Raw genomic sequence first — 57,671 nt, 5'->3', positions numbered from 1 at the left:
CCAAATGGTAAAAGTATGATAATAAAAGTTATAGATCCATTGTGTATAGAGAAAACAGGTGGGATTATTCAAGGGATGAGTGGAAGTCCAATAATTCAAAATAACAAAATAGTAGGTGCAGTAACACATGTCCTTGTCAATAAACCTGATACAGGATATGGAATATATATGGATTGGATGATAAATGAAGCAGACATTAGGAAATAAGTAAATATTATCAATTACACTTAAAAAATACAAAAGGCTATATAATAATCATAAATAATTAAATAAAAACAATCTATTTATATAAAATTACAATAGGTTGTTTTTATTTGACTCAAAATGATGTTATAATATAAGAAAAGGTTGAATTTTAAAAAAATTTATTTTTTTTAGGTAGTAGAAGGAGTTTTATTACTTTTGTCGAAATTATATATTTATGATATGGTAAAAATTACAAAAAGGGGAGTTGTGGAATGGAGCAAAGAAGCATTAATGTGCTAATTGCAGATGATAATAAGGAGTTTTGCAATATTTTAAGTGATTATTTTTTAAGTCAAAAGGACATCAACGTAGTTGGTGTAGCAAAAGATGGAGTAGAGGTTTTAGAACTTATTGAACAAACTAACCCTGATTTAGTAGTTCTAGACATTATAATGCCTCATTTAGATGGATTAGGAGTTCTTGAGAGATTAAATACAATGAATTTAAATCCAATGCCTAGAATAATTATATTATCAGCAGTAGGTCAAGACAAAATAACTCAAAGAGCTATATCTTTAGGAGCTGATTATTATGTAGTTAAGCCTTTTGATATGGACGTATTATCTAATAGAATTAGAGATATGTTTAATAATTCAATTTCAAGTGATACAGTTAGAAAAACACCAGTTACTAATACAACTAGTTCTTCATCATTAATGATGGATGCTAAACCCAAATCAAATAGTGGATCTATGGATTTAGAATCAGAAATTACTAATATCATTCATGAAATTGGTGTACCAGCTCATATTAAAGGGTATATGTATTTAAGAGAAGCTATAACTTTAGTGGTAAATGATATAGAATTATTGTCAGCAGTAACTAAAGAACTATATCCAGCAATAGCTAAGAAATACAATACTACTGCAAGTAGAGTAGAAAGAGCTATAAGACATGCTATAGAAGTTGCATGGGGTAGAGGACAGGTTGATACTATTAATAAGTTATTTGGATACACTATTCATAATGAAAAGGGTAAACCAACAAATTCAGAGTTCATTGCAATGGTAGCAGACAAGCTAAGACTTAAAAATAAAGTATGCTAGAAGTTTAATATTATTAGGTTTATAGTAAAATTTAAGTCGATTAATTATTAAAGCCAAGGCAACAAATTGTTTTTACACCAACAATATATAATTAAAAATTATAGACATCTTTTAATTTGAAAAAATTGAAGGTGTCTATTTTATGTATGATAGGTTATTATATATTGTGAGGAGTGGTGATGATGAAACTTTTTGAGAAAACTATTAGTGAAGAATATAAGTTTAAAGGAACAGTAATAAATTTAAAAGTGCAGCAAGTGGAACTTCCTAATGGAAAAGTGGGAAAAAGAGAACTTGTAGAACATCCAGGAGCAGTTGGTATAGTAGCTTATTTAAATTCAGATACTATACTTATTGTGGAACAGTTTAGAAAAGCATTAGATAGAACAATTTTAGAAATACCAGCTGGGAAAATAGAAAAAGGAGAAGATATTAAACTATGTGGTATTAGAGAATTGGAAGAAGAAACTGGATATAAGGCTAAAAATTTTCAGTTCTTAGGTAAAATAGCTACAGCACCTGGATTTTCAGATGAATATATATATTTATATAAGGCTACTGAGTTATATAAAGGGGAAGTTAATAGAGATGATGATGAATTTATAAATGTGAAATCATATAGTATAGATAAAATTAAAGAAATGGTTAAAAGTGGAGAAGTTATAGACGGAAAGACTATTGCAGCTTTAGCATACTTGTAAAAATTAAATATAATGGAATATTACCCTTAGGTTAGGCATAAATATAAATTAATTCTTAAATAAACTAAGGGGGAATATGTATGACATTAAGAAGCGTAATAGATAGTTTTTATAAACATTTTTATGAAAATATTTGGATGTATTTATTAACAATATTATTTATTGCCACTGGGATGATTCTAGGTCTCTACTGTGTTAAATATATGGGGGATGTGGACAAGAGTACCTTAATTAACTATATAACTGCTTTTGGCTCATCATCGACCTTAGATGGATTATCTAATAAAGAAATATTAATGGGTACTTTAAAAAATAATATACCCATTATAATTGGATTTTGGTTCTTAGGATTAACAGTGGTAGGACTTCCAATAATTATTTTGATTAATATTTACAAAGGATTTTCTTTAGGATTTACTTTTAGTTTTTTTATATATGGATTAAAAGAAAAAGGGTTACTCTTATCACTTTTAGGTGTTTTACCACAAAACCTTATATATATACCATGTTTAATATTTTTATCAGTACTATCTATTGAATTTTCTATAGGTATAGTAAAAGAAAAATTTACAAAGAAATATTCACCTAATACTGGTTCAGTAAGAAATTATACTATTATGTTTTTAATTGTTACAGGAGTTATGTTTATTGGATTTTTATTTGAGTCTTTTATAACGCCTATACTTATAAATTTTGCACTAAAGGGGTTAGGGGCATAAAAGTATGAAAGATGACATTAAAAAGTTCTTAATTATATACGCAGAGTGCTTTATAATTATATTTGTCATGGGGGGAGTACTGCCTAATATATTAGATTATGTACTGAATTATTTTTATAAACCTGGAATTTATGAAAATAGTATTTTAGTTGGCAATGAACTAATAAAACCTTTAGAAATATTATATAATTATATTCATATATTTAATTCCATATTGAGATAAAGGAATAATATAGATAAATAAATTCAACTAATAAATTGACATATTTCAATAATAATGTACTATTATATTATGTGCCATTGCTAAAAAAGATGGAAGTTTAGCAGTGACACATAATTTATTTTATTTAGTTATATATTTTGAAACAACTGTGGTAAAATATAATATATCAGTGACTAAGAAGAAAGGAAGTATATCATGGATAGAAAAGTAGTTTTAGTTGTGCTTGATAGTGTTGGTATTGGAGAACTTCCAGATGCAGAGCTTTATGGAGATAAAGGTAGTAATACTTTAGGTAATATAGCAAAACATGTTAAAGGTTTTTCTATTCCAAACTTAGAAGCTTTAGGAATTGGTTCCATAGAAGGCGTGGAAAACCTTATTAAGTGTGAAAATCCAGAAGGAATTTATGGAAGATGTAGTGAACTTTCAAAAGGAAAGGATACAATTACAGGACATTGGGAAATGGCAGGAGTAATTTTAGAAGCACCTCTTCAAACTTATCCTAATGGTTTTCCAAGAGAAATTATGGATGAATTTGAAGCTAAGATAGGAAGAAAGACTTTAGGAAATGTAGTTGCTTCTGGTACAGCCATCATTGAGGAATTAGGGGAAGAACATATAAGAACTGGATACCCTATAATCTACACTTCTGCAGATAGTGTATTCCAAATTGCAGCTAACGAAGATGTAATACCTTTAGAAGAATTATATAATATGTGCAAAATTGCAAGAGAAATGTTAGTTGGAGATAAGATGGTAGGTAGAGTAATTGCCAGACCCTTTAAAGGTATGAAAAAAGGTGAGTTTGTAAGAACAGCTAATAGACATGATTATGCACTAGAGCCTTTTAATAAGACTGCTCTTGAGTATGTCAGTGAAGCTGGCTTACCTATGGCAGCTGTAGGTAAGATTAAAGATATATTTACAGGAAAAGGTGTTACAGAATCAGTATCTATAAAGGACAATATGGATGGGGTTGATAAAACTTTACAAATGATGAAGTCTCATTCTAATGGATTCATATTTACAAACTTAGTAGATTTTGATATGAAATTTGGACATAGAAATGATGTAGAAGGATATGCTAAGGCTTTAGAAGAATTTGATGATAGATTACCAGAGATTAAAGAAGCTTTAGGAGATAATGATGTATTAATCATTACTGCAGATCATGGATGTGATCCAACTACAGAAGGTACAGATCATTCAAGAGAATATGTGCCTGTACTTGTATATGGAAGAAATCTTAAGGAAGATATAAATCTTGGAACTAGAAATGGATTCTGCGATATAGGTAAAACTGTATTAGATTTACTTGATATTGAAAATGAGTTAGTAGGAAAAAGCTTCAAAGATTTAATTGTATAGCTAGTAATCTAGGGTTAAAAGAGTTTTAGATAATATAAAAATATAAAGATAATAAGAATAATAAAAATTTTAATACACAAATTACAATATATAAATTCCTTAAAGGTAATAATATATTGTAATTTGTTGTTAATATTATTTGTTTAACTAACTAGTCAAACAAATAATATTAAGATAAATTAATAAGCTGATAACATAGAGTATAACTAAATAAAATTATATAACTGTGAAGAAGAGGAGAAATTATAATGGATGTTAAATTAATTAATGAGAGTGTAGAGTATATAAAGGCTAAGTTAAGCTTCCAGCCAGAAATAGGTATTATCTTAGGATCTGGTCTTGGTGATATGGCTGATAAAGTTGAAGATAGGGTGGTAGTAAAGTATTCAGAAGTACCTAATCTTCCGGTATCTACAGTACAAGGTCATGCAGGACAATTTGTATGCGGAACTTTAGAAGGTAAAAAGGTTATCATGATGCAAGGTAGATTTCATTATTACGAAGGCCATCCTATGAGTGTATTAGCACTTCCAATCCATATTATGAAATATTTAGGTGTGAAGTCTTTAATAGTAACTAATGCTTGCGGTGGTGTTAATACTAGCTTTGTACCAGGTGATTTAATGATGATTACAGATCATATAAACTTTGCAGGTACAAATCCACTTATAGGTAAAAATGAAGAAGAAATAGGAGCAAGATTCCCAGATATGTCTACAGCTTATGATAGAGAATATTTAAAACTAGCAAAAGAAGTTGGAGCATCTCTTAATATAGAATTAAAAGAAGGAGTTTATATGATGTTCACAGGTCCAGTTTATGAAACTCCAGCAGAGGTAAGAATGGCAAGAATACTAGGTGCTGATGCAGTTGGAATGTCAACAGTTCCTGAAGTTATTGCAGCTAATCATTGTGGTCTTAGAATACTAGGGATTTCATGCATAACTAACATGGCAGCTGGAATCTTAGACCAACCATTAAATCATGAAGAAGTAATAGAAACTTCTGCTAAAGTAAAATCAAAATTTGTTTCTTTAGTGAAAGGAATAGTTAGAGAATTATAATAGTGGGCCATTTACAAACAAAATTAAATATAAAGGTATAGAGCGGGGTGTGATTTATGAGAATGTATGATTTGATTCTAAAAAAGAGAAATGGTGGAGAGCTTTCTACAGAGGAAATAAATTATTTTGTAGAGAGCTATACAAAGGGAGAAATTCCAGATTATCAAGTATCTGCTCTTTTAATGGCTATATATTTTCAAAAGATGAATAAGAGAGAAACTTCAGACTTAACAATGGCAATGGTACATTCTGGAGATATGTTAGATTTAAGTAAAATTCAAGGCGTTAAGGTAGATAAGCACAGCACAGGTGGAGTAGGAGATACTACGACTTTAGTGCTTACACCTATGGTAGCAGCATTGGGAATACCAGTAGCTAAGATGTCAGGTAGAGGTCTAGGGCATACGGGAGGAACCATAGATAAGTTAGAAGCTTTCAAAGGTTTTTCAGTGGAGATGCCAACAGAAAAATTCATTAATAATGTTAATACTATTAAAATTGCCGTGGGAGGCCAGACTGGAGACTTAGCACCAGCTGATAAGAAGTTATATGCCTTAAGAGATGTTACAGCAACCGTTGATAATGTTTCTTTAATTGCATCTAGCATTATGAGCAAAAAAATAGCTTCAGGAGCTGATGCTATAGTTTTAGATGTTAAGGTTGGAGATGGAGCTTTCATGAAAAACACAGAATCTGCTAAGGAATTGGCTACAGAAATGGTTTCTATAGGAAAACATATTGGGCGTAATACTATGGCAGTAATTTCTGATATGGACCAACCATTAGGTTTAGCTATAGGAAATGCTTTAGAAGTAGAAGAAGCCATAAATACATTAAAGGGAAATGGTCCTGAGGACTTACTAAAGCTATCTTTAGTTTTAGGAAGTCGTATGGTAATGTTAGCAGGAAAAGCAAGTACTGCTGAGGAAGCTGAAGCTATGTTAAAAGAGACTATAACTTCAGGAGCAGCTATAGAAAAACTTAAAGAATTTGTTAAAGCTCAAGGTGGAGATATTGACTGTATCGATAATACAAATCTATTGCCTAAAGCTAAGCATGTAGTACCGGTAATTGCAGAAAATAGTGGAGTGGTTAAAAAAATCCATGCTGAAAACTTAGGAATAGTTGCAATGGAACTTGGAGCAGGAAGAGCCACTAAAGAAAGCAAAATAGATTTAGCAGTGGGAATAGTTTTAAATAAAAAACGTGGTGATAAAGTAGAAAAGGGTGACACCATAGCATATATTCATAGTAATAATGAAAGCCTTATTGAAAAAGCTAATGAGGGTATCTTAAAAAACTATGAAATAGTTGAAGGATATAAAAATGATATACCACTAATCCATGAAGTAATTAGTTAGTATATATTAATATAAGATGAAGCTATATAAAATAATTTTTATTTATTTTATATAGCTTCATTTTATTTTTAAAGTAATATATGCACCTTGAGGATATAAATTCTATATTAGGGAACTCTAAATAGGAAGAAACTTTAGAAAATAAAATTTCTAAATTTCTAGGATAATTTTTAAGATTGAGGTAAAAATAACCTCATAATAATTGTTTTGGAGGTCGGTTATGAAAAAGAATAAATTTGTTTTAACTTTATTATTATCCGTACTACTTTCATTGCAGGCTATAATCCTTCCAACAGCTTTTGCTGATGATGAAATAAAAAATGAGCCTGCAGATAATGTAATAGGGTTTGAGCCACAGGCAAAATCTGTAATACTATTAGAGCCTAATTCAGGTAAAATTATTTATGAAAAAAACGCAGATGAACAGTTTGCACCTGCTTCGGTTACTAAGATAATGACTATGCTACTAGCTATGGAAGCCTTAGATGATGGAAGAATAAATCTTCAAGATAAAATAGTTTGTAGTGAAAAGGTTAAATCCATGGGCGGTAGTAGTATGATATTGGACACAGGAGAAGTAAGAACTGTGGAAGAAATTCTAAAAGGTATAGCTATAGCATCAGGAAATGATGCAGCAGTTGCAATGGCAGAGTTTTTAGAAGGCAGTGAAGAAGCTTTTGCAGTAAAAATGAATGAAAGAGCTAAGGAACTTGGAATGACTAATACTCACTTTGAAAATGCTACAGGTCTTAGTGCTCCAGGACATTTAAGTACTGCTAGAGATATTTCCATAATGTCTAGAGAGCTTTTAAAACACCCAATCATATTAAAATATTCATCTATATATATGGAAACTATATCAGAAGGTAGAAAAACACCAATTGAATTAGTTAATCATAATAAGTTGGTGAGATTTTACAAAGGGTGTGATGGACTAAAAACAGGATTTACACAAGAAGCTATGTATTGTATATCTGCTACATCAACTAGAGACAATGTAAGGATGCTTGCAGTAATAATGGGAGCACCTACATACAAACAAAGAAATGCAGATGCAAGTAAGCTTATGGATTTTGGATTTTCTAAATACCAAAGTAAAACTATAGTAGCTAAAGATGTAGATGTACAACAAATCCCATTAAATAAAAAAGGTGATTCTTTCTTTATAGCAAAAGCAAAAGATGATTTAAAGGTAACCATAGAAAAAGGCACTGAGGAAGAATTAACAAAGAAAGTAAATATTAATTCTGAACTGAAAAAAATAAATGCTGGTGATGTTGTTGGATATTGTGAAGTTTATAATGGAGATGAATTACTAGGAAAAGTAGAATTATATAGTGATAGGGAAGTAAAACAATCTCAGTTTTTTAAAAATGTTAAAGATATATTTTCAAATATATTTGATCATTCAATATAAGTATATTTAATCTTTAAATATTAATAATATAGAATAAAAAATAAATATCTGTAAAAAATATATATAAAGGTTAATTTAAAATTCAGTTTAATGCTATAGTTATCAGTTACAATATACAACCCCAAATGTATAATGCTGATATAAAAAGTCACTCTAAAATTTTTAGGGTGATTTTTTATTTTTAAATGAACTACAGTAATTTTTGATTCCAAAATAATAATTGTCATAATTGAAAGATGTGGTTTTTACTATTGTAAATTTAACTAAATTTAGAGTATAATTTAAAATGAGTGTTTTCATGCTAAAATATATATTGAAGTTTTTAGTATGCAGATAAATTTGTTGTAAGGAAGGTGAAATCATGGCATTAACAATTAAAACTTCAAACTTTGAGGGGCCCTTTGACCTTTTATTACACTTAATAAAAAAGAACCAAATGGATATATATAATATAAGTATTTTAGATATAACAAATCAATATATAGGATATCTAAATGAAATGAAGGAATTGGATTTAGATATTGCCTCAGAATTTATTGTTATGGCTACTACATTAATTGAATTAAAATCTAAGGTATTACTTCCTAAAAATAAGGAACCAGAGATTGAAGAGGTTGATGATACACAAGAGCTTATAGATAAATTAGTTCAATATAAAAAATTTAAAAATATAGCTGAATTTTTGGGCAAGAGACAAATGAATACAGGTATTATATTTACTAAAAGGCCTGAAATAATTGAAGATACCAGAGAAAAAAAGCAAGATGCCAAAGAGCTACTTAAGGGCATAACAATGATGGATTTATATAATATGTATATTGAACTTATGGAAATATATAAAAATAAGATGAATGAAACCTTCAACATAGAAGATAGAGTACAGGTTGAGTTATTTAAAATAGAAGATAAGATGGACTACTTAAAAGACGTTTTAGTGCATAGTAAAAATACTACCTTCACTAGTATAATAAAGGAGAGCAAAAGTAAAACGGAAATCATTGTAACCTTCTTAGCCTTGTTAGAGTTAATAAAACTTAAGGATGTACGAGTAGTTCAACATGGTAACTTTGGTGAAATATATTTAGAAGGAGTGATGGGGGATGAATGAACATACTAATTTAAATCATGAAGATGTAGAAGGTAATGATAAAATTTTAAGTAGAGTAAATAAAGAAGATGGAAGTATAGATATTGATCCTAGAAATAAAATAGAAGAGGTTCTTCAAGAATCAGAACATCAGTTAAATTATCTTATAGATGAATCTAAATATGAAAGATATTTTTCTATAATAGAGTCTTTATTATATGTAACTGGAGACCCATTGGAAGTAGACACTATAGCAAGTATTTTAGAATGTTCAGTAGAATTTGCTACAGAACTTTTAAAGGTTTTAGAAAAGGTATATGAAAGAGATGAGTCTAGGGGAGTAAAACTAATATGTATCAATAAGGCCTATCAACTTGGTACAAAACCTATAAATAGTGATTATCTTCAAATGCTGTTAAAGACAAATATTAGACAATCCTTATCTAGGGCTGCTCTTGAAACCCTATCTATAATTGCTTATAAACAACCAATAACTAGAATAGAAATTGAAGACATAAGAGGAGTTAAAAGTGATAGAGCTATTAGTACTTTAGTAGAAAAAGGACTTATAAAGGAATCAGGAAAGAAAAGTGTTATAGGAAGGCCAAATCTTTATGCAACTACTGACGAATTCTTAAAGCATTTTGATTTTACATCTTTAGGTGAATTACCATCTTTAGATAATTTTATTGAAGATGAAGAGCTAGTAGAATTAGAGGAAAAGGATATTGAAGAAAAGAAGTTCTAATAATATTATGGCTATATTTAAAATGAAATCTAAATCTTAAATAAATATTGAGGATGTACTTATAGTATTAAAGTACACCCTCAACATTAGAAAAAGATTAGTGAATTATTTTAAAATAGCCTTTTTTCTTAGGGTTAATCGCAAGGTTCGCATGGGTTATAGACTTCAGAATAATTATCACCATTGACTTTATCTTTGTTAAAAAGCCCAGAAATCATATCAATGGCCTGAGGCATTGCATCCATTATCTTATCGTATGGATTATACTCAGTCACGGAAAGAAATCTTATGGTATTTTTGTGTACAACTAAGAACCCCACTGGTTTTAAGGAGATTCCAGCACCAGAACCACCAGCAAAGGGATGCCTGTTAGAGGAATCTAAGTTAGTATCCTTAAATTCACTTCCACCTGAGGCAAAACCAAAGGATACCTTTGAAATTGGAATGATTGTGGTACCATCAGGTGCACTTACAGGATTACCGATAACTGTATCCACATCAATCATATTTTTAATATTTTCCATAGTCGACTTCATTAAATTTTCTATTGGATGACCGTCCATCTAAAATTCCTCCTTTAAATTCACTTTATCAAAGGAAGAAGTTTTTCGTACTTTGATAAGGTGATAAAAAATTACAATAACCATGTATATAATTTTTGCTATATTTATAAAAATTATACTAGTACTTTCAAAATTAAAGAAATTTTCATTATATTTAATGTTGATAGTAGGAGTAAAATTTTTAACTTTAAAAAATAGATTTAAAATTGTTGAAATAAATGCTGTAATTTGATATAAAAAGCCGTAAGTAATAGCGTTTATAGCAGCATCTTCTATAGAGTAATCCACTCTAAATTTAGTGCGTATAGTAAATTTAAATTTAGAATTAATAAAGAGTTCTATTATTCCTTTCAAATCCTTAAATTTTAATTTTGAAATTTTTTCTTCGTTAGGAGTTTTTACATAATCACTCCATTTGTTTTCATTTTTAGCCTTGTTTTTTTTAGTTTTTGATGGAATTATTACTTTATTATATATTTTTAAGGTAAAAATTTCATTAGCATATGTAAGTGTTATTTTTATTGGAATAGGAAATAATAAGACCAGTGTAACTATGGCTAAAATCCATAAAAAACATTTCATTATTATACTAAACCTCCATAGTTTTATATCTGCAATTCTATCCAACTATGATTTATATATTCATGGTATATAAAAAATAAAACTATTTGAGAATAAGTCACAAATTTAAGTTGGGAGTGTAAAAGGATGAAAAGAAGAGTATGTTGTTTTTTATTAATATTTTTATTTACAACAGTGAGTATTCCTATAAAAAACGTAGATGCAGCTCCAATAAGAGTAGATGCAGTATCTGCCATAGCTATAGATTCAGCTACTGGAACTATTTTATTTGATCAAAATGCCCATAAAGTTATACCTATGGCAAGTACAACAAAGATAATAACTGCTCTGGTTACTTTACAGTATGGAGATATAGATAGAGTTGTGGAAATATCTAAAAATGCAGCATCTATAAGAGGCTCTAAAGTAGGATATAAGGCTGGAGATAAGGTAACCATAAGAGAACTTTTATATGGTCTTATGCTTAAGTCAGGTAACGACTGTGCCATTGCTATTGCTGAAGGAACTAGTGGAACTGTAGAAAAGTTCTGTGAAGTCATGAATGAATTTGCAGTATCAATAGGTTTATTAGATAGTCATTTTGAATCACCTCATGGTCTAGATAGTAACTCCCACTACTCTTCAGCCTATGATTTAGCTATAGCAACTAAAAAAGCTAAGGAGATTGAAGAATTTAATAAAATTGTATCCACTAAATTAATCTCTGGAGAAGAAGGAATAGAATTTACAAAACAATTTAATAATATAAACAAACTTTTATATTCAGAGCCTAATTGTACTGGAGTTAAGACTGGATATACAGGACAGGCTGGAAAATGTCTTGTTAGTTCCTTTAAACTAGAAAAAAATGAAATAATTGTAGTAACATTAAATTGTGTTCCAAGATGGAAAGAAAGTCAGAGAATTTATGAATATGTAAAAGATAATTATGAGTATAAAAAGATTATCGAAGCTGGTGAAGTTATAGGAGATATAAAAGTTAAAGGAAAAGAAAGGGGAATACCATTAGTTGCTGAAGAAGATTTAATTTTCCCAGTTAGAAAGGAAGAAAAAATAGTCAAAGATATTGTTATACCTAATTATGAGTTAACTACACCAATTAGAACTACAGATGATATAGGAATACTTACCATAACCAATGAATTAAACTCTAAATATGCAATAACCCTTCATCCCAAAGAAGATATTGAAAAAATTGGAATATGGGATTACATTAAATACATGATCAATAAAGATGAATAGAATAAATAATATAAACCAAGGTAAAAAACCTTGGTTTTTTTCATGGAAACAGTAGCAAATAACTTATTGTGAAATATTCTGATAATATAGTAATTTTGGAGGCACAGGTAATGGGCTATGAACCATATAACTGTATAGATTGTGGAAGTGAATACTGTCCATGTCATTTAGCTGAGTCAGGAAATTGCATTCTTTGTTCTCACTTAGATGGCAAAGACTTTTGTGATTGCGTAAATTGGAATGGAGTGTGCATATATCAGGAATTTATGCAAAACAATTTTAAGGCAAAGGAAGGAAGGAAGCATCAAAGATTTCAAATTATAGATAAAGAACTAATAAATGAAAAGCTTATGATATTAAAGATTAAAGTTACTCAAAAACTAGCTAGCGAATTAGTTGGTCCTGGTTCCTTTGTATTTATTAGAAAAGAGGATTGTGAACAAGCCTTTGATACCCCAATTTGTGTAATGGATAGTGATACAGGAAATGATGTTATTACCTTGGCTATTGAATTAAAGGGACTTAAAACAAAGATACTTAAAGATGTAAGTATTAATGAATATGTTTTAATTAAAGGTCCTTTTTGGAATGGAATTTTAGGACTTAATTCAGTGAATACCATTAAAAGAAATCATTGTGTTTTAGTATGTAGAGGTATAGGTCAAGCACCGATGGTACCTGTTATGGAGAAACTATACAATAATGAAAATACAATTACAGTAATTCTTGATGAAGGAACTTTAGATACTATATTTATAGAAAAGGAATTGAAAAAATATGCTACAGAAATAATTAAAACTAATACACTGCTTATGGGTGGAATTCTTGATTGTAAGTGTAGAAAGATTTTAGAAGGAATTTTAACTAAGGGTAATGTTGCTTTAGTGCATTGTGATAGTGCAGATGTGCTTAGTCATCAAATCATGAAAATAGTAGAAGCTTATGATAAGAATATTGAATTTTCTTGTTCCAATAATGCAAAAATGTGTTGTGGGGAAGGGGTTTGTGGTTGCTGTACAATTATGAATGATGATGAAAAATTGAGAAGACTGTGTAAGATGCAAACCAGTCCTAAATATATATTTGAAGGGAGAAGATTGTATTGAAGATAGTTATAATAGGGGGAGGCTGGTCTGGTTGTGCAGCTGCAATTTCTGCATGTAAAGCCGGAGCTGAAGTTGAAATATTTGAAAAAACAGATTTATTACTAGGACTTGGAAATGTTGGCGGAATTATGAGGAATAATGGAAGGTATACTGCAGCAGAGGAGCTTATAGCTCTAGGAGCTGGAGATTTAATCAACATAACTGATGCTAATACACTCCACAAAAATATAGATTTTCCAGGGCATGAGCATGCATGGCTTTATAATGTAAATAGAATAGAGCCAGCAGTAAGAAGACACATTGAAAAAATGGGAATAAAAATTAGATTTGTAAGCCGTGTAGTAGATGTTAACATGGAAGGAATTGGTATCAAGGGAGTTTATCTTAGTAATGGTGAATATATAGAAGCAGATGCATTTGTAGAAACTACTGGTTCTACAGGACCTATGGGAAATTGTTTACGATATGGAAATGGTTGTTCTATGTGTATTTTAAGATGCCCAGCCTTTGGACCAAGAGTAAGTATTAGTTATAGAGCAGGTATAGAAGATATAAAAGGTGAAAGACAGGAAGATGTATTTGGTGCTTTCAGTGGATCATGCAAGTTGGAGAAGGATAGTTTATCAGAGAAAATAGTAAACCAGTTAGATGAAACAGGAGTAGTAGTATTAAAGGTTCCACCAGAAGATATAAATACGGATAAGTTAAAGCAAAAGGTTTGTCAGCAATATGCACTAAAGGAATTTGCGGAAAATATAGTACTTTTAGATACTGGTCATGCTAAGTTAATGACTTCTTATTATCCCTTAGATAAGCTTAGAAAAATTGAAGGTCTTGAAGAGGCAAAATTTGTAGATCCATATGCAGGTGGTAAAGGAAACTCCATTAGATATTTATCAGTTGCGCCAAGAAGTAATCAAATGAAAGTTGTAGGACTTGATAATTTATTCTGCGCTGGAGAAAAAAGTGGACTTTTTGTAGGACATACGGAAGCCATAACAACTGGTTCATTAGCAGGACATAATGCTGTTAGAAATGAGCTTGGAATGCCACTTTTAACCCTTCCAAGAAATTTAGCTACTGGAGACATTATAGCTTATGCTAATGAAAAGGTTCAAACTACAGAAGGTAGAAGAAATAGATATACCTTTGCAGGAGCCGAGTACTTTAAGAGAATGAAGGATAATAAACTTTATATTTTAGAGTCAGAAGAAATTCAAAAAAAGGTGAGAAAGTTGGAGTTAGATAATATTTTCAATCAAAAATTAGTATAGAATATATGATATTTATTATATAAATTTATTTAACAGAAACCATCAAGATATATGATTTAGTATATCCTGATGGTTTTATATGAAATTTTATATATAAAACTAGATAAATATTTATATAGGAAACTATTTAACTATTTAAATAGTTGTTTTATTCATGCGGGTTTGAAGGAATTATGATTATAGGTGATGTGATTAAATGGGGTATATAAAGATGCAATTTGATAGATTTTAACAAATATGATATAATGGTAAAGAATGAAATATGTAAGAAAGGTTAAAGAGGTAAGAACTGCAAATAATTTTAATAGATACAAGGAATTAATAGGAAAATTAAATAATTTAGAAGTAAGAATATGGTATAATAAACGTGATAAAAATATTATTAATGAAATAGATAAATCATTATCAATAAAAGAACAAGCAAAGCAAGCTCACTTTTTAAGAAATAAGTATAGAGCACAAGCTAGAAAGCTAATGGCAGATAGAATGTTGGCAGAAAAATTAAGTATTAATAATACTAATCTACCTTTTGAGTATTATGAAAATAAATATTTAAATCAAGGATATAATGATAATGAACTCTATGAAAAGATAATAGCAGCATCTACAAGAACAAATAAAATGGTAAACGTAGCATTAGGAATTGCTTAGTGATTCTAAAAGTGCTACTATCATATTTTCAAGATGAATTTTTAAATTAGCTAAATTAAAAATGTTTTAATTATAAAATATATTTACATAATTTACCGAAAGTGAAATTAAGGGCAGTAGACTGAAGAAAGTCTTACTAGCCTTATTTTTATTTCTTTTAAATTTAGTATAAAATTGTTTGAGGAAATAATAGAAAATTTAGAAAAATATGTTGACCAAGCCGTGGGAGTTAGGTACCATAATATTGTAATAATAATTTTAAATGGAGGGTTATAAAATGGAGCAACAATATTTATATACTGATAGGCTTTTACTGCGTAAGTTTACAATAGATGACCATGAGGATTTATATGAATATTTATCTAATTCCAAAGTTGTAAAATATGAACCTTATGATACATATACATAATTTATCTTTATAAATAATGTATTATTTTCACGCTGATATTGATATATATAGCTTATAAAGAGAATATAGGAGATGAAGAAATGAAAAAAGTATTGTTGATTATAATGTGTTTAGGTGTTGTAGTTACTTCCATGGTAGGATGCAATAAGTCTATTAAAAACTCTAACAAAGATGAAATCAATGGAACTCAAATTGAGAAACCAGTAGAAGATAATAATGTAAACATAGATATAAGAGATACTGCCATACAAGTTCAAAGTTCACAAGTAGAAAGTGGAGAATTAGAAGGAGAAAAAGTATTTGCAGTAGGAGTTGTATCTTCAATAGATTCTTTAGGAGAGAATATGGACAAAGCTAATTTTATAATTACACAAAATGAAGGAGAAGAGGCCAAGTCTTATGTAGTTACATGGGAATTAGGAAAACTTAATTTTAAAAGTTTAAAAATATCAAAGGGAGATGTAGTTAGGATTTATGGGGTATTAGAAGGGAAAAATGAAAGAGGTATGCCAATAATTAAATCTTCTCTTATAGATTTGGCAATGTAGTGTATGCAAAATAGCAAGAAATTAATTCTTGCTATTTTTATTTTTATAAAGGAAATAGATTTTAATAGTAAGCATATGTTGTTACTAAATATTAATAAGTAAATAATTTGTTAATGTACTTTTTCCTTTTAGTGAAGATATTTACATAGATGAAATATAGGTTCAATTTTCAGAAAATTTCATTGGAATCAGAATGACGATTCTCAATGGAGATAAAGAGTAAAGTTAATTTTTATTGAAGGAATAAAGGATTAGAAATTCAATATTGTAAAAATATTACTTTAAAAAGATGTGATGCTATGAAAAGTGAAGATAAGTAAAGATAATATGGTATGAAAACGTTTTAAACAATGGAAAATCGAAGAAATCCAAGGCAGGTGACGATTGATGAAACTGACTGGTCGGTATAAAATTGAGAGATATTAAGGAAAGGGAGATGGACATGAACTATGGCAAAGATATCTAAGAAGATAGCTGAGAGTAGAGTTATAATTTTAGTTTTAGCATTTTTATTACTTATTCCATCTGTATTGGGGTTTATTAAGACTAAAATTAATTACGATATACTAAGCTATTTACCAGATGATTTAGAAACTGTAAAAGCAGAAGAGATTCTAAAAAGAGATTTTGATTGTGGATCACTTAGTATGCTGATAGTAGAAGGTATGGAAGATAAGGATGTAGCAAAAATAAAGGAAAAGGTGGAAAAAATTCAAGGAGTACAAAAGGTATTATGGATAAATGATGTTTTGGATTCACCAATTCCTAAGGATATACTACCTAGTAGCATACAAGATGTGTTTTATGCTAAGGATTCAACTATGATGGTAATAATGTTAGAGGAAGGTAGTGCTGATATTATTACACAAAATGCTGTAGAAGATATAAGAAAGGTTGCTGGAGAACAAAGCTTTCTAAGTGGGATGGCTGGAATAGTTAAAGATACTAAGGACTTATCAGATAAGGAAACTCCATTTTATGTATTAATAGCAGTAGTATTATCTTTAATAGTTCTAGCACTTACTATGGATTCAGTGGTAATACCGGTTATATTCTTAGGGAGTATAGGAATTGCAGTAATTTATAATATGGGAAGTAATATTATTTTTGGAGAGATATCCTATATAACTAAGGCTCTATCAGCAATATTGCAACTTGGAGTAACTATGGATTACTCAATTTTCTTACTGCACAGATATGATGAAGAAAGAGAAGTTCAAAAGGACAAAGTAATAGCTATGGCAAATGCTATAGCCAATACAATGACTTCTGTAGCAGGAAGTTCATTAACTACAATAGCTGGATTTTTAGCTCTTTGTACAATGGATTTAGCTCTTGGTAAAGATATAGGACTGGTTATGGCTAAAGGAGTACTTCTTGGAGTTATATGTACAGTAACTATTTTACCTGCTTTAATTCTTACATTTGATAGAGTTATTCATAAATATAGACATAAAACTTTACTACCAACCTTTGAGAAGACTTCTGAATTTGTGGTAAAACACCATAAAGCTTTTGTATTAATAGGAATTTTAGTATTTATCCCTGCATTTATAGGTAAGGTTAATGCTAAAGTATATTACAATTTAGATGAGTCTCTTCCAAAGGATTTACCATCTATCGTTGGAACTAATAAGTTGAAGAATGACTACGGAATGACATCTACAAACATGATTTTGATTAAAGATACCTTAGATAACTATAAAGTTAAAGCTATGGCTGATGAACTAGAACAGGTAGATGGAGTTTCCTCAGTAATTGCCCTAGAGAAAATATTAGGACCAAGGGTACCTGAGAGTTTTGTACCAAAAGATTTATTAGAAAAGATAAGATCAGGAGGCTATGAGCTTTTTGTAGTAAACTCAGAATATAAGGCAGCAACAGATGAGGTAAAAGAACAACTTGTAAAAATAAATGACATAGTAAAAAAATATGATTCTGATGGATTAGTAAGTGGAGAAGCTCCATTGACTAATGACTTAATCAAAATTTCAGATATAGACTTTAAAAATGTTAGTATTGCATCTATAGTAGCTATATTTATAATTATAGCACTAGTATTTATGTCATTAAGTTTGCCAATAATTTTGGTTATTGCTATTGAGCTTGCAATATTTATAAATTTAGGTATTCCTTTCTATACAGGTAGTGTAATTCCTTTCATAGCGTCAATAGTGATAGGAACAATACAATTAGGTGCTACAGTGGATTATGCTATATTATTAACCACTAGATTTAAAGAAGAACTTGAAATGTCATCAAACAAAATGGATGCTATGAGAATAGCTGTTCAAAGCTCATCTAGATCAATTATTACTAGCGCTTTGACATTCTTTGGGGCTACAGCTGGAGTTGGTATTATATCTAAACTAGAAATGGTAAGTTCGCTATGCACATTAATGGCAAGAGGAGCAATAATTAGCATGTTTGTAATCTTATTTGTATTACCAGGGATTCTGCTAATTAGTGAGAAAGTAATAGTAAAAACAAGTAAAGGTTTTATAAAAAATGTTGAGGAGGCTGCATAAAAATGAAAAGAAAAGCATTATCTAAGAGAGTTATAGTGTTAGCTACAGTAGCAGCTATGATGACTTCTACAGTAGCAATGGCACAAGAAATAAACAAGGATGAAACAGTATATGTAATTTTAGATAGTAATGGAAAACCAGAACAAAAGATAGTATCCACTTGGATAAATGGTGAAGAAAATCTAGGAGAATTTAAGGACAAGTGTAATTTAGATAATATAAAAAATGTTAAGGGTGAAGAAACTCCAACTATAAGTGGCGAAGAACTAACTTGGAAGGTAGATGGAAAAGATCTTTATTATGAAGGAGAAAGTAAGAGAGAATTACCTTTATCAGTTAGTCTAAACTATGAGATTAATGGAAAAAAAGTAGAGCCTAAGGAAGCTTTAGGACAATCAGGTAATTTTAAAATAACTTTAACAGTAAAAAATAATGAATCACGAACAGTTAAAATTAATGGAGAAAATAGAACTTTATATGTTCCTTTTGTCACAGTTTCAGAAATTATGTTATCTAATGATAAATTTAAGGACGTAAAGGTGGATAATGGTAAGCTTATTCAAGATGGCAATAATTCCTCAATTACCTTTGTTTCTGCACCAGGATTAAAAGAGTCTTTAAATTTAGGAAGTATGTTAGATATTAAAGATACTTTAGTAATAGAAGGAACAACTACAAACTTTAGTGTGCCAGCTATTATGATGGTTGCAACTACAGAAGCACTAGATTTAGAAAGTATTAGTGATGATGATAGTTTAGATAGCTTGAAAGATTCCCTTGTTCAACTTCAAAATGGTGGGGATGAATTGTTAAAAGGTTCTAAAAAGCTAGTAGATGGTCAGGAGCAGTTAAGTTCCAACTATGCTAAATTTAATGATGGAGTAGGAACTTTTAAAAATGGAGTTGCTGATTTAAGTAATGGAATAGACAGCTTATCTAATAATACTCCTACTTTAAAATCTGGAGCTGATAAGCTACAAAATGGACTTTCACAATTAAAGGATGCTCAAGGACAATTTTCTAAAGGAATAGAAACTTATGAAGACAACGCTTCTAAATTATTTACAGCCTATAATTCCATAGATAAAGGGATAAACTCATGTTTAACTGGTTCAACAAAGCTAAAAGAAGGATTAGCTGTAGGTAATGAAGGTTTAACTAATCTCAATAATTCTACAGCAAATTTAGATACAATAGCAGCTCAATTAGATGCAATGGGTGCTTCAGTTGCAAAGGTTAATCCTGAATTAGCAAATAATATTGCAAAGGCAAGTGGTGGAATTAAAGCTGTATCTCAGGGACAAAAGGATGGCATAGGAAAACTACAACAAGGAATGAGAGGTGCTTCTATTGGTGCAGGTGACCTTGAAGAAGGATTAAATGGATTATCTAAGGGGTCAAAGGAGTTTAAAAATAAAGGGCAACTTTTATTACAAGGTACTAACACTTTAAAGGAAAATTCAGCAAAACTTAATGGAGCTTCAACAGAGTTGTATAATGGAAGTACAGCACTATCTCAAGGAATTGGTTCTTTAGTAAATGGTACTAATAAGTTAAGAGCTGGAAGTTCATCATTATTAAATGGAAGTAATGAACTATATGATAATTCAGGGAAATTATTAAAAGGTATAAATCAATTAAAAGAAGGCAACACAGAACTTTATAAGGGTGTTGTTAAATTAAAAGAAGAAGGCTTAGATAAGTTAAATGAAAAAGGTAATACTGCTATAAAGGATATACAAGGGGTAGTTGAAGCTAAGGATGAACTTGTAAAACTTTCTAAGGAATATGGTGCTTTTTCAGGTATGAATAATTCTATGAATGGAAAAGTTAAATTTGTTATGAGAACAGAGGAAGTTAAAGCAGAGGCAGATAATAAGGGAGATGAAGACAAGGGAGTAGTAAAAGAAGAAGTTAAAGAGGAAAAAGGTTTCTTTAAAAGTCTATTAGATATATTTAAAAAATAGATTTATGTATAATAATATTAAAAATAAGAGAGGTTCTCAACAACCTCTCTTATATCTATATTTAAAATATATTATCAGTGTTAACTAATAGTATATTTTTTTATTCATATTATCTTGTACGTCAACTAAGGCTTCTCCAAAACGTTGGAAGTGTACTATTTCCCTTGTGCTTAAAAATTGCAATACATCTCTAATACTATAATCATCAGTAAGATTTAAGAGCCATTCATAAGTGGCTCTTGCCTTTTGTTCTGCAGCCATGTCTTCGTGTAAATCTGCTATTGTATCTCCTTTAGCTTGAATATAAGAAGCGGTCCATGGATTACCTTGAGCATCAGTATAAAATAAAGCTTTTCCATGATCTGTGTAGTGACCACCAAGGTTTGCTGCTTCTAGTTGCTCTGGGGTAGCATTTTCCATTAGTTGATATATCATAGTGGCTATCATTTCAACGTGAGCCATTTCTTCAGTTCCTATATCTGTTAATAACCCTTTAGATTTTCCTGTAGGCATAGTATAACGTTGATTTAAATATCTTAGTGCTGCACTTAGTTCGCCATCAGGTCCACCGTATTGTGAAATAAGATATTTAGCCATTCTTAGGTCACAGCTTTTAATATTTATTGGATATTCTAAGGTCTTTGTATAATACCACATATTTTATAATCCCCCATTATTTTTTTTCCCAAGGCCAAGGAGTAGAAACCCATAACCTTGGATTTTCTATATATGCTGAACCAAAGTTAGTTAAAGGTCCATAATTATACTCATATTGATAGATTAATTTGCTCAAATAGGAAGATATATATTTAAAATCATTAGTTGCACACTTGTTATTAGGAAAATTGTCTAAATACAGGTTAAGATCTATAGCATAAAATTGATATTTTCTTATAAGGTTTAATAATCCTTCCTTAGACATACATATCACCTTTCATTTTATATTTTTTATAAGGTTTGTAAGGTATATATGGTCTATAAAGATCCATAAAGATTGTACCTTTAATTAAGGCCTCTTCAATAGAAAATAAATTTTCATATAGTTGAGGTATTACATATGCTTTAGCATAATTTTTATAGCTTGTACAATTTCTAGAATATTTCATTTAATCAACATCCTTATTTCTAATAAATTTAATAAGTGTTTATAATTACACTCAATATATGGTATGCAAAAAGATAAAAAGGGGTTACTATTTATATACAATCATTTGATATGGAAAGTAGGAGTATAAATTCTAACAATAATGTAGAAAAACTTAGAATAAATTCATAAATGTAGGTAAAAATACTACCGAAGGAGGAGTATTTATGGATATTGTAAGTTTTTTATTATATTTTACATTTAATTTCTTTTTCTATGGATTTGTAGGGTGGATAATTGAGAATTTATTTTGCTATTGTATTAGAGGTCACTTTCAAAAGGATGGCTTTCTAAGTGGACCATTTAAACCTATGTATGCCATAGCTATGAGCATTTTAGTAGTAATAGAATCTACTTTTACAATTAATGTTTATTATTTAATACCATTATGTTTTATAATTCCAACTACTGTGGAGTATGTAACGGGAATAATAATGAGAAATCATTTTAACAAAAATTATTGGGACTATACTGAACTTAAGTATAATTTTAAGGAAATTATATGTTTAGAGTTTTCTATAGCTTGGACTATATTAAGCTTTATTGGAGTAAAGTATTTACAGGTAGTGGTAAATCAAGCATATGAAATAATTTATCCAATATGGCCAATTTGTTCTACGATTTTATTAATAATTTTACTTATTGATGAGATTATTACTTTTAGAGAGTTTAGAGAAAAGGAAAAAATTATTCAAAATTAAATTAAGACATAGTAGTAGAATAAGGTCTATATTTATAAAGTATTATATAAACAGGTAGTTAGCATAACTGCCTGTTTATTTTTCAATAAATCCTAATAATAGTTTGTTTAATCTATAAGATAAAAGTATAAATACAAACAAAATTATAATATATCTATAAATACATAGACAAAACCTTAAATATATCATATTATTATATTATGGAATGATTGAATAATATTTGATTAAGGGAGGTATTATAGTGGAAAAGATGGATAGATTTATTGATGATGAAGGTAGAATAAAAATATGGCCAAAGAAGAAAGAAGTAAAAATTGAGATTCTGAAATATTTAGCTACTAAGTTTAAGTATGACTATTTATATAACGAGAAGGAAGTTAATGATATTATTAAAAAATGGCATACTTTTGAAGATTATTTTTTGCTGCGTAGGAGTTTAATAGATTATAAATTTTTATGTAGAAAAAAGGATGGATCAGAATATTGGAGAAATAGTGAGGAAACCCATGAATAATAAAATAGATATAAAAAAAAGTAATATAAAGAGTGTGGATACAGAAAATAAAGATATTAAAAACAGTGGAGTTTTAGAAGTAAAATCTAATGAAATATTCTGGAATTCAACCATGGAAGAGCTTAAAAAGGGATATATTCAAGAAGGGGATACTATTAAATGTTTAATTTGTGGTAAAACATTCCAAAATGGAAAAGTCTATAGAATAGATGAAGAATTTTATGAATCATGGAAAGCAGCAGAGCTTCACATTCAGAATGCCCATAATTCCATGTTGGAATATCTACTAAATATGAATGGGATTTTTACTGGGATTACAGATGTACAGAGGGAAGTATTAAAGCTTTTTGCAGAAGGTATATCAGATAAAGAAATAGCCAGTAGATTAGGAGTTGCCACTTCTACTATAAGAAATCATCGATACAAGTTAAGAGAAAAAGAAAAGCAGGCAAAGCTATATTTAGCAATGATGGAATTATTAAATGAAAGTACTAATAAGAAGATAAACAAATTAGAAGAGGGAATTATTTGAATATGGATTTTTAAGCAGATCTAATGATTGTAAAAAATATTGGGTGAAAGAATAAAATACTATAAGTGTTAATACTTTAAATTAAATTGAAGGAAAAATAGTATTTATATAGAATATACATTATTATTAGATTACAGTATAAACTTAAATAGAAGTAGATTTTAATTAGTAATTTATAGAAAGGAAATGGTATAGAAAATTTATATAAATTTATCTATACTGGGTGACAATATGAAAATAGAATTAGATGATAAAAATATACTTTATGTATTAGACAGTATTCATGGTAAATATATAAGCACAAAGTTATATTTTAAGGAGCATACCAATGAAATAGATAAAATAGGTATGACTACTCCTGAAGAATTAAAAGACTTATATAATAATTTACTTGAACAAGTACATGCTCAAGGAGAATACAAATTTTTAGAGAAAATAAAGTAATGGAAGGTAGAGTTTCTATTGCATGGAAATAAGGTCATATACAAAGGGGAAACTTTGTATATGACTTTATTTTACTTCAGGTAAGTGATTCCAATATCTGGTGGGCATGCTTCTGCGTGTTAATTTAAGATTTTCTCGTTCCTTTATATTTATAGCATTGTAGAATTCTCTCCAAAGGTTTTCAAAATTATCATTGAGAGAGGAAGCTTCTAGATATTCACCCTGAGCGTTAGAAAAAGATGAGATAATACCGTCTTTTTTATTATATATTAAAGCAAGCTCTCTCTTTATATCATGAATTATAAAATTTTGGTCAGAAAATCTTTCTATAAAATGAGTCTGAATAAGGGGAAGAATATTATGATCAGGCTCTATAACTGAATAAAAGGTAAAGGGAGCTATTTCTTTAAATCTAACAAATCCAGTAAATCTATGAGCTTCTAAAGAGACTCTTCTGCAATATTTATCTACAGTTAAGATAATATCATTATTTTTAGCTAAATTAATGCTATCTCCAAATTTGTAACATAGTTTAAGGTATTTAAATATTAAATCCTCAGAATAGGGGAGAGCACTTAAATACAAATAGTATACATTTTTAAGTGTTAAGTAACTAAGGTTATCTTTTATACTAGAATATACTCTATTAAATTTGTCTTCTTCAGTAGTTATTTCTTCTGTTGTTGTAATTAAGCTAGGAACATATGAGGAAGACTTGGTAATTTTCACTTCCTCTTTATAACTATAGGCATAGAAAATTGTAGTTAAAAGTCCCTCAAAGGAACCATCGTATAAAAATTCTTTCATGTTGCAACACCACCTATAACTTTATTATATTTATAGTTCTCCAGTTATATAGGAACCTCTATCCTCTAGCAGTAAAGTTTTATCTAAGGAGTTTATATCATCTTGGGAGGATGAGGATAATATAAGTTTATTATATTCCTTATCTAAAATTGGTATAGAACTGTTATTATAGTTAAAGCCAAGAAAGCTTAATTGTTCATACCTTTCATTTTCAATATAGTTTAAGTCAATTTTAGGTTTTAGCACAGATCTTACTTTTTCTTCATCTAAATCCACAGAACCGTAATACTTACCCTTACATACTATAAAGTATTGAGCTCGTTTTAAAACAACTCCTAATTTTTTTAAATCCTGAAAGGTGAGAAAACCAATTCTTCGAGCACTAATTATCTTTTTAGCTCCTCGAATACCTATACCAGGTATTCGAATTAATAGTTCATAGGAAGCTGTATTAATTTCTAAAGGAAAGATATGAAGATTATTTAGAGCCCAATTAGTTTTAGGATCAAAATTTATATCAAAATTTGGATTTTGTTTATTAAGAAGTTCTTCAGCTTTAAAACCATATACCCGTAGTAACCAATCTCCTTGATAAAGTCTATGTTCTCTAAGGGTAGGTGGGGTTTTAAAATTGGGCAAATTTTTACCATTATTTACTGGAATGTAGGCTGAATAATAGACTCTTTTTAGTAAGAAGTTGCCATAGAGATTTTCTGTAAGATTCAAAATGTCTAAATCATCTTCTTTGGTTGCGCCTACAATTAATTGAGTGCTTTGCCCACCAGGTACAAATAAAGTAGCTTTTTTAGATAATTTTCTCTCTCCATTACTTATAATTATATTATTTTTTATGGATTTCATAGGAGTAAATATATCCTGTTTATTTTTTTCAGGGGCTAGAAGTTTTAGGGAATTATTAGAAGGAAGCTCAATATTAACGCTCATTCTATCTACATATTGGCCAGCTTCTTTTATTAGATCTTCATCAGCTCCTGGAATAGCTTTAAGATGAATATATCCACGAAAGTTAAAATTATTTCTTAGCTTTTTTACAACTGATGTTAACAGTTCCATAGTGTAATTAGGATTTTTAATTACTGCCGAGCTTAAAAATAATCCTTCAATATAGTTTCTTCTATAAAAGTTCATAGTTAAGTTTATCACTTCATCTACGGTAAAAGCAGCTCTTTCTACATCATTAGTCCGCCTATTAATACAATAGGCACAATCGTATATGCAGTAATTAGTTAATAAAATTTTTAAAAGAGATATACATCTTCCATCTGGAGTAAAGGAGTGACATATACCACTAGGAGCAGAAGAACCTAAAGCACCTTTGATTCCTCGACGATTAGAACCTGATGAGGAGCATGATACATCATATTTTGCTGCTCCACTTAATATCCTAAGCTTTTCACTAATCTCCATTTAAACTCACCTTCTACAATAAAATAAATAATCCATATAAAAATTATATCAGAACATTTGTTCGTGGTCAACAAAATAAAATTTATTTTTTGTAATATAGTGTGACTTATTTGAAGCATCATACATAACATAAAATATAGCAAGAATTATGGAGTTATTAAATGAACAATTGTAAAGATAACTATAATTGTAAGGATAAATGTGATTGCAATGATAATTGCAACTATGATTGTAAATATGATTGCAATTATGAGTGCGATTGTGATTGTGATTGTGATTCCACTGACGGTGGAGTAGGTGGAGTTGTTGATGCCAAGGAAGTTAGATGTCAAAGAAAGGAAGATAGACTACTAATATTAATATTAATACTTCTTTATTGTCAAAATGTATATACAAACTCTCAATACTATAGATGTATTAATAGTCAAATGCTAAATTACATGATGTGCTCAAATCGTCAGTTAATGTGTACAATTTTATGTATGTCTCAGAACTTAGTAGATAGCATAGTAGATTGTTGTGCTAATCAAAGAAATCGTAAATAAGAGCAGAGTAATCTGCTCTTTTACAATTGGTTAAAAATATATGAAGTGTGATAAAATAAAGTATATATTTAAGAAATAAGGTGATGAGATGGATATGTACGAAGATATAATATATGGAGAGCTAATGGAGTGGAAAAGAGAAATGATGAGGAAACCTACTATTGGAAATAAGCTTTCTAAAAATATACAAGATAAAATGAACGGATTTATTCCAGAAAAATTTCATGTTATGGTTACAGAAGTTATAAAAAATATGGTTAAAGTAGTTATTTTAGGGTCTGAATATACTACATTGGAACCTATAACATATATGCCAATAATAGAAAGAGAAATGTTAGTAAAGGAAAAGATTCAATTATATAGAAAGATAGCAACAGTAAGTGGAGCTAGCACAGGATTTGGTGGTTTTTTTGTAGGGTTAGCTGATTTTCCTATTTTGTTAAGTATAAAAATTAAGCTGTTATATGAGATTGCTAGTATATACGGTTATGACACAAAAGATTATAGAGAGAGATTACACCTTCTTTACATATTTCAAATTGCTTTCTGTAGTGATAAAAGAAGAATAGAAGTATTTCACATATTAAATAATTGGAAATCATATTCAGATAAGTTGCCTTTGGATAAAGAAAACTTTGATTGGAGGATCTTTCAACAGGAGTATAGGGATTATATAGATTTAGCTAAGTTTTTTCAGCTTGTACCAGTTATAGGAGGAGCAGTAGGAGCTGTAGCTAATTATAAGTTAGTAGAAAAGCTAGGTGATACTGCTATGAATGGATATAGATTAAGGTATTTTCATTAGAGCAGTAAAGTTTATAATTCTAATTTCAATAAAATAGCTTAAGAGAATACCTATTAAATGTTATGTTGTTGTAGGATCGTTTAAATAAAATAAAAAAAGTCGGAATGTGAAATTTAATCTACATCCCAACTTATTTTAAAACTCCCGCTATGATCTCCTTCAACCTGTATTTTGTATTTCCCATCATGAGGTATGACTATAGTTTGAATTAAAGAATTATCTATGTTTTCAATTTTATATAATGTGTTGTCATCCTCATCAATTAGCAATATAGCCAAGTTTCCACCTTCATTTTCAACCTTTATATTAAGAGTTAACTGGTCATCCATGTCTAACTTAAGAGTTTTGTATTTATAACCCTTAAAGCTTTTATAGGTCATTTCTATAGAACTCTTTGAAGAGTGTTCCTTAGCTTTACTAGTTTTGTAGTTGCCATCAGTGGTTGAACATTTGTTGAGTAGCACTATAATAATTAATATACATAGGAGTAGTAGGAGTTTAGTTTTTTTAGCCATAAATAACCTCCACACATACATCTAATATATTTATATAAAAATAACAAAGAATTATGCCTAAATTGCCTATAAATAATATTTATTAATTTTCAATAGAACCATTTACAAAAGTGCATTATATACTTTAAAAGAAACATATGTACTATATGTTATCTATATAAATCATAGTATATATAGAAAAGATAATATATAATTTAATATGAATACAAGTTTGTATTCATATTAAATGTTAATAAAACGGAGGTTTTTAATGATTAATGAAAAAAAAGAAATAACTAAAAAGGCAAATAAAAAGAAAAGCACCTTTTTATCTGGGCTTACGTTTTTAGTAGTTTGTGGAGCTATTGGAGCTGGTATAGGGTTTTTATCTGCAAGTTATTTTAAAAATTTTATGGATACCTATATCAAAAGTGATAATTTTTTTTGGGAATTACTTAAATACTATGGACTTATACTAATATTTTTCTTAGGGTATATAATTCATATTATTATTCATGAAGCAGGACATCTTTTATTTGGATTTATGTCAGGATATTCTTTTGTATCCTTTAGGATAGGATCTTTAACTATAATTAAAGACAAAGATAAAATAAGCTATAAAAAGTTTGGTATACCAGGCACAGCAGGTCAGTGTCTTATGATGCCTCCAGAAATAAAGGATGGAAGGTATCCCTTCATAATGTATAACTATGGCGGAGGAATAATGAATCTAATAGTAGCAGGAGCTGGTATATTACTAGTTGTTTTAATAGAAGGAATTCCTGTTTTGATTTCAACAATACTAATATTAATTAGTGGAGCAGGTATATTCGCAGCCCTTACTAACATAATTCCTTTAAAGGTTGGAGGAATTTCTAATGATGGATATAATGTTATATCTATGTTGAAAGATGAAGATGCAAGAAGAGGGTTTTATTTACAACTTAGGGTTAATGGATTACAATCACAAGGAATGCGAATTAAAGATATGGAATTGGAAGAATTTAAGTTAAATGAAGGAAGTAACTTAGTGAATCCACTTAATTCTTCACTTAAACTTATGGAGTACAATTGGTATTTGGATAATATGGATTTTACAAGGGCAAGAAGGTGTATTGAAGATTTTACACCATGGATTAATAAGATAATCCCATTGTATAGAAATGAAATAAATTGCGAAAAAATGTTTTTAGAACTCATAGGTGATTGTAATAAGGAGTTTATTGATAGCATATATGATAAAAATCTTAAAAAATATATAAAAGCTTCTAAATTTATGATAGGAAAAAAGAGAATAATGATGGCTTATGAAATTTTCTATAATAATAATAATAAAAAAGCATTAGATTATTATGAAGAGGCCATAAAGTTATCTGAGAAGTATCCAGTTAAAGGGGATGCAGAAATGGAGTTAATGCTAGTAAATTGGATTAAGGAGATGAAGAATATTTAATCCATGACTACCAGCTTAAGTGGAGTTGAAAGCTATGTCTATATAAGATGTAGCTTTTTCTGTTGTATTTATAAAAAAAGAATAAAATTGGAGATAAAAGTTTTAATATTTAGAAAATAATGCAGTTACATTTACAACGTAATGTGATAAAATATACAATATAGATATAAGACTTTTTCTAAGGTTATTAATAAAAAGAGGGGGATACTTATGGCTTTAAAGAGGAATGTGGAAGTAACCTGTCCAAATTGTTTGATAAAAAGCAACATTAAGTTATGGAATAGTATTAATGTAACTATAGATGAAAGAATAAAAGAGAAAGTATTAGATAATGACTTTTTTAAATTTAAATGTCCTATGTGTGGACATGTATCAACCTTTGAATATGATTGTTTGTATCATGATATGAATAAAAAAGAGATGATATATTTATTAACAAATTATAGTAGCGATAACAATGAATTAGCTAAAGAGCTAGAAGCATTATCAGATGAAATCTTGCCTCAATTTGGTAATAATTATAAACTTAGAATTGTAACTAGTAACAATGATTTAATAGAAAAAATTAAAATTTTAGACTGTAATTTAGATGATAGAGTTATGGAAATATATAAATTATATTATACTACTAATTTAGTAGACACTAATTTGGATTTTTGTACTAAAAAGATATATTTTGATTATGATATTATTAAAGATAGTATGTTTTTTATACTTAAAGATGAAAAAGGAGAAACACCATTGTACAATATAGATATGAAAATATATAATTTTATAAGAGATAAATACTTAAATAATATAGAGGAAAAGGTATACAGGGGTTTTCAAGTTATTGATGAACAGTGGGCAACTGAGATTAATGAATATAATAATTAATGATTTAGTATAATTAAGGCGGTATAAATACCGCCTTTTTATTATTAATTCTTCAAAAATATTTAAAAAATGTGGAAAATTACAATGAAAAGCATTTAGATATTCATAGATTTCATAAAATTATTTTTAGTAATTTTATCTATGGATATTTTTACAAAAATCCTGAAATCCAGTAATATTCTTATTTTTAGTTTGGTTAATAAATCCATTATGGAGAGTGTTTACCTTTGAAGGATAATGTATCATTCATTAGAAATTATCAACCATTATAAAATTTAAATTTATATGTTATAACTATAGGACAAGGTGGTTAGACGTAAAAGTACATTAACTACTAGAAAAGTGGACAAGTTATTAAGTCCCAATATAGGAGGAATGGAAATGAAATCGAGAACATTATCAATATTAACATTATTATTAGTAGGAAGTACATTCGTAGGTGGAGTACAAGCTGAAGCAGCTGTAAGAACTAGAAGTCAAGTGAAAACTGTGAGTTATAGAACTATAAGTAACTATCAATATGGCAATGTAGATTATACTAAATTTATAAATGGAAACTTTTTAACTGACTTTGAAGCTATGAAAAAGATGATAATAAATCAGAATAATTTCACAAGTGTACCAAGTATACCTTCTAAAGACCAAGTAAAGGAGCCTGTAGTGGAACAACCAACAACAGAACCAACTACTGAGACCACGACACAGCCAACAACAGGACAGGATACGTCAACTAAAACTCCTGTTACTGAAGCACCAGTTGTGCCTGAAACACCAGTAGTACCAGAGGCACCAGTTGTTAATGAGAAGTTTATGGCTCAAGTTGAACAAGCTATATTCAATAAAGTAAACGAAGAGAGAGCTAAAGCTGGAGTTGCGCCTTTAACTTATAATAAAACTATGGAAAAATATGCTAGAATTAAATCTCAAGATATGGGAGATAAAAATTATTTTAGTCACCAAGACTTAAGTGGAAATCTTATAACAACTAAAATGAAGGCTGATGGAGTTTCATATAGAGCTTGGGGAGAAAATATAGCATATATAGGGGGAGTATCTGACCCAACTGCATTAGCTAATCAATTTATGACTAACTGGATGAATTCAGAAGGTCATAGAAAAAATATACTATCAACTAATTTTGAAAGTATAGGTGTAGGTGTATATAAAGCTGGTAATAGAGTTTATGCAACTCAAGAGTTCTATAAATAATAACAGATAAATTTTTAAAAATAAATATACATTTTCCCATAAAATTAATAAATATCCCTTATTGCAGATAATAAAGCTGCAATGAGGGATATTTTAATTAGCTTTAATTTTACTAGTTTTTATTTCTTGTAGTAGTAAATTCAGTATATTTCTCTGTGAAGATTAATATATTTTACTATATAAATTATTAATTTAGGAGGAAGATATGTCTAGAGGTAGGGGTAAGGAAGATAAAAAGGCAGCTAAGAATACTGGCAAGGATAAGAAGGGTGACAAGAAAGTTAAGAATAAGAATGAGTTAAAGAAGAAAAAATAAACATAGTATTTTAAATCTATAAAAAAGTATAAGGGCTATCTCAAAGTTGGGATAGTCTCTTTGTTTACTATAAAAAATAATTAAATTAATAAAAGTATTTAAATCCATACTATAACACATAATAAATGTATATTAATTAATGTAAAAGGAAGGGATTTTATGGAAGGGAAAAAATGTGTTAAAGTAATACCTCTGGGTGGATTAGGTGAAATCGGTAAAAATATTACTGCTATTGAATATGATAAAGACATTGTAGTTATAGATTGTGGAATAGCATTTCCAGATGAAGAAATGTATGGGGTTGACTTAATCATACCTGATATAACTTATTTAATGGATAATAAAGAAAGAGTAAAAGCTTTTATTCTTACCCATGGACATGAAGATCACATTGGTTCATTACCTTATATTTTAAAACAACTAAATGTACCGGTGTACGGAACTAGATTAACCTTAGGTATATTAGGTAATAAACTAAAGGAACATTTTTTAGAAAATGAATATACCCTTAAAACTGTGGAGGCCGGAGAAACTATAGAATTTGAAGATATTAAAGTTGAATTCATAAGAAATACCCATAGTATAGCTGATTCTTGTTCCTTAGCTATCCACACTCCTATTGGGAACATAGTCCATACTGGAGATTTTAAAATTGATTATACACCTATAGATGGTTTAGTTATGGATTTAGAAAGAATATCTGAATTGGGAAAAGAAGGGGTATTACTTTTAATGGCAGATAGTACTAATGTAGAAAGACAAGGTCATAGTTTATCAGAAAAGTCTATAGGACAGACCTTAAATAGAATTTTTTCTACAGCTACTGGAAGAGTGATAGTTGCAACCTTTGCCTCCAATATACATAGAATGCAACAAATAGCTGATGCTTCAGTTAAGTACAAAAGAAAAATTGCCTTTAGCGGTAGAAGTATGGAAAATATATCTACTGTAGCTATGGAGTTAGGTTATTTACATATTCCAGAAGGAACTATGATAAATGTAGATGACATAAGAAATTACAGAAATGAAGAAGTAACTATAATAACTACAGGTAGCCAAGGAGAGCCTATGGCAGGCCTTGCGAGAATAGCATTTTCAAATCATAGAAAGATTCAATTAGAGCCTGATGATCTTTTTATTATATCAGCATCTCCTATACCTGGGAATGATAAGCTTATATCTAAAGTTATCAATGAACTTTATAGAAAAGGCGCAGATGTTATCTATGAAGCTTTAGAAGATATCCATGTATCTGGGCATGCTTGTCAAGAAGAGTTAAAATTAATACATTCATTAGTTCATCCAAAGTATTTTATGCCTGTTCATGGAGAATATAGGCATTTAAAACATCACAAAGATCTGGCTAAAAGTTTAGGTATGAAAGATAAGAATATATTTATAATGAATACTGGAGATATACTTCAGCTTTCTGAGGATGAAGCAAGAATATCTGGTAGGGTTCATACTGGAAGGGTACTTGTAGATGGTATAGGAGTAGGTGATGTAGGCAACATAGTACTAAGAGATAGAAGGTATTTAGGTCAAGATGGTATGGTTGTTGTGGTTGTAACTATAGAGAAGGAAAGTTATAGTATATTAGCAGGACCAGATATTATAACTAGAGGTTTTGTTTATGCCAAGGAAGCAGAAGATATGATCAATAAAATTAGAGATATAGCAAGAGAAGAAATTGAAAATTCTTTAGCAAATAATCAAATAGAATGGTATGTATTAAAAACTAATGTAAAAAGATCCATAGAGAGATTCTTATATGATGAAACTAAAAGACGACCAACTATATTCCCAATAATTATGGAAGTATAATATACTAATGTTTAAATAAAATGCTACAGATAATAGTTCTCTGTGGCATGTTATTTATTTTATAATAGCTATTAGTAATATTTAAATCCTAATTTAATAAATTTATACTATACAAATTTATTAAATTAGGAGGGGTATTATGGAAGAAAGAGTTATAAGTGTGAAAGGAAAGGGTAAAGCATCAATACCACCAGATACAATAGAAATTAATATGATATTAACTACGTTAAAACCTACCTATGAAGAAGCTATGAATGCTGCTAGTACAGACTTGGATGAATTGAGGTTATGCTTAAGGAGTGCAGGTTTTGATAAAAAAGATATAAAGACTACTAATTTTAGAGTGGACACTAAGTATGAAAATATTTCTGATGCAAATGGAAATTATAGGAGAGTTTTTGTAGGATATGAAGTTACCAATAACTTAAGAATAGAATTTGAGCAAAATGCCATGATGTTAACTAGAGTCCTTAATGCTCTTGCAGGTTGCAAAGCAACACCTGAGTTTTCTATAAGGTATAAGGTTAAAGATGATACAGAAGTTAAGGATTTACTTTTGGAAAGAGCTGTAGAGGATGCAAGATCAAAGGCTAAAGTAACGGCAGAGGCTGCAGGGGTAAGATTAGGAAAGGTACTAAGTATAGATTATAGTGGGAGTGATATTCAATTATATAGGGATATTTATAGCATAAATAAGAATCTAATTTCTACAGGCGGAGCTCCAAACATTGATTTACAGCCTGATGATATAGATGTAGAAGATAGAGTGACTGTAGTTTGGAGGATGGAAAGTTAATTTATTATGGTATTATAAGAGTAGTTAAGCCTTAGAAATAAGGCTTTTTTTATAAAATTATTGAAAAGTATATGGAGTTATTGATACAATTATTTACATATAAGATAAAAGGGGGTAAGTGTATGAAGGGTTTTTTTAGAAAAAAGTCAGTTATCATTTTTATTATAGTAATTCTTGTAATAATAGCTGCTGTATTTGGGGTAAATTATCTAATGGATAGAAAGTCAGGAAAGTTAACAGCTAAAGAAAATCAACAGGAAATAAAATCAATTAATGAAGAGATATCAAAAGAAGATTCTAAGGAATTGAAGCCAGCAGATTATTATCCAGAAGCAGATGTTTATGATATAATGCATAGAATGGCTAATACTAAGATAATTGCAGAGAATAATAAAATTTGGGGAGAATTACCCATGGAAAAAGAAGAAATTCAAAATTTAAAAAGTATTGTAGAAAAGATAGATTATGAGGATAGAGAAAAACTGTTAGACATTTTAAATAGATGGGAAAAAGGAGATTTCTCTCAGGCAGATAAGGATCATAATTATGTATGGGAAAAGTTAGGTGGAACTATAGGACGAGCTGTAGGTATAAAAGCTGATTAAAAGGTATAGAATTTTTATTCTATACCTTTTAATATTTTTTCACTAATATGGCTAGAATACAAAGGCAGATTAGAATTTTAATTATATATTTAGATTAAATTTTATGTTAATTTTATATAAAAATGTTTTAAAAGTTACTAGCTAGATGCAAGCTAATGAAAGTATAGATTAAATTTGGTATAATAATTAGTAATTAGGAATTATTATATTAACAATAGTTAAGAAAGAGTGAAGATAAATGAATAAAAAAAGTCATCAAACAAAGTGGAGACGATTAGATAATACAGCAAAAATATTTCCTGTCATTGCTAATGAAAACTTAAGTAATGTATTTAGAGTGTCTGTCACTTTGAAGGGAGATGTAGTACCAGAAATTTTACAGCAAGCATTAGAAGAGGTACTTCCATGGTTTGATGGATTTAACGTAAGGCTTAGAAGAGGTTTTTTTTGGTATTACTTTGAAACTAATAAAAAAATGCCCATAGTAGAAAAAGAAGCTACTTACCCATGTAAGTATATAGACCCACGTAGTAATCAGCAATTTTTATTTCGTGTATCTTACTATGAAAAAAGAATTAACTTAGAGGTTTTTCATGCTATTACAGATGGAATGGGTGCTATTAACTTTTTAAAGGAACTTACTTATCACTATGTAGAACTACTTAAAATCAAGGATTCCTCTAAAAAAGTTACAAGGAGACCCAGTAGTGAATGTATACTTGATACTGAGGATAGTTATTTAAAAAATTATAAGAGGTTAGCTAAGAAACCCTATAGTACTAAAAAGGCTTATCAGTTAAAGGGAGAAGTACTATATCTAGATACAGTAAGTGTTATTCATGGTTATGTTGATCTAGCAGGACTTAAATCAAAATGTAAAGAAAAAGGAGTAAGTATAACTAGATACTTATTGGCGTTATTGATATGGTGTATTTATGAGGAATACTTAAATAAGCAAAAAAATGAAGACCCTATATCAATTAATTTACCTATTAATCTTAGATCTTTCTTTGATTCTACAACTACTATGAACTTCTTTGCTGTAACAGCCATAGAATTTTTATCTAATGGAAAAGAGCATAGTTTTGAGGATATTCTTTTTATGGTAAATAAACAGATGGATGAAAATATAACTAAAGAGAAGCTAGAAGAAACTATTTCTTATAATGTATCTAACGAGAAAAAACCTTTAGTTAGATTTGCTCCACTAGTCCTTAAGTATATTGCATTACAGTTAGTTTACGGAAGAATAAGTAGGGGAAATACTATGACTCTATCTAACTTAGGATATATAAAAGTTCTCCCAGAATTTGAGGAGTACATAGAGAACTTTCATTTTATTATAGGTGTATCTAAAAAACAAAAAATGAAGTGTGGAGTATGCTCTTATAAAGATAAAGTGGTAGTGACTTTTTCCTCAGTGTTAGGAGATACATATTTGCAAAGAGCTTTCTTTAGAGCTTTAACTAAAGAAGGAATTGGTGTAACAATAGAAAGTAATGGTGTATTAAATGAAAAGGTGTAGAAGATGTGGAGTAAACATATTGGATGAAACACATACTTGCCCTCTATGCAGGAGAGTATTAGAGTATGATGAAATGAATGAAGAATCCACAAGAATGTATCCTAATGTTGAGTTTGATATAGGTAAATATAACAAAATAAAAAGAATTTTTTTGTTTATATTAACTGTAGTTTCTGTAGTTTTAGGTTTTATTAATTATATTACCTACTCAGGAGTTATATGGTCTTTAATTGCGGTGGTTGGAATTATATATTTTGGAGTTACAGTTACCTATTCCATTATGAATAATGCTAATTTGGCCTCTAAAATATTAGTTCAAACCATAGGAGCTGGAATACTAGTTGTAGTCATTGATAATGTTACAGGATACATTGGATGGTCTATGAACTATGCAGTCCCTGCAATGATACTATTTGCTAACTTAGCAATTGTGCTTCTTATGATAGTTAATCCCATGAATTGGCAAAGTTATTTTATGTATCAAATTGCTATTACTATTTTTAGCTTTATCCCTTTGATACTATTTTGGGTAAAATTAATAGATAGACCGTTTTTAGCTATTTTAACTAGTGGAATTTCAATTCTTATTTTAATTGGTACCATAGTTTTTGGGGATAGAAGCGTAAAAAATGAATTAATTCGCAGATTTAATACCTAGGAGAGAGAAGATGAAAGAGAAAAAGATTAGTATTCGTGGAAATTTAGTTAGAGAATTAATCAATAATATTACAGATACTTCCTTGGGGGAACCAATTCAAACAGGGAAATTTAGAAAGCATCCTGTAGAACCACCTTGGAAGTGTCCTAATGGATATTTATATGAAAAAATAGAGTTAGATAATTTTGTTATGGAATACTTAAAGCCAGAAGAAAAATCTAACGGAAAAGTAATTCTGCAACTTCATGGTGGAGGCTACATTGGTCCCATGAAAAATGTGTATAGAAGATTTGCAGTAAATTATTCAGAACTAGGTAAAAGTACAGAAGTTTTAACTATTGATTATAGAGTAGCTCCAGAGAATCCATTTCCGGCAGCATTAGAAGATGCAATAGCTGCTTATCAATGGCTTATAGAAGAAAAAAATTATGAATCAAAGAAAATCATGGTAGTAGGAGATTCTGCTGGAGGAGGACTTGCATTAGCACTGTGTCTTTACCTAAGGGATAATGAAATTTCTCTTCCGGCAGGAATTGTAGTTATGTCACCTTGGAATGATTTGACTCATAGTGGTACAAGTTATATAGAAAATTATGAGATTGATCCTCTTTTTGGCAAGACTACAAACAATATGCTATATGATTCATCATATATAGGAGATAATAATCCTCATAACCCATATATATCACCAGTTTATGGAGATTTTACAGGATTTCCACCAATGCTTATGCAAGTGGGAACCCATGAAGTTCTTTTAAGTGATACCCTCACTGTGGCAGAAAGAGCAAGAAATCAAAAGGTTAAAGTTAAATTGTCTGTTTATGAAGGTATGTTTCATGTGTTTCAAATGGCAGGAGATTTAATTCCGGAAAGTAAAGCGGCTTGGAAGGAAGTTGGAACTTTTATAAATAAGGTTTGGAAAATTAAATAGTGATAATGGAGAATTTATAACAAATAATATATAATTGGGGAAAACTAAAAAGACCAGGGAAGGTTATAGTGCAAGCCTTAGATGAGAATGGTGAGGAGGTCACTTATACCGGTACAGGTGACTTAGCAAAATGTTTCTGTCATGAGATTGATCATTTAGATGGGATACTCTTTACGGATCTTGTAACAGAATACATTAGGTAATTACCTTTTAAAATAAAAGTATCCTATACTATTTAAAAAATAATATAGGGTACTTTTTTAATTATGTTATATAAAAATCATAATAGCCTTAAATAGCCTTAAATGTGCAAATTAATTTATGTAAAATAAAGAATATTGTAACAATATATTTTGTTATGATATATAATTTAAATAGATATTTTATGGTAAAGAGAGGTACTTAAAGGTGAATGATCAAAATATACAGAATGAAATGATAAGTAAAGAAAAGTTAATAGAGTTTGTTACTCCTTATTATAAAAATAAAGATATAATGCATGACTTATCACATATTGAAAGAATTCTCAAATATGTTGAAAGATTAGTGAAGAGCATTGATTATAAAGTTGATATTGATATTGATATTTTAATATATGGTGCATACTTTCATGGCTTTATATATAATAGTGAAAAAAATATAATTCAATGGTTACAGTCACAGAATATGTCTCGGAGTATGATAAAGAAAATTATTAATGCTTCAAGAGAATCACAAAAGGATGAGGAAGCTATCACTATAGAAGGAAAAATCCTTCATGATGCACACATGATTGAAGGTGGAAAAACATATTTAATTGTTAAATCACTTATAACAGGATCAGTTAGAGGACAAACATTAGAAGAAACTATTAAATACATAGAAGATAATGTACTTGGCAAGGGTACTTGTTATTTGCCAAAAGCAAAAATGATCTATCGGGAGCAACAAGAGTTTGCTAAGGCTTTTATTTATGATTTAAAGGTGGGTTTAAAGTGAAAATTACCTGGGGAGGTTTTAAATTTGAATTTTGAAGTTGTTTTAAGAGAAAAGTACTTAGAAAATCCCTGCGCATTTCAGTCAACGGCGTTATGGAAAGCTATAAAGATGACTTCTGGTTTTGAAAAGGAAATTAAAGTTAATAATAGTAAAGTTGTAAATCTTATTATAGAAAATGAATCTATGCTCCATACCTATTGGTTTAGTAGTGAATATAGTATGTATCCTAAAATTAAAGACTACTATGAAATGATGATTTTGCATGATAACTTTATGGATAATATAAAAGAAATGCCTATTGCTTTAGGTATAGCTGAGTGTGATGAAGATATTATGGAAGGTTCCTTGGAATGGATACAAGTACTGCCTCAATATAGGGGGTATGGAATAGGAGTTGCTCTTGTAAATTTTTTATTATTGATACTTAAAGAAAAATCTAAATTTGTTACTGTATCAGGAAAAATTGATAATAAGACAAACCCGCAAAGGATGTATCGTAAATGTGGATTTCAAGGAAATGATATTTGGCATATTTTAAGAAGAAAATTATAGATAAGGCTTATTTTCAAAATTAATGAACCTTTAGTATAGGTACTTTTATATAGCAAAATTCCTGAAATCCGCATGAATAGAACAACTATTTAACTATTTACCTATTTAACTATTTAACTAGTTTCATAGGTAAATAGTTAAATAGGAGAAATTTTAAATAGTTATCTATGAAAAATTTTAAATAGTTAGGAGAATATTTATGTATAATATCCGCTATGCTACTATTGATGATGCAAAGATACTAGGAGAAATTCATAGTGGTAAGGAGCTAAAAGAGTATCGTTATGTAAATGAAATCGAACAATTAAAGGAGGTGACTTTTAGGCAATGAGCCTAAAAATAAATTATGACAACTCAAAGAGAAAAAGTAAATTCTAGAGGCGAAACCTTGGAAAAATTTTTGGAAAGATATAATCCTGAGAAATATAAGAAGCCTGCAGTGACAGTGGATACTTTAATATTTACTGAGAAAAAGGTGCATGAAGAAAAAAATCAACTACAAATATTGTTAGTGAAGAGGAAAGATCATCCTTGTATAGGTAAGTGGGCAATTCCTGGAGGATTTGTGAACATGGATGAAGATATAGAGTCTGCAGCTCTTAGGGAATTGAAAGAAGAAACCAATGTGGATGATGTTTATCTAGAGCAACTATATACCTTTGGAGACGTAGGAAGAGATCCACGGGATAGGATTATAAGTGTTTCATATGTTGCATTAGTAGATTATGATAAATTAAAACCTAAGGCTGGAGATGATGCAGCAGAGGTGGCTTGGTTTAGAGTTGAAAAAAATTTTTTAAACTCTAGTCAAGATGAAGATACCTATAGACTAATTTTTTATAATGAGGAAATAAAAATAAAAATAGAATATTTAGTATTAGAAAAGAGTGTTAAAAGAGGAATTGGTAGAAGCAGAGAAGTATATATAAAACCTTCAATGGAAAATACAGACTTATTAGCTTTTGACCATGAAAAGATGATTAATTTAGCTATTAACAAGCTAAATAATCTTAGGTAAACTAATAAACTTATATTTTAAAACTGTTAAGCAAATGAGGAAAAAAATCTTTGTCTTGTAACACTTATTACAGCAATTTATAGTTCTATGTGATATTATATTACAAAATGAAGAAATAAAGGATTAGTAAGGAATGGTGAAGTCTTATGGATGAAAAATGGATTAATCAGTTATTGACCATTGAATTATTTAAGGATATTGAAAAAGAAGAACTTAAAAGTGTATTAAGTTGTTTAAAGTCTAGCATAAAAACCTATAAAAAAAGAGATATAATAACTATTGAAAAAGATAAATTAATTGGGATAGGAGTAGTTTTAGAGGGTGAAGTAAGTGTTAGTAAGGAAACTTTAGATGGTGATAGAGTTATGATGTCAAGAGTAAAAAGAGGAGATTTATTTGGAGAAATAGATGCTTTTTCTAAGGATGGATGTCTTTCAACTGTAGAGGCATATACTGATTGTACTATCCTATTTTTGCACCCAGATAAGATTGTAGGCGTATGTAATAAAGCGTGTCAGGGACATAAAAATCTAATACAGAACATGTTGCAAATAGTAGCTAAAAAGGCTCTTAGCTTAAATGAAAAGGTAGAAATTCTTGCATTAAAGAGTATAAGAAAAAAAATTAGCACATACTTAATTCAGCAATATAGTATTAATAACAGTCTTATCTTTGATATACCTTTAAAGAGAAATGAATTAGCTGAATATATACTAGTATCTAGACCTTCCCTTTCAAGAGAATTAATAAATATGAAGGAAGAAGGAATTATAGATTTTCACAGAAGCTCCTTTAGAATTATTGATCTAAAAAGTTTAAGAGAATGTCTAGGATAACGAGTTATTTAAGAGCGGTTTTCTCAAAATAGAAAAATCTATTTTGAGAAAGCCTCTTTTAATAAATCTATAAATAATCATAAAATTTACAAATATCTAACAATGGTATCCTGAGATACCGAAATTAAGTGTGAAATTACATATTATATTAATATAGATTAAAAAAACCAATTAAAACAAAATTTTAAAGGAGGTTTTTAAATGGGTATGTTTTGTTATCAATGTCAAGAAACTGCAAAAGGTACAGGCTGTACAATAAGAGGTGTATGTGGAAAGACAGAGAAGGTTGCTAACTTACAAGATTTAATGATTTATTCACTAAAGGGAATTGCTATTTTTCAGCAAAAAGGATTAGAAAAAGGTATAAGATTTCCTAAAGCTAATCATTTTATAGTAAGTGGATTATTTATGACTATTACAAATGCTAATTTTGATGATTCTGCATTTGTCGAAAAAATAAAGGAAGCTATAGAACTTAGAGAAGAAGTTAAGAAAGAATTACTGGATAAAGGAATAAATTTAGGAGAATTACATGATGCTGCTACTTTTGTAGTACAAGGTGATTTAGAGCTTTTAGAAAAATCAAAGGCTATTGAAGTTGGAATATTAGCTACTGAAAACGAAGATGTACGTTCTCTTAGAGAATTAATTATTTATGGTGTAAAAGGTATGGCAGCATATGCTGAACATGCATTAAATTTAGGAAAAGAAAATGAAGAAGTTTATGATTTTATGGTAAAGGCATTAGTAGCTACATTAGATAATACATTAAGTGCAGATGAACTAGTTGCCCTTACTTTAGAAACAGGTAAGTTTGGTGTGGATACTATGGCAATGCTAGATGCTGCCAATACAGGTGCTTATGGAAATCCAGAAATTACTGAAGTAAATATAGGAGTTAGAAATAACCCTGCTATATTGATATCAGGACATGATTTAAAGGATTTAGAAGAGCTTTTAGAACAAACAAAAGATACAGGTGTAGATGTTTATACTCATGGTGAAATGTTACCAGCTCACTATTATCCATTCTTTAAGAAATATTCTAATTTTGTAGGTAACTATGGTAATGCTTGGTGGAAACAAAATGAAGAATTTGAACCTTTTAATGGGCCAATACTGTTTACAACAAATTGTATAGTACCACCAAAGGAAAGTTATGCAGATAGAGTTTATACTACAGGTGCTACTGGATATCCAGGATTTAAATATATTAAAGATAGAGAAGATGGAAAAGTTAAAGACTTTAGTGAAATTATAGAACATGCTAAAAAATTACCATCACCTAAAGAAATTGAAAAGGGTAAAATTGTAGGCGGTTTTGCTCATGCACAAGTATTTGCTTTAGCAGATAAGGTAGTAGAAGCTGTTAAATCTGGTGCTATTAAGAAGTTCTTTGTTATGGCTGGTTGTGATGGAAGAATGAAATCAAGAAATTATTATACAGAGTTTGCAGAAAAATTACCAAAAGATACAGTAATATTAACTGCAGGATGTGCTAAATATCGTTATAATAAATTAAATCTTGGCGATATAGGTGGAATTCCAAGGGTTTTAGATGCAGGACAGTGTAATGATTCTTACTCATTAGCTGTAATAGCTTTAAAATTAAAAGAAATATTTGAACTAAATGATGTGAATGAACTTCCTATAGCTTATAACATAGCGTGGTATGAGCAAAAAGCTGTAATAGTACTTCTAGCATTACTTTATTTAGGAGTAAAAAATATTCATCTAGGACCGACACTTCCAGGATTCTTATCACCAAATGTAGCAAAAGTATTAGTAGAGACTTTTGGGATTGCAGGCATAGGAACTGTGGATGAAGATTTAGAAATGTTTTTAGGATAATATATTTACCCCTGATTAACCCCTAATATATTTATCCTAAACTTATAAATATATGATTTAAAATAAAGGTATTGACTTTATATGTTAAGTTAATACCTTTATTTTTGTATATAAAATGATGTTTGTACTGATTATACTAAAAGCTCTTCCATATTCCAAACCTGAGTTGCTAAATCTTTATAGAAATCAACTTCATGGCAAACTAAAAGGAGAGTACCCTTAAAATCAATAAGAGCTTTTTTAAGTTCAGCCTTAGAGATAGCATCTAAATGGTTAGTTGGCTCATCAAGTAAAAGCCAATTTGTTGGAGTTAAGGTAAGTTTACAAAGTCTAACCTTTGATTGTTCTCCGCCACTTAAAGTTTTTAGTTTTTGGTTTATATGCTCATTTTTAATACCACAACGACCAAGGGCTGCTCTTATTTCGCTCTGAGATTTTTTTGGAAAAGAATCCCAAACATCCTCAAGAGGAGTATGATCTGAACCATGAACCTGTTGCTCAAAGTAAGCTGGGTACAGATAATCTCCAAGTTTTATATCACCATCTATTGGAGGTATTACTCCCATTATGGTCTTTAAAAATGTGGATTTACCTATGCCATTGCAACCTGTAATGGCAATTTTTTCACCTCTTTTTAAAGTAAGATCAAGATTTTTTATAAGTGGGTAGCTGTAGCCAATGGTTAGACTAGAGCTTTTCATCACAAGGGAAGCAGAGGTTCTTTTAAAATTAAAGGAAAAACTAGGTTTAGGTGAAATTATTTTTGGTTTTTCTAGTTTTTCAATTTTATCAAGAGCCTTTTGTCTACCCTTAGCCATTTTTGCAGTAGAAGCACGAACTTTATTTTTATCAATAAAGTTCTGAAGCTTTTGAATTTCCTTTTGTTGAGCAGTATATTCAGCTATATATCTTTTTCTTTCCTCATCTTGTAGTTTTAAGAAGTTATCATAATTTCCCATATACCTTTTTATAGAGGAAAACTCTAAATTGAAAATTACATTTGTAATTTTGTTTAAAAAGCTAGTGTCATGGGATATGATCACAAAAGCATTTTCATAGTCATGTAGATATTTAGATAACCACTCTATATGCTCTTTATCTAGATAATTAGTAGGCTCATCTAAAAGTAATATATCAGGAGCTTCAAGAAGTAGTTTTGCTAGCATAACCTTAGTTTTTTGACCTCCACTTAAATTTTTAAAGGGAGTATCCATACCAAGGGCAGTTATACCAAGCCCTTTACACATAGTTTCAATATGCTTTTCAATATTATAAAACTCACTAGAATCCAGCCTATCTTGAAGATGACCTAATTTATTGATTAATTTATCATAGTCATCTACATCTCCGGTAGCTAACTTATTACTTATGAGTAAGATCTTTTCTTCTAATTCATAAAGATTTCTATAGGCTTCCCTTAAAACTTCTTTTATGGTTAAGTTTTCGTTTATATCAGAATTTTGTTTAAGATATCCAATCTTACAGGAAGAAGCTTTAGTAAAAGTACCTTCATCGCAGATTAATTTTTCAGTTAAGATGTTAAACAGGGTAGTCTTACCAGCACCATTAACTCCAACGAGACCAGCGTGTTCGCCCTTTAGTAATCTAAGGGACATATTTTTAAAAATAGTTTTATCTCCAAAACTAAAGCTTATATTTTCAATATTTAATATACTCATGTCTTTATACCTCCGTAAAATAAAAAAGGAAAGAGGCTTTGCTCTTTCCTTAAAATTCATGTAAATTAATGCAATGAAAATTATATTCTAAATCATAGTAGAGTAAAAAATTAGTTTTCATATTAGCTATAACAAAATAATAGTGTAGTGATACTAATTTAAATTTTATATGATTTAGAGTATGAAAAAAGAGTCTTATCCTGTAAAAGATAATTCTATTCAAATGTTTAGGTAAAAAAGGGCGCAGTTATCCCGTTATTAACCTAAAACACTTACAAGAACTACCATTTTACACAATTCGACTCAACCTCTTTCTTTGCATTAATTTATTTTAAATATAATAATATTCAATATATCTATTATTACATATATACATAAATATTATACCATAGTAGTTGAAAAAGTAAATACAGTAATAAAATAACTTTTATTTAGATGTTGTTTCTAACTTTAAATACTTCTTTATTCTTAATATATACTCTAGGAATTCTGGATTTAATTCTGCAAAGAATTTCGTAGTTTATTGTGCCTAAGGCTTCTGCCATATCATCAGCATTAAATTTTAAGTCTCCTTCTTCACCTAAAATAATAACTTCATCACCAGTTTTTACATTTTCTATGTCTGTTACATCAATCATACACTGATCCATACAAATTCTACCTAGAATACTAGCAAATTTACCATTAACAATTACCTTAGCATTTTCACTTAATGCTCTAGGATAACCATCTCCATAGCCTATTGGTAGTGTAGCTACAATAGTTTTTTTATTGGTTTTAAAGGTTTTACCATAACTTATATACATATCCTTATGCAATTCTTTTACATGGGCTACCTTTGCTTTCAAAGTTAGAGCTGGTTTTACTGAAAGGTTATCATTAGAAACTTCTTTAGAAGGGTAATAACCATAAAGTATAATGCCTGGTCTCACGCCATTTAAATAAGTTTCAGGCATATCTATAATTGCTCCACTATTAGAAATATGTTTTAATGGAATTTCAATTCCAAGAGCTTTTAAATCCGCAATAACCTTTTTAAATTTAAAAAGTTGTTCATTGGCATAGGATTTGTCTTTTTCATCAGAGGTGGAGAAGTGAGAATATATTCCAATCACTTCTAAACCTTCTAAGTTATAAACTTCATTTATAGTTTTAACGGTATCATCACCAGGGAGAAATCCTATTCTACCCATACCAGTATCTATGGCAATATGGATTTTAGCTTTTTTATTAAAGCTTAAGGCTATTTTTGATAGCTCCTTTGCATAATCTAAATCATATACTGTTTGCTCAATATCATAATTTATTAGCTCTTCGCCTAAGTATAAAGGAGTATATCCTAAAATTACTATAGGAGCATTAATATTATTTTCTCTAAGCTCTATGGCTTCTGTCAGCATTGCTACAGCAAGTCTAGAGGCTCCATTTTCTAAAAGTGTAGGAACAACATCCACAGCTCCATGTCCATAGCAATCTGCTTTTACGATAGCAATGAGCTCTTTATCTCCAACTAATTTTTTTATATTTTTTGTGTTAGTGGCTATTGTATCTAAATTTATCTCAGCCCATACAGGTCTCATTATTTTTTCCATTGTTACACCTCGTAATTTCTTTCATTATTTCTAGTAAGCTATTTTAGTTATATTCATTAAGAATTTACTTCGTTATATCAAGTGAAACTTACCTTATACTATTATTTTAGTATAATTACATTAAATCACAAGAACCAGTTAGTACAGGATTTATTGATAAGGTGGTTTACTTAGCTTTTTTATATTATCACCAATTATTTTTATTCCTACTTTGATATCTTCATCACTTACTCTACCAAAGCCTATTCTAAAGCAGTCCTTGCCTTTGCCACTATTTATATAAAAGATATCACCAGGCATAAATAGCACATTATCCTTATAACATATATCTAGAAGTTGTCTTGCATCTATATTATTTTTAAGCTTAATAAATATATGAAGGCCACCTTCTCCAGTAACATATTCATAAGGGATGTATTCATTTATCATTTCTATAACCAGATTATACTTATCTCTATAATATTTTCTTACATTTTTTACATACCTACTAAAGGCTCCACTTTTTAAGTAATAGTAAAAGGAAGCTTGATCAAGGAAAGAACAGTGAATGGTTCTACCTCTTTTTACACTTTCTAAAACATCAATCAAATCTTTACTTGCTAAAATCCATCCAATTCTAAGACCTGGAAAGAGTATTTTAGAAAGACTGCCAATATAGATTATACTATTACCCATGCCACTTAATGATGCTATGGGATCGATGGGAGAGCTAGAGTATAGAAGCTCTTCATTAAATCCATCTTCAATTATAGGTACAGAGTATTGTCTAAAAAGATTATAAATTTCTTTTCTTCGTTTGGTTTTGGTTACAATACCTGTAGGATTATTATAAGAAGGGATTATATATCCAAATTTAGGATTATACTTTTCAAGCTTCATTTGTAAATCTTCTAAATCCATACCTTCTTCATTCATTTTTACCTGGATAACTTCAATTTCATGGGATTTCATAATTTTTAATGCTGTATTATGGGTAGGTTCTTCACAAAGGATTATATCTCCTTTTTTAGTTAAAGAACCTATAATAATATCAAAGGCTTCAGTAAAACCGTTAGTGATTAATATATCTCTACCTTCAGTATTAACTCTTTTTTCCTCCATATACTGAAGAAAATATTGGATTAAAGGGGCATATCCCTTAGCATACCCATAGTTTAATAGGTTTTCTTCCTCATAAGTCCAAGCATCTAAGAGAGCTCTTTTAAAGTCATCCATATTAAAGAGACTAGGTTCAGGGGCAATAGATTTAAAGGAAATCATATTGTTTTTATAGGGAAGTTCACTTTTAATAATATCAAGATTTCTAAGGGTATCAGCATAATTGTTAATCATATTCATAAAATTAATATTATATTCTTCACAGGTGTTTTCAGTCTCCATTAAAATAAAGGTACCAACACCCCTCTTAGTAGTTATTATTCCTTTGCTTTCCAGTTCTTCATAGGCAGCAATGACAGAATTTCTACTTATGTTTAAAAGCTTACTTGCTTCTCTTGTGGAAGGTAGTTTACTATCTTTTTTTAATTCACCCTTTTTTATTCCATTAATGATATGTGTCTCTAGTTGCATATAAATAGGTTCATCCTTATTTATAATTAGAGTAGAAAATATCATATTTAACACCACCTATTTTTTTATTAATTGTATTCTTATAAAAGTTATTATAAGAATACAAAGTAAAAAAGATTCAAGTTTGCATTGGTTATCATTACAAAACCAAACAAAAGAATCACTTAAAAATAGTTTATTAGAAAAATAAGTTAGTTTCAATAGAAAAACAAGAATAATTGTTGTAGAATATTAATAGAAGTTTTGAAATACTTAGGAGGACATCATGAATAGTTTAGTTATTGTATTTTTATTAGCAGTAGTAGGAGGGGTTATTGGATGGGTAACAAACATATTAGCTATAAAGCTTATGTTTAGACCAATTAATCCAATTAAAATCCCATTAATAAATTTAGAGATAGTAGGATTAATTCCAAAGAGAAAAAATGAAATAGCACAAAATATTGGAGAAGTGGTGGCAAAGGAATTATTATCAATTGACGATATAATAAAAAATGCAATCACAGAAGAGGATAAGGTTATATTTAGTCAGTTAGTTAAAAATAAAATAAGAAATTTAGTGGCAGGAAAGATGGATTTTGTGCCAGTACCCTTTAGGATCATGGTACAAGGGCCCATTGATAACATTATAGAGGAAGAAGTTGATGGGGCTTTAAAGGAAATGGAAAGTGGAGCTATTAATCATATCAAAGATAAAGTAAATATTGAAAAATAGTTGAAGAAAAAATAAATGAATTAGATTTACAAGAACTCGAAAGGATAATTATAAACGTAGCTAAAAAGGAATTAAAGCACATTGAAGTTTTAGGCTTTATCTTAGGAGCTGCAATAGGTATAGTTCAAGGGTTAGTGGTTATGGTGATTAAATAAGAATATACATAATTGTAGACAATCAGTTGATATAAAGTATAAAATATGGTATGTTAATTAAAGAATTTAATAAAAAATCCACAGAGTTCTGTGGGAGAGGTTCGTAACCATCCCTCTATAAAAAACTAGGGAATAAGACTTATATGGTCGTACTATACCCTTAGTGCGACCTTTTTTAGGTTGTATTTTTTATGCCTTGGGATGGAGCTCAAGGCATTTTTTTTATGGTTTCATTAAGAAAGGAAGAGAAAAGATGGACAAGAGAAAAGTAATAATAGATTGTGATCCAGGAATTGATGATTCATTGGCTATAATCCTTGCACTAAAATCAGAGGAGATAGATGTTAAAGGGATAACTATAGTATCGGGGAATGTCCATGGAAAAAAGGGGGCAGAAAATGCATTAAAAATTCTTAAAGAACTGAATAGGTTAGATATACCAGTGTATCTTGGGGAATGCGACCCTATGGAAAGAAAATTAATTACTGCAGAGGATACCCATGGAAGTGATGGACTTGGAGAAAGTTTCTTACCAAGGGTAGAGGAGGTAACCTATAAAGAAGGTGCAGTAAATTTTATTCTAGATGAGTTAAAATCAGAGGATATCACAATTATCGCATTGGGTCCTTTAACTAATATAGCAAAAGCTTTAGAAAAAGATTGTGAAGTTACAAGAAAGATGAAGGAGTTAGTTCTTATGGGGGGAGCTTTTAAGAGCTTTGGGAATTGTTCTCAAGTAGCAGAGTTTAATTTCTGGGTTGACCCTCATGGTGTAGAAAAAGTCTTTAAGGAATTAAAAAGGAAGATTACCATGGTGGGATTAGATGTTACTAGACAATGTGTTTTAACTCCCAATTATATTGACATGATAAGGCAGTTTAATGAACCTCTTGGAGAGTTAATTGTAAAGATAACTAAATTTTATGTGGACTTTCATTGGAACCAAGAAAGAACCTTAGAATGTGTAATTAATGATCCACTAGCAGTGGCATATTTTATTAATCCTGAATTATGCTCTGGAAAGGAATATTTTGTAGATATAGTTACAGAGGGAAAAGCCATAGGAATGACACTGGTGGATGAAGGGGATTTTTATAGAGAAAAACCAAATTGTCTAGTGTTAACAGAAGTAAATTCAAAAGGATTTATGGAACTGTTTCTAACAAGAATTTTTCCAAAAAATAAAGAAGATATAGTAGCAGTTTTAAATAATTCTAAATATGGACTAAATTAAGAGGAGGAGGGTTAGAAATATGGATAGTAAAAAGAATAAGAGAATTATTTTTATGGGTTTATCAGTAGCTATAAACTTAGTAGGAGGATTTATAGCATTATCATTAAAACTTCCAATTTACCTAGATACTATAGGAACTATTTTAGTTTCAATATTATTTGGACCAGTAAGTGGAGCTGTGGTTGGAGGATTATCATCAATTATTAATGGTATAACCTTTGATCCTATTTCATTTTATTTTTTACCAGTGCAATTAGTAGTGGGGATAGGTACAGGAATGTTATTTAAAGGTAAGAAGGTTGGAGTTTTAAAGTTGATTTTAAGAATATTATTAGTTACAGTTTTAGGATCAGCAACAGCAGCAGTTATTGCTTCCTTTATTTTTCAAGGGGTAACTTCTTCAGGTTCAAGTATTTTAGTTGCAATATTTAAAAACTCTGGAATTAGTATTATTACAGCAGTTTTTTCTACTCAGATTTTTACAGATTTATTAGATAAAGCTGTGAGCTTTGGATTAGTTTTTACAATTATTAAAATGTTACCATTAGATATTAAAAGTAATATTGTTGGGGATGAATGGTATGGATAGATATAATATAATAACAGGGAAGAATAAAAGAGAAATAGTATTACTAAAGGCTTTTCCGTGTGTTTGGGGGAAGTGCACATTTTGTGATTATATAGAGGATAACTCAACAAAATCTTCAGAAATCAATGATATAAATAAAAAGGTGTTAAAGGAAGTAAAAGGAACATATGGTACCTTAGAAGTGATTAATTCAGGAAGTTGCTTTGAGTTACCTATTGAAACCTTGGAAGGTATTAGAAAAATAGTAATAGAAAAGAATATAAAAAAGATGTTTTTAGAAAGCCATTGGTGCTATAGAAGTAGATTACAAGAAATGAGAGATTTCTTTGGAATTGAAGTTATTTTTAAAATTGGAGTTGAAAGTTTTGATAGTAATTTTAGAAATTTAGTGTTAAATAAAAATGCTAGATTTAAAGACTATAATGAAGTTAGAAAGTATTTTAGTTCAGTATGCTTAATGGTAGGAATAAAAGGCCAAAGTAAAGAAATGATTAAAAGAGATATTGATATAGTATTAAGTCATTTTGATTATGGAACAATAAATATATTTACAGAAAATACTACGGATATTAAGAGAGATGAAGAATTAATAAGTTGGTTTGAAAAGGAATATAATTTCCTTAAGGATGTTAGTAAAATTGAAGTGTTATTTGAAAATACAGATTTTGGAGTAGGGGATTAATTTAATAATTGCTTTATTAAAAGATATAATATAGGAGGTGAGCTAATTACTCACCTCCTATATTATTATATTAACGAAAATTCAATAATCTTATCTAGTAAAGTTGAATATTCCATGTTAGCAGCTTTTGCACTTTTGGGGAATAGAGAATTTTTGGTCATACCAGGTAAAGTGTTTAGTTCTATTACATAGGGTTTATCATTACTCACCATTATATCTACTCTTGCGTAAGCTTTACAATCAAAGATTCTATAACATTTTTTAGATATTTCATTGATTTCATTTTCAAGGGATTCTGAAAGAATAGCTACTTCCTCTAAGGTATCTGTATCATTGTACTTAGATTCATAATCAAAGAAAGTTCCTCTATGGATTATAGATAGAATAGGTAATGTGTCACCATTCAATAGGGGAACGGTGTACTCGCTACCATTTATATATTCTTCTATAATTATTTCATCATCATAATTAAATCCGTCTAAAATAGCATTCCTAAGTTCTTCTCGGCTATAAACTAAAGAAATTCCAATACTTGAACCACCACTGTTAGGTTTAACTATCATAGGATATTTTAATTCTTCTATATTTTTTAAATTTACACCTTCATGTTTGTATAGATTAATTCCCTTTGCTATAGGAATACCCTCAGCTTTAAGAATTCGCTTACATTGTTTTTTATTCATGCAAAGGGCACTAGTCAAAGGATTACTTCCGGAGTAGGGAATTCCTACACTTTCCAAAATACTTTGAATAGCACCATCTTCTCCAAATTCCCCATGAAAGGCTAAAAAAGCAAAATCTAAGTCGTGAATTTTATCTATAACTTTGTTTTTAGAGTTTATAATCATAGGAATTACTTCATATTTATCTCTATTTAGGTTTTTAATTATTTCTTCTCCAGATAAAAGGGATATTTCTCGCTCAAAGGAAATTCCACCCATTAATACTCCAACTCTCATATATACATCTCCTCAAATTTATATTCTTATACTATAATAATATTTCAATGAAAAAAAATAGAAAGTACCATTAAGTAATGGATTTTAGATAAGGGTGGTTTAAGAAGGCAGCTTAATTTTTAAAATTGTCATTTTATTTGTATTGCTAGTAAATAAATGAGTTTGTATTATATTATAAATTATATGGAATATAAGTATCACATAGTGTATAATTATTCTCAATATAGGAATTTAATGGATAGTGTTGGGTATGTATGAACAATTTATATAGCAAACATGAATTACATCTAAATTTATCTATGGATAGGTAAAATAATTGTTTAAAACATATCAATATTTTATATAGGAGGAGAAATGAAAAGAAAGATATTTATAGGAATATTAGTCATAGTAGCAATAGGGATAATATATATCATTTATCCTAAACAGGGAACTTTTGAAGAGTTTATTATAAATAGGTATAACATGGATAATTGTACTAGTGTAACCTTTTTTTCTTTAAAAGGAGGAGTTGATTCATCTGAATCATGGAATATATATAAAGAAGAAAAGACAATGAAATTTATAGATTATATGAAGAATGTGAAAATGAAGGAAAATAGAAGTAGTGATTATGGAATGGAGTATTTGATGACAATTATAGGATCATATAAGGAAGAGGAGTCAACAGGTCCAATAAGAATTGATATAGCTTGGATTAATGAAAAAGAGATTATGATAAGTTATAAAGGACAAAAAAGAAGGTATTATAAAATAGTAGATGAAGACTTTAGTATGGACAAGATTAAAGCATTACTAAAAGATGGGTAATGCTTTAGGGCAATATAAATAAGAATTTGTTAGAATAGTCCTTAGTATAATAATCCAAGAATTAAGAAATAACTAAGAATAATATATATTTTTAGTTATAAGTCTTTGATTTAATAAGGGTTAAGAGGAAAACTAAGGAAAGGAAGCTTGTTAACATATGAGTACTAGAGTAGATGGTTACATAAATGTAAAGAGAAATTTAAGCATGTTAACGGATTTTTATCAATTGACTATGGGGAATGGATATCTAAAGAAGGGGATGAAGGATAGAATAGCATATTTTGATATGTTTTTTAGAAAAATTCCCGATGATGGTGGATATGTAATAATTGCTGGATTAGAACAATTTATAGAATATATAAATACTTTAAGTTTTACTGAAGAAGACATAAGCTTTTTAAGGGAAAGAGGAATATTTTCTGAAGATTTTTTGGAATATTTAAGAGATTTTAAATTTCAATGTGATATATGGGCTATTCCAGAGGGTACGGTAGTATTTCCAAATGAGCCTATAATAACTGTTAGAGGGCCAATTCCTCAAGGTCAATTAATAGAAACTATGCTACTTTTAACTATAAATCATCAAAGTTTAATTGCTACTAAAGCAAGCAGAGTTGTTAGAGCATCTAAGGGGCGAAATGTTTTAGAATTTGGTTCTAGAAGAGCTCAAGGTTATGATGGAGCATTATTAGGAGCAAGAGCTGCTTATATAGGAGGTTGTTTTGGAACTGCATGTACAATGGTAGAAGAATTATATGGAATTCCATCTCTAGGAACCATGGCTCATAGTTGGATTCAAAGCTTTCATAGTGAATATGAAGCCTTCAAGGCTTATGCAGAAGTTTATCCAACTTCCAGTGTACTTCTTGTAGATACCTACAATACTCTTAAAAGTGGTATACCTAACGCAATAAGAGTTGCTAAGGAAATATTAGAGCCTGAAGGAAATAGATTAAAGGGAATTAGGTTAGATAGTGGTGATATTGCATATCTTTCAAAGGCTGCTAGGAAAATGTTAGATGAAGCTGGCATGGAAGATTGTAAAATAACTGCATCTAATTCCTTAGATGAATACCTTATTAGTGACTTGTTACTACAGGGTGCTGAGATAGATATCTTTGGAGTGGGAGAAAATCTAATAACTTCTAAATCTAATCCTGTATTTGGAGGGGTATATAAGTTAGTGGCTATAGAAAATGGAAATAAATTAGAGTCTAAAATAAAATTAAGTGAAAATCCAGAAAAGGTAACTAATCCTGGTTTTAAAAAATTGTATAGATTTTATCATAAGAAAACTAATAAAGCAGTAGGTGATTTACTTACCTTAAGGGATGAAGTTGTAGATGAAAGTAAGCCATATATTCTTTTTCACCCTGTTCATACATGGAAGAAAACTGTTTTAACAGACTATTATGTGAAAGAATTACAAGTGAAAATCTTTGATAAAGGGCAATGTGTATATTCATGTCCTAGTATTCAAGAAATTAGAGAGTATTGCAAAGGACAGGTTGAAACCCTCTGGGAGGAGTCTTTGAGGCTTAAAAATCCTCACAAGTACTATGTTGATTTATCTGAAAAATTATGGACACTAAAATATGATTTAATTAATAAATACTCCAATGAAGAAAGTCATCCTTAGAAAAAGTTAATTATTAATATATAAATATAAAAATGACTATATGATATGAATGTCACATAGTCATTTTATGGCTTCATTTATTTATTCATTAAAGGTAAGCTATTTAGATTTACAGAGTCTTTTCTATTATTAAGATTACTTAAGGTTTCATGACCTTTTTCTGTTTTACCTAATGAATCTATTAGTATATTTTTAGAGTTTTGGGTTTGAATTGTATGTTGATCCTTAACCTGTTCTTCATTGGAGAAATCATCATTAATTTTTATATGATCTAGATCTTTATTTAAAGTAGTTACATAGTCTAAATCATCATCCATAGAAGAAATAATATCTTTTGGATTAAATAAAATTTCTTCAAATTTATTGTTATATTTACTATTCATTATGGGCCTCCTTATAATTAGTTTTTTAGTATGTTTTTAGCTTTTATAACACATCCCTGAACACAAGGAGCTATATATCTAAATTTAGGGTGAGGTTCTTCTGTAGCAGCTACATATTTCATGACTATGCTATCCAAATTAGATGATTCAGTTAGTTTAAAGTATAGATATTGTTTCCTTTGTAATTTATTTATTCTATTTTTAAAGTATGAGTTTACCTTCATCCAATTAAACTGTTTACTTATATTTAATTGATTGAAACCTGTAGCATAGGAGCCAGGTTCAATTAAGATTACAGGAATATTCACTCTTGGAAGTTCCTTAAGTTCTTTATTTAAACAATACCCAATGGATTCAAGGGCGAATTTAGTAGAACAGTAGGGCGATAAAAATGGTATAGCCATGCGACCAGTTAAGGAAGATAGGAATATAATTCTTCCCTTTCTTCTTTTTATCATTCCTTTTAAAACAATCTGAGTCAATTCTATAGGACAAAACACATTGGTTTCAAAAGTAGACCTAAATCTGTTTACATCTATCTCAGCTACGGAGCCAGAATCTCCTATGGCAGCATTATTTATTAGTACGTCTATAGGTAAGTCTCTTACTTTTTCTCTATCCTCTTTACATAATACATCTAACTTAAAGCTTTCAATGGGAAGTTTCCATTTTCTATTTAACATATTTAATTTGTATGCCTGTTCATGGGTATGAGTGGTTGCATAAACATAGTGACCTCTACTGGCCAAGGTTATAGCTGCTTTACGTCCAAGACCGGAACCACAACCAGTTATTAATATGTGTTTCAATATTATCACCTCTAGGTTAGTATGTGTTTTATTTCACTTATAATTCTTCTTATACAAATAATGACTTATGGAAATTTATCCATAAGCCAATAATCAATAATTTATTCATTTGATAAAGTTACAACTACTAATTCAGGGCGATTAAATATTCTTTGAGGAGCTAGGCTGTTACCAAGCCCTCTACTAATTACTAAAGATGTAGAATTTAATCTGTGGATTCCACTAGTATATTTTGGGAAAAAACCTTGATCTGGAGCTATAATTCCACCTAAAAATGGAAGGCGAATTTGTCCACCATGGGCATGACCGGAAAATACTAAATCTATATTTTCTTTGGCATAAAGTGTAATTAACTCGGGTCTATGAGAAAGGAGAATAGTAAAATTATTTTTACTTTCAGTTTTTAAATTCCCCAATATTTCATCAAAGCTAAAAGGAGAGTTAGGATACTCGTAATTATCTATGGGATTAAAGCATATGTCTGCTAATCCTAAAAGAGAAATATTAACACCATTTAACTGTATATTTTTATGAGTGTTGTCCATATTTATGACACCATACTCTTCAAAGATGATTTTTAATTTATCATATAAATCTGATCTTGATTCATGATTTCCAGATACATAGTATACGGGAGCTATATCTACAGCTGATTTAATGTAGGAAGTAGCTATATTCATATTATCTTTATTTGTTCTTCGGCTATCAATTAAATCACCAGTAATTACAATTATATCCGGGTTAATTTCTTTAGTTAAGGATATAAGATTTTTTTGATTAGCTCCAAATTCTTTATTATGTAAATCAGAAATTTGAAGAATTTTATATCCATTAAAACCACTAGGAATTTTTGAGTTTACGTAATCTATATTAGTTACAACTATATTATTATTTTGCCAATAACAGAAAGTTATAATAAATATTAGTAAAATCATTACAATTATTAATTTTTTTATATTCATATTACACATCCTTATATTAATTATTAGCATGTTCTATTATATTAAATAGTAATTTTAAAACTAATTTATTTATAGTATACACAAATAAATTTCTTTACTAAAGAGAAATGTACAATATTTAACATATATGTAATAAGTGCAAAATCATAATAAGAACTCCTTTCATAAGTCTATTTAGCCTTTATGTCAACGATTTTTGACT

At 29.3% G+C, this 57,671-nt stretch carries 62 protein-coding genes, 2 pseudogenes and 1 riboswitch (1 of these 65 running past the window's edge); of the genes and pseudogenes, 49 read left to right on the top strand and 15 right to left on the bottom strand.

The annotated features are described in order from the left end of the window. From spoIVB to scpB, 11 genes are all read left to right on the top strand, one after another. Positions 1-207 carry the 3' end of a SpoIVB peptidase gene (gene spoIVB, locus B3J31_RS04775; protein ID WP_414632086.1) on the top strand. The gene continues 948 nt to the left of window position 1, outside the view, so 207 of the gene's 1,155 nt are visible here — the last part of the coding sequence; its start codon lies off the left edge, out of view; it ends in the stop codon at positions 205-207. 251 nt (positions 208-458) lie between these two features. Continuing rightward, the gene (gene spo0A, locus B3J31_RS04770; protein ID WP_150844952.1) at positions 459-1,292 is read left to right on the top strand and encodes a sporulation transcription factor Spo0A; all 834 of its coding nucleotides are present in this window, start codon (positions 459-461) and stop codon (positions 1,290-1,292) included. Between the two features lie 182 nt (positions 1,293-1,474). Continuing rightward, positions 1,475-1,993, top strand: coding sequence for an NUDIX domain-containing protein (locus B3J31_RS04765; protein WP_150844953.1), 519 nt, complete (start codon positions 1,475-1,477; stop codon positions 1,991-1,993). An 80-nt stretch (positions 1,994-2,073) separates the two neighbouring features. Beyond that, positions 2,074-2,712 carry a stage II sporulation protein M gene (spoIIM, locus tag B3J31_RS04760; protein ID WP_346868358.1) on the top strand — a complete coding sequence of 213 codons (639 nt, stop codon included), beginning with the start codon at positions 2,074-2,076 and terminating at the stop codon, positions 2,710-2,712. Between the two features lie 4 nt (positions 2,713-2,716). Further along, positions 2,717-2,935, top strand: a complete 219-nt coding sequence (locus B3J31_RS04755; protein ID WP_346847963.1) for a hypothetical protein — start codon at positions 2,717-2,719, stop codon at positions 2,933-2,935. Positions 2,936-3,130: 195 nt separating this feature from the next. Continuing rightward, positions 3,131-4,303: a phosphopentomutase gene (locus B3J31_RS04750; RefSeq protein WP_150844955.1), complete on the top strand. Its 1,173-nt coding sequence runs from the start codon at positions 3,131-3,133 to the stop codon at positions 4,301-4,303. A gap of 248 nt (positions 4,304-4,551) precedes the next feature. Beyond that, a complete protein-coding gene (locus B3J31_RS04745) occupies positions 4,552-5,367 on the top strand; it encodes a purine-nucleoside phosphorylase (protein WP_346868359.1) in 816 nt (271 codons plus the stop codon). Positions 5,368-5,423: 56 nt separating this feature from the next. Continuing rightward, positions 5,424-6,728, top strand: coding sequence for a pyrimidine-nucleoside phosphorylase (locus tag B3J31_RS04740; protein ID WP_346868360.1), 1,305 nt, complete (start codon positions 5,424-5,426; stop codon positions 6,726-6,728). Positions 6,729-6,948: 220 nt separating this feature from the next. Continuing rightward, entirely contained in the window at positions 6,949-8,145 is a 1,197-nt protein-coding gene (locus B3J31_RS04735) for a D-alanyl-D-alanine carboxypeptidase family protein (RefSeq protein ID WP_346868361.1), read from the top strand. A gap of 361 nt (positions 8,146-8,506) precedes the next feature. Beyond that, positions 8,507-9,253, top strand: coding sequence for a segregation/condensation protein A (locus B3J31_RS04730; protein ID WP_035129401.1), 747 nt, complete (start codon positions 8,507-8,509; stop codon positions 9,251-9,253). Next, complete coding sequence (gene scpB / locus B3J31_RS04725; RefSeq protein WP_150844959.1) at positions 9,246-9,980, top strand: SMC-Scp complex subunit ScpB; 735 nt, start codon at positions 9,246-9,248, stop codon at positions 9,978-9,980. Before B3J31_RS04730 ends, scpB begins: the two co-directional genes overlap by 8 nt. A gap of 134 nt (positions 9,981-10,114) precedes the next feature. On the opposite strand, the gene ytfJ is transcribed toward scpB, so the two are convergent. Further along, entirely contained in the window at positions 10,115-10,543 is a 429-nt protein-coding gene (ytfJ, locus tag B3J31_RS04720) for a GerW family sporulation protein (protein ID WP_150844960.1), read from the bottom strand. Next, positions 10,544-11,125, bottom strand: a complete 582-nt coding sequence (locus tag B3J31_RS04715) for a DUF2953 domain-containing protein (RefSeq protein WP_346868362.1) — start codon at positions 11,123-11,125, stop codon at positions 10,544-10,546. A gap of 126 nt (positions 11,126-11,251) precedes the next feature. On the opposite strand from B3J31_RS04715, the gene B3J31_RS04710 reads away from it, so the two are divergent. From B3J31_RS04710 to B3J31_RS04675, 8 genes are all read left to right on the top strand, one after another. Next, positions 11,252-12,367, top strand: coding sequence for a D-alanyl-D-alanine carboxypeptidase family protein (locus B3J31_RS04710; protein WP_346868363.1), 1,116 nt, complete (start codon positions 11,252-11,254; stop codon positions 12,365-12,367). Between the two features lie 110 nt (positions 12,368-12,477). Continuing rightward, the gene (locus B3J31_RS04705) at positions 12,478-13,473 is read left to right on the top strand and encodes a sulfide/dihydroorotate dehydrogenase-like FAD/NAD-binding protein (protein WP_150844963.1); all 996 of its coding nucleotides are present in this window, start codon (positions 12,478-12,480) and stop codon (positions 13,471-13,473) included. After that, positions 13,470-14,747, top strand: coding sequence for an FAD-dependent oxidoreductase (locus B3J31_RS04700; protein ID WP_346868364.1), 1,278 nt, complete (start codon positions 13,470-13,472; stop codon positions 14,745-14,747). The genes B3J31_RS04705 and B3J31_RS04700 overlap by 4 nt, the downstream gene beginning before the upstream one ends. A gap of 255 nt (positions 14,748-15,002) precedes the next feature. Beyond that, on the top strand, positions 15,003-15,398 hold the full coding sequence (locus B3J31_RS04695; protein WP_167403077.1) for a hypothetical protein: 396 nt from the start codon (positions 15,003-15,005) through the stop codon (positions 15,396-15,398). A 277-nt stretch (positions 15,399-15,675) separates the two neighbouring features. After that, positions 15,676-15,807 (top strand): GNAT family N-acetyltransferase, encoded by a 132-nt coding sequence (locus tag B3J31_RS04690; RefSeq protein WP_198028539.1) that lies wholly within the window; start codon positions 15,676-15,678, stop codon positions 15,805-15,807. Positions 15,808-15,887: 80 nt separating this feature from the next. Beyond that, on the top strand, positions 15,888-16,355 hold the full coding sequence (locus B3J31_RS04685; RefSeq protein ID WP_346868365.1) for a hypothetical protein: 468 nt from the start codon (positions 15,888-15,890) through the stop codon (positions 16,353-16,355). Between the two features lie 449 nt (positions 16,356-16,804). Further along, the gene (locus B3J31_RS04680; RefSeq protein WP_346868366.1) at positions 16,805-18,883 is read left to right on the top strand and encodes an efflux RND transporter permease subunit; all 2,079 of its coding nucleotides are present in this window, start codon (positions 16,805-16,807) and stop codon (positions 18,881-18,883) included. Positions 18,884-18,885: 2 nt separating this feature from the next. Next, positions 18,886-20,850: a hypothetical protein gene (locus B3J31_RS04675; RefSeq protein WP_346868367.1), complete on the top strand. Its 1,965-nt coding sequence runs from the start codon at positions 18,886-18,888 to the stop codon at positions 20,848-20,850. An 84-nt stretch (positions 20,851-20,934) separates the two neighbouring features. Here the strand turns inward: B3J31_RS04675 and B3J31_RS04670 are convergent, their stop codons facing one another. Genes B3J31_RS04670 through B3J31_RS04660 form a run of 3 tightly spaced genes read right to left on the bottom strand, consistent with a single transcriptional unit; the run spans position 20,935 to position 21,956 of the window. After that, positions 20,935-21,507, bottom strand: coding sequence for a manganese catalase family protein (locus tag B3J31_RS04670; protein ID WP_346868368.1), 573 nt, complete (start codon positions 21,505-21,507; stop codon positions 20,935-20,937). Between the two features lie 16 nt (positions 21,508-21,523). After that, complete coding sequence (locus tag B3J31_RS04665; RefSeq protein WP_150843741.1) at positions 21,524-21,772, bottom strand: spore coat protein CotJB; 249 nt, start codon at positions 21,770-21,772, stop codon at positions 21,524-21,526. After that, entirely contained in the window at positions 21,765-21,956 is a 192-nt protein-coding gene (locus B3J31_RS04660) for a spore coat associated protein CotJA (RefSeq protein WP_150843742.1), read from the bottom strand. Before B3J31_RS04660 ends, B3J31_RS04665 begins: the two co-directional genes overlap by 8 nt. Before the next feature lie 205 nt (positions 21,957-22,161). Here B3J31_RS04660 and B3J31_RS04655 point away from each other — a divergent pair, with 205 nt between their 5' ends. The 5 genes and pseudogenes from B3J31_RS04655 to B3J31_RS04640 all read left to right on the top strand — a co-directional run bounded on the left by B3J31_RS04655 (position 22,162) and on the right by B3J31_RS04640 (position 24,185). Beyond that, positions 22,162-22,695, top strand: a complete 534-nt coding sequence (locus tag B3J31_RS04655; protein WP_346868369.1) for a putative ABC transporter permease — start codon at positions 22,162-22,164, stop codon at positions 22,693-22,695. Between the two features lie 250 nt (positions 22,696-22,945). After that, complete coding sequence (locus B3J31_RS04650) at positions 22,946-23,209, top strand: DUF2087 domain-containing protein (RefSeq protein ID WP_346868384.1); 264 nt, start codon at positions 22,946-22,948, stop codon at positions 23,207-23,209. Continuing rightward, complete coding sequence (locus B3J31_RS04645) at positions 23,202-23,741, top strand: helix-turn-helix transcriptional regulator (RefSeq protein ID WP_346868370.1); 540 nt, start codon at positions 23,202-23,204, stop codon at positions 23,739-23,741. The genes B3J31_RS04650 and B3J31_RS04645 overlap by 8 nt, the downstream gene beginning before the upstream one ends. Positions 23,742-23,751: 10 nt before the next feature. Further along, positions 23,752-23,796 (top strand): annotated as a pseudogene (locus B3J31_RS16975) (hypothetical protein); the annotation flags it as partial. A gap of 176 nt (positions 23,797-23,972) precedes the next feature. Beyond that, positions 23,973-24,185 (top strand): hypothetical protein, encoded by a 213-nt coding sequence (locus B3J31_RS04640; RefSeq protein WP_150843745.1) that lies wholly within the window; start codon positions 23,973-23,975, stop codon positions 24,183-24,185. Between the two features lie 66 nt (positions 24,186-24,251). Here the strand turns inward: B3J31_RS04640 and B3J31_RS04635 are convergent, their stop codons facing one another. Both B3J31_RS04635 and B3J31_RS04630 read right to left on the bottom strand, forming a co-directional pair. Then, the gene (locus tag B3J31_RS04635) at positions 24,252-24,992 is read right to left on the bottom strand and encodes a TIGR03915 family putative DNA repair protein (protein ID WP_150843746.1); all 741 of its coding nucleotides are present in this window, start codon (positions 24,990-24,992) and stop codon (positions 24,252-24,254) included. 30 nt (positions 24,993-25,022) lie between these two features. After that, on the bottom strand, positions 25,023-26,420 hold the full coding sequence (locus B3J31_RS04630) for a putative DNA modification/repair radical SAM protein (RefSeq protein WP_150843747.1): 1,398 nt from the start codon (positions 26,418-26,420) through the stop codon (positions 25,023-25,025). Between the two features lie 161 nt (positions 26,421-26,581). Between B3J31_RS04630 and B3J31_RS04625 the strand changes: the two genes are divergently transcribed. Beyond that, complete coding sequence (locus B3J31_RS04625) at positions 26,582-26,965, top strand: hypothetical protein (protein ID WP_150843748.1); 384 nt, start codon at positions 26,582-26,584, stop codon at positions 26,963-26,965. A gap of 88 nt (positions 26,966-27,053) precedes the next feature. Continuing rightward, positions 27,054-27,770 carry an EcsC family protein gene (locus B3J31_RS04620; protein ID WP_150843749.1) on the top strand — a complete coding sequence of 239 codons (717 nt, stop codon included), beginning with the start codon at positions 27,054-27,056 and terminating at the stop codon, positions 27,768-27,770. Between the two features lie 113 nt (positions 27,771-27,883). Here the strand turns inward: B3J31_RS04620 and B3J31_RS04615 are convergent, their stop codons facing one another. After that, a complete protein-coding gene (locus B3J31_RS04615) occupies positions 27,884-28,285 on the bottom strand; it encodes a hypothetical protein (protein ID WP_150843750.1) in 402 nt (133 codons plus the stop codon). Between the two features lie 250 nt (positions 28,286-28,535). Here B3J31_RS04615 and B3J31_RS04610 point away from each other — a divergent pair, with 250 nt between their 5' ends. From B3J31_RS04610 to hcp, 16 genes and pseudogenes are all read left to right on the top strand, one after another. Beyond that, the gene (locus B3J31_RS04610) at positions 28,536-29,717 is read left to right on the top strand and encodes a hypothetical protein (protein WP_346868371.1); all 1,182 of its coding nucleotides are present in this window, start codon (positions 28,536-28,538) and stop codon (positions 29,715-29,717) included. Between the two features lie 210 nt (positions 29,718-29,927). Continuing rightward, positions 29,928-30,593 carry a CpXC domain-containing protein gene (locus tag B3J31_RS04605; RefSeq protein WP_346868372.1) on the top strand — a complete coding sequence of 222 codons (666 nt, stop codon included), beginning with the start codon at positions 29,928-29,930 and terminating at the stop codon, positions 30,591-30,593. A gap of 381 nt (positions 30,594-30,974) precedes the next feature. Continuing rightward, on the top strand, positions 30,975-31,802 hold the full coding sequence (locus tag B3J31_RS04600; protein ID WP_346868373.1) for a CAP domain-containing protein: 828 nt from the start codon (positions 30,975-30,977) through the stop codon (positions 31,800-31,802). A 475-nt stretch (positions 31,803-32,277) separates the two neighbouring features. After that, complete coding sequence (locus tag B3J31_RS04595) at positions 32,278-33,942, top strand: ribonuclease J (protein ID WP_346868374.1); 1,665 nt, start codon at positions 32,278-32,280, stop codon at positions 33,940-33,942. 139 nt (positions 33,943-34,081) lie between these two features. Beyond that, positions 34,082-34,738 carry an SIMPL domain-containing protein gene (locus B3J31_RS04590; RefSeq protein WP_346868375.1) on the top strand — a complete coding sequence of 219 codons (657 nt, stop codon included), beginning with the start codon at positions 34,082-34,084 and terminating at the stop codon, positions 34,736-34,738. A gap of 122 nt (positions 34,739-34,860) precedes the next feature. After that, entirely contained in the window at positions 34,861-35,343 is a 483-nt protein-coding gene (locus B3J31_RS04585) for a DUF6241 domain-containing protein (protein WP_150843755.1), read from the top strand. Positions 35,344-35,581: 238 nt separating this feature from the next. Further along, positions 35,582-36,868, top strand: a complete 1,287-nt coding sequence (locus B3J31_RS04580) for a hypothetical protein (protein WP_346868376.1) — start codon at positions 35,582-35,584, stop codon at positions 36,866-36,868. Beyond that, positions 36,855-37,526 carry a DUF6320 domain-containing protein gene (locus B3J31_RS04575; protein ID WP_346868377.1) on the top strand — a complete coding sequence of 224 codons (672 nt, stop codon included), beginning with the start codon at positions 36,855-36,857 and terminating at the stop codon, positions 37,524-37,526. Before B3J31_RS04580 ends, B3J31_RS04575 begins: the two co-directional genes overlap by 14 nt. A gap of 10 nt (positions 37,527-37,536) precedes the next feature. Beyond that, positions 37,537-38,457: an alpha/beta hydrolase gene (locus B3J31_RS04570; protein WP_346868378.1), complete on the top strand. Its 921-nt coding sequence runs from the start codon at positions 37,537-37,539 to the stop codon at positions 38,455-38,457. Between the two features lie 35 nt (positions 38,458-38,492). Beyond that, a pseudogene (locus tag B3J31_RS04565) lies at positions 38,493-38,660 on the top strand (peptide deformylase); the annotation flags it as partial. 205 nt (positions 38,661-38,865) lie between these two features. After that, entirely contained in the window at positions 38,866-39,435 is a 570-nt protein-coding gene (locus tag B3J31_RS04560; RefSeq protein WP_346868379.1) for a hypothetical protein, read from the top strand. Positions 39,436-39,459: 24 nt separating this feature from the next. After that, entirely contained in the window at positions 39,460-39,987 is a 528-nt protein-coding gene (locus B3J31_RS04555; RefSeq protein WP_150843758.1) for a GNAT family N-acetyltransferase, read from the top strand. Between the two features lie 199 nt (positions 39,988-40,186). After that, positions 40,187-40,318: a hypothetical protein gene (locus B3J31_RS04550; protein ID WP_346868380.1), complete on the top strand. Its 132-nt coding sequence runs from the start codon at positions 40,187-40,189 to the stop codon at positions 40,316-40,318. A 15-nt stretch (positions 40,319-40,333) separates the two neighbouring features. After that, a complete protein-coding gene (locus B3J31_RS04545) occupies positions 40,334-41,005 on the top strand; it encodes an NUDIX domain-containing protein (protein WP_150843759.1) in 672 nt (223 codons plus the stop codon). 146 nt (positions 41,006-41,151) lie between these two features. Beyond that, the gene (locus tag B3J31_RS04540; RefSeq protein ID WP_346868382.1) at positions 41,152-41,841 is read left to right on the top strand and encodes a Crp/Fnr family transcriptional regulator; all 690 of its coding nucleotides are present in this window, start codon (positions 41,152-41,154) and stop codon (positions 41,839-41,841) included. 201 nt (positions 41,842-42,042) lie between these two features. Then, positions 42,043-43,692: a hydroxylamine reductase gene (hcp, locus tag B3J31_RS04535; protein WP_346873689.1), complete on the top strand. Its 1,650-nt coding sequence runs from the start codon at positions 42,043-42,045 to the stop codon at positions 43,690-43,692. Positions 43,693-43,823: 131 nt separating this feature from the next. Here hcp and B3J31_RS04530 read toward each other — a convergent pair whose 3' ends face one another. The 3 genes from B3J31_RS04530 to B3J31_RS04520 all read right to left on the bottom strand — a co-directional run bounded on the left by B3J31_RS04530 (position 43,824) and on the right by B3J31_RS04520 (position 48,577). Next, a complete protein-coding gene (locus tag B3J31_RS04530) occupies positions 43,824-45,371 on the bottom strand; it encodes an ABC-F family ATP-binding cassette domain-containing protein (RefSeq protein ID WP_346867879.1) in 1,548 nt (515 codons plus the stop codon). Positions 45,372-45,802: 431 nt separating this feature from the next. After that, complete coding sequence (gene alr, locus B3J31_RS04525; protein ID WP_150843763.1) at positions 45,803-46,963, bottom strand: alanine racemase; 1,161 nt, start codon at positions 46,961-46,963, stop codon at positions 45,803-45,805. A gap of 150 nt (positions 46,964-47,113) precedes the next feature. Next, positions 47,114-48,577, bottom strand: a complete 1,464-nt coding sequence (locus tag B3J31_RS04520; RefSeq protein WP_346867880.1) for a PLP-dependent aminotransferase family protein — start codon at positions 48,575-48,577, stop codon at positions 47,114-47,116. A gap of 220 nt (positions 48,578-48,797) precedes the next feature. Here B3J31_RS04520 and B3J31_RS04515 point away from each other — a divergent pair, with 220 nt between their 5' ends. From B3J31_RS04515 to B3J31_RS04495, 5 genes are all read left to right on the top strand, one after another. Beyond that, entirely contained in the window at positions 48,798-49,247 is a 450-nt protein-coding gene (locus B3J31_RS04515) for a DUF445 domain-containing protein (RefSeq protein WP_346867881.1), read from the top strand. Further along, positions 49,244-49,402 (top strand): DUF445 family protein, encoded by a 159-nt coding sequence (locus B3J31_RS04510; protein WP_346873691.1) that lies wholly within the window; start codon positions 49,244-49,246, stop codon positions 49,400-49,402. Before B3J31_RS04515 ends, B3J31_RS04510 begins: the two co-directional genes overlap by 4 nt. A 90-nt stretch (positions 49,403-49,492) precedes the next feature. Next, positions 49,493-49,537: riboswitch (PreQ1 riboswitch) on the top strand. A gap of 118 nt (positions 49,538-49,655) precedes the next feature. Further along, a complete protein-coding gene (locus tag B3J31_RS04505; protein ID WP_346867882.1) occupies positions 49,656-50,636 on the top strand; it encodes a nucleoside hydrolase in 981 nt (326 codons plus the stop codon). A gap of 19 nt (positions 50,637-50,655) precedes the next feature. Then, the gene (locus B3J31_RS04500; RefSeq protein WP_346867883.1) at positions 50,656-51,225 is read left to right on the top strand and encodes an ECF transporter S component; all 570 of its coding nucleotides are present in this window, start codon (positions 50,656-50,658) and stop codon (positions 51,223-51,225) included. Further along, positions 51,218-51,907, top strand: a complete 690-nt coding sequence (locus B3J31_RS04495) for a radical SAM protein (protein WP_346867884.1) — start codon at positions 51,218-51,220, stop codon at positions 51,905-51,907. The genes B3J31_RS04500 and B3J31_RS04495 overlap by 8 nt, the downstream gene beginning before the upstream one ends. 65 nt (positions 51,908-51,972) lie before the next feature. On the opposite strand, the gene B3J31_RS04490 is transcribed toward B3J31_RS04495, so the two are convergent. Beyond that, the gene (locus B3J31_RS04490; protein ID WP_346867885.1) at positions 51,973-52,866 is read right to left on the bottom strand and encodes a D-alanine--D-alanine ligase; all 894 of its coding nucleotides are present in this window, start codon (positions 52,864-52,866) and stop codon (positions 51,973-51,975) included. Between the two features lie 354 nt (positions 52,867-53,220). Between B3J31_RS04490 and B3J31_RS04485 the strand changes: the two genes are divergently transcribed. Continuing rightward, positions 53,221-53,676: a hypothetical protein gene (locus B3J31_RS04485; protein ID WP_346867886.1), complete on the top strand. Its 456-nt coding sequence runs from the start codon at positions 53,221-53,223 to the stop codon at positions 53,674-53,676. 157 nt (positions 53,677-53,833) lie between these two features. Continuing rightward, positions 53,834-55,315 (top strand): nicotinate phosphoribosyltransferase, encoded by a 1,482-nt coding sequence (locus tag B3J31_RS04480; RefSeq protein WP_346867887.1) that lies wholly within the window; start codon positions 53,834-53,836, stop codon positions 55,313-55,315. Positions 55,316-55,392: 77 nt separating this feature from the next. Here B3J31_RS04480 and B3J31_RS04475 read toward each other — a convergent pair whose 3' ends face one another. From B3J31_RS04475 to B3J31_RS04465, 3 genes are all read right to left on the bottom strand, one after another. Further along, entirely contained in the window at positions 55,393-55,698 is a 306-nt protein-coding gene (locus B3J31_RS04475; protein ID WP_150843772.1) for a hypothetical protein, read from the bottom strand. Between the two features lie 17 nt (positions 55,699-55,715). Continuing rightward, the gene (locus B3J31_RS04470; RefSeq protein ID WP_346867888.1) at positions 55,716-56,507 is read right to left on the bottom strand and encodes an SDR family NAD(P)-dependent oxidoreductase; all 792 of its coding nucleotides are present in this window, start codon (positions 56,505-56,507) and stop codon (positions 55,716-55,718) included. Positions 56,508-56,608: 101 nt separating this feature from the next. After that, a complete protein-coding gene (locus B3J31_RS04465) occupies positions 56,609-57,469 on the bottom strand; it encodes a metallophosphoesterase (protein WP_346867889.1) in 861 nt (286 codons plus the stop codon). Positions 57,470-57,671 lie beyond the last annotated feature (202 nt).

The organism is Clostridium sp. UBA5988 (assembly GCF_002435615.1).
In the GTDB taxonomy this organism is placed as follows: Bacteria; Bacillota; Clostridia; order Clostridiales; family Clostridiaceae; genus Clostridium_J; species Clostridium_J sulfidigenes.
This window is presented reverse-complemented; position numbering and strand designations above follow the sequence as displayed.

Coding starts and splice junctions, on each gene's coding strand:
- B3J31_RS04575 (WP_346868377.1), top strand. CDS start 36,855: ATGAAAAGGTGTAGAAGATGTGGAGTAAACATATTGGATGAAACACAT.
- B3J31_RS04465 (WP_346867889.1), bottom strand. CDS start 57,469: ATGAATATAAAAAAATTAATAATTGTAATGATTTTACTAATATTTATT.
- B3J31_RS04615 (WP_150843750.1), bottom strand. CDS start 28,285: ATGGCTAAAAAAACTAAACTCCTACTACTCCTATGTATATTAATTATT.
- B3J31_RS04550 (WP_346868380.1), top strand. CDS start 40,187: ATGTATAATATCCGCTATGCTACTATTGATGATGCAAAGATACTAGGA.
- B3J31_RS04695 (WP_167403077.1), top strand. CDS start 15,003: ATGAAATATGTAAGAAAGGTTAAAGAGGTAAGAACTGCAAATAATTTT.
- B3J31_RS04685 (WP_346868365.1), top strand. CDS start 15,888: ATGAAAAAAGTATTGTTGATTATAATGTGTTTAGGTGTTGTAGTTACT.
- hcp (WP_346873689.1), top strand. CDS start 42,043: ATGGGTATGTTTTGTTATCAATGTCAAGAAACTGCAAAAGGTACAGGC.
- B3J31_RS04580 (WP_346868376.1), top strand. CDS start 35,582: ATGAATAAAAAAAGTCATCAAACAAAGTGGAGACGATTAGATAATACA.
- B3J31_RS04595 (WP_346868374.1), top strand. CDS start 32,278: ATGGAAGGGAAAAAATGTGTTAAAGTAATACCTCTGGGTGGATTAGGT.
- B3J31_RS04730 (WP_035129401.1), top strand. CDS start 8,507: ATGGCATTAACAATTAAAACTTCAAACTTTGAGGGGCCCTTTGACCTT.
- B3J31_RS04600 (WP_346868373.1), top strand. CDS start 30,975: ATGAAATCGAGAACATTATCAATATTAACATTATTATTAGTAGGAAGT.
- B3J31_RS04520 (WP_346867880.1), bottom strand. CDS start 48,577: ATGATATTTTCTACTCTAATTATAAATAAGGATGAACCTATTTATATG.
- B3J31_RS04585 (WP_150843755.1), top strand. CDS start 34,861: ATGAAGGGTTTTTTTAGAAAAAAGTCAGTTATCATTTTTATTATAGTA.
- B3J31_RS04570 (WP_346868378.1), top strand. CDS start 37,537: ATGAAAGAGAAAAAGATTAGTATTCGTGGAAATTTAGTTAGAGAATTA.
- B3J31_RS04660 (WP_150843742.1), bottom strand. CDS start 21,956: ATGAAATATTCTAGAAATTGTACAAGCTATAAAAATTATGCTAAAGCA.
- B3J31_RS04755 (WP_346847963.1), top strand. CDS start 2,717: ATGAAAGATGACATTAAAAAGTTCTTAATTATATACGCAGAGTGCTTT.
- B3J31_RS04530 (WP_346867879.1), bottom strand. CDS start 45,371: ATGAGTATATTAAATATTGAAAATATAAGCTTTAGTTTTGGAGATAAA.
- B3J31_RS04620 (WP_150843749.1), top strand. CDS start 27,054: ATGGATATGTACGAAGATATAATATATGGAGAGCTAATGGAGTGGAAA.
- B3J31_RS04705 (WP_150844963.1), top strand. CDS start 12,478: ATGGGCTATGAACCATATAACTGTATAGATTGTGGAAGTGAATACTGT.
- B3J31_RS04735 (WP_346868361.1), top strand. CDS start 6,949: ATGAAAAAGAATAAATTTGTTTTAACTTTATTATTATCCGTACTACTT.
- B3J31_RS04655 (WP_346868369.1), top strand. CDS start 22,162: ATGGATATTGTAAGTTTTTTATTATATTTTACATTTAATTTCTTTTTC.
- B3J31_RS04740 (WP_346868360.1), top strand. CDS start 5,424: ATGAGAATGTATGATTTGATTCTAAAAAAGAGAAATGGTGGAGAGCTT.
- B3J31_RS04605 (WP_346868372.1), top strand. CDS start 29,928: ATGGCTTTAAAGAGGAATGTGGAAGTAACCTGTCCAAATTGTTTGATA.
- scpB (WP_150844959.1), top strand. CDS start 9,246: ATGAATGAACATACTAATTTAAATCATGAAGATGTAGAAGGTAATGAT.
- B3J31_RS04710 (WP_346868363.1), top strand. CDS start 11,252: ATGAAAAGAAGAGTATGTTGTTTTTTATTAATATTTTTATTTACAACA.
- B3J31_RS04675 (WP_346868367.1), top strand. CDS start 18,886: ATGAAAAGAAAAGCATTATCTAAGAGAGTTATAGTGTTAGCTACAGTA.
- B3J31_RS04485 (WP_346867886.1), top strand. CDS start 53,221: ATGAAAAGAAAGATATTTATAGGAATATTAGTCATAGTAGCAATAGGG.
- B3J31_RS04545 (WP_150843759.1), top strand. CDS start 40,334: ATGACAACTCAAAGAGAAAAAGTAAATTCTAGAGGCGAAACCTTGGAA.
- B3J31_RS04665 (WP_150843741.1), bottom strand. CDS start 21,772: ATGTCTAAGGAAGGATTATTAAACCTTATAAGAAAATATCAATTTTAT.
- B3J31_RS04715 (WP_346868362.1), bottom strand. CDS start 11,125: ATGAAATGTTTTTTATGGATTTTAGCCATAGTTACACTGGTCTTATTA.
- B3J31_RS04750 (WP_150844955.1), top strand. CDS start 3,131: ATGGATAGAAAAGTAGTTTTAGTTGTGCTTGATAGTGTTGGTATTGGA.
- B3J31_RS04540 (WP_346868382.1), top strand. CDS start 41,152: ATGGATGAAAAATGGATTAATCAGTTATTGACCATTGAATTATTTAAG.
- B3J31_RS04480 (WP_346867887.1), top strand. CDS start 53,834: ATGAGTACTAGAGTAGATGGTTACATAAATGTAAAGAGAAATTTAAGC.
- B3J31_RS04495 (WP_346867884.1), top strand. CDS start 51,218: ATGGATAGATATAATATAATAACAGGGAAGAATAAAAGAGAAATAGTA.
- B3J31_RS04765 (WP_150844953.1), top strand. CDS start 1,475: ATGAAACTTTTTGAGAAAACTATTAGTGAAGAATATAAGTTTAAAGGA.
- B3J31_RS04500 (WP_346867883.1), top strand. CDS start 50,656: ATGGATAGTAAAAAGAATAAGAGAATTATTTTTATGGGTTTATCAGTA.
- B3J31_RS04745 (WP_346868359.1), top strand. CDS start 4,552: ATGGATGTTAAATTAATTAATGAGAGTGTAGAGTATATAAAGGCTAAG.
- B3J31_RS04515 (WP_346867881.1), top strand. CDS start 48,798: ATGAATAGTTTAGTTATTGTATTTTTATTAGCAGTAGTAGGAGGGGTT.
- spoIIM (WP_346868358.1), top strand. CDS start 2,074: ATGACATTAAGAAGCGTAATAGATAGTTTTTATAAACATTTTTATGAA.
- B3J31_RS04475 (WP_150843772.1), bottom strand. CDS start 55,698: ATGAATAGTAAATATAACAATAAATTTGAAGAAATTTTATTTAATCCA.
- alr (WP_150843763.1), bottom strand. CDS start 46,963: ATGGAAAAAATAATGAGACCTGTATGGGCTGAGATAAATTTAGATACA.
- B3J31_RS04680 (WP_346868366.1), top strand. CDS start 16,805: ATGGCAAAGATATCTAAGAAGATAGCTGAGAGTAGAGTTATAATTTTA.
- B3J31_RS04505 (WP_346867882.1), top strand. CDS start 49,656: ATGGACAAGAGAAAAGTAATAATAGATTGTGATCCAGGAATTGATGAT.
- B3J31_RS04640 (WP_150843745.1), top strand. CDS start 23,973: ATGAAAATAGAATTAGATGATAAAAATATACTTTATGTATTAGACAGT.
- B3J31_RS04490 (WP_346867885.1), bottom strand. CDS start 52,866: ATGAGAGTTGGAGTATTAATGGGTGGAATTTCCTTTGAGCGAGAAATA.
- B3J31_RS04690 (WP_198028539.1), top strand. CDS start 15,676: ATGGAGCAACAATATTTATATACTGATAGGCTTTTACTGCGTAAGTTT.
- B3J31_RS04630 (WP_150843747.1), bottom strand. CDS start 26,420: ATGGAGATTAGTGAAAAGCTTAGGATATTAAGTGGAGCAGCAAAATAT.
- B3J31_RS04645 (WP_346868370.1), top strand. CDS start 23,202: ATGAATAATAAAATAGATATAAAAAAAAGTAATATAAAGAGTGTGGAT.
- B3J31_RS04670 (WP_346868368.1), bottom strand. CDS start 21,507: ATGTGGTATTATACAAAGACCTTAGAATATCCAATAAATATTAAAAGC.
- spo0A (WP_150844952.1), top strand. CDS start 459: ATGGAGCAAAGAAGCATTAATGTGCTAATTGCAGATGATAATAAGGAG.
- B3J31_RS04650 (WP_346868384.1), top strand. CDS start 22,946: ATGGATAGATTTATTGATGATGAAGGTAGAATAAAAATATGGCCAAAG.
- B3J31_RS04590 (WP_346868375.1), top strand. CDS start 34,082: ATGGAAGAAAGAGTTATAAGTGTGAAAGGAAAGGGTAAAGCATCAATA.
- B3J31_RS04625 (WP_150843748.1), top strand. CDS start 26,582: ATGAACAATTGTAAAGATAACTATAATTGTAAGGATAAATGTGATTGC.
- B3J31_RS04610 (WP_346868371.1), top strand. CDS start 28,536: ATGATTAATGAAAAAAAAGAAATAACTAAAAAGGCAAATAAAAAGAAA.
- B3J31_RS04635 (WP_150843746.1), bottom strand. CDS start 24,992: ATGAAAGAATTTTTATACGATGGTTCCTTTGAGGGACTTTTAACTACA.
- ytfJ (WP_150844960.1), bottom strand. CDS start 10,543: ATGGACGGTCATCCAATAGAAAATTTAATGAAGTCGACTATGGAAAAT.